Source organism: Streptomyces sp. NRRL B-24484 (assembly GCF_000717715.1).
Classification (GTDB): Bacteria; Actinomycetota; Actinomycetes; order Streptomycetales; family Streptomycetaceae; genus Kitasatospora.
In genome coordinates this window covers 55610-112086 of the sequence record NZ_JOAI01000014.1, presented here as the reverse complement: position 1 = coordinate 112086, position 56477 = coordinate 55610, and the positions used below count along the sequence as shown (strand labels likewise).

Sequence of the window (56477 nt, the reverse complement as noted above, 5' to 3'; positions counted from 1 at the left end):
GCACCCGGTTGCCCTGGATCGCGACGTCGGGATCCTCCAGCAGGTGCTGCGCGTGGACCGACCCGAAGCAGCGCTCGCCCGAACCGAACACGACGGGTACGACGTCCATGCGCACCTCGTCGATCAGGCCCGCGGCAAGCACTCGGCCACCGACGTCGCCGGCGGCGACCTCGACCGTGCGGTCACCCGCAAGCTCCTGTGCCTTGGCCGCCGCCGCCTCGACGCCGTCGACGAAGTGGAACGGCGCCTCGGGGTCCCGGCCTTCAGGCTCCGGGCGGTGCGTCACGACGACCACGTGGTCGATCCCGCCCGGCGGCTTCCCGTCCCGGCCGTCCGTCAGGTCGAAGACGTGGCGGCCGACGATCGTGACTCCGGTCCGGTCCCGGTACGGCCGGGTGTAGTCGTAGGACGTCTGCGACACCTTCGGCACGCCGCTCTCGTCCAACGGGATGTCACCTCCGGACAACCAGTCGAACAGCGGTCCGGGCTGGTCGTCCTCGTCCGCGATGAAGCCGTCCACGGATGCCGATCTGTACATGACCACTGTGCCCACGGGGCTCTCCTCCGCCTTGGGGTGCCCCGAATCGGCGCGTCGTGAGCTGTTGCCCTTCCCACTGCCCTTGCGTGTCCCCTTGGCCCCCGGTGAGCCACCGTCCCGGGACCTGACCTGCGGCGGTCCGGCTTCGCTGCCACGAACGACTCCCGGTCCGACTTCGGCGGCAGTCGGTCCGGGTCGCCTGCCGCAGGACATCGGGCGAGTATCGGAAACCGTTGACGGGCGACAGTCACCGATATATCGTCGAGTTATCGAGATGCTTCGGGGGAGGCATCACGGACGAAGGGTGGTGTGCATCATGCGTGAAGGAAGGCGAAACCGAGGGGAACGCCGCCGCGGGCCGGTGCCCGGCGAGGGAATGCCGGGCGAGGGCTTCGAGAGGCGGTTCGCGTTCGGGCCGTTCGGCCCGCCCGGGGTGCCGCCGGGCGGCCCCGGGATGCCGGGGGCCGGTCCCTTCGGGCACGGCTTCGGCGGGCCGGGGCACTTCCCCGGTCACGGCGGGCACGGCCACGGCGGCCGGGGCCCGCGGGGCGGCGGCTGGGGCCGCGGTCCGGGCCGCCGGGGCGGCCGGGCGCGCCGTGGCGACGTCCGTGCCTCACTGCTCGCGCTGCTCAAGGAGCGGCCGATGCACGGGTACGAGATGATCACCGAGATCGGCGAGCGCACCGGCGGTGCGTGGCGGCCCAGCCCCGGATCGGTGTACCCGACCCTCCAGTTGCTGGAGGAGGAGGGGCTGATCGTCGCTCAGGAGTCCTCGGGCAAGAAGCTGTTCGAGCTCACCGAGGCAGGCCGGGCGGAGGCCGAAGCGGGGGCGGATTCCCCGTGGGAGGAGGCCGGCCGGGGCGTCGACTGGGAGGCGATCCAGGAGGTCGGTGCGGCGATGGGCGCCGTCGACCACGCGATCCGCCAGGTCATGCTGACCGGTACGGAGGAGCAGCGGGCCAAGGGCCTCGCCGTTCTCAACGAGGCCAAGCGCAAGCTGTACCTCATCCTCGCCGACGAGCAGGTCTGACCGGCCCGCCGTCGACCGCACCGCCCCGTCGCGGCACCCGCCGCGGCGGGGCGGTGGCGCGTCCGGGGGCGTGTTCCGGGTCCGGGGGCGCGCCCGGGGGGACTCAGGCCTCGGCGTCGTACTCGTAGCGCCAGCGCCAGCCCTTCGGGCCGGCCACCTTCGACCGCCGGTAGACCAACGTCACTGCGGGCAGGCCCGCCTGGGCGGGGACGGGCACGCGGTAGACCTTCGGGATCGTCCAGAACGAGCCCAGCATGATCGGCAGCACCCTGCCGTCCAGGGGCCCGCCGACGAATTCGGTCTCCGCGCTCTTCATGCGTTCCAGGGTACGCGCGATGCTCCCGGCGCTCGCGTGCGCAGGTCGGCGGCCCCGGCGTGCAGGTTGGGCAGAGGCGGTGTGGAGCCGGTGTGACCGGCGCAGCACCGCCCCCGGTCATTCGGGGGCCGTCCGCACCCTTATCCTGCTCTGTACGCCTCCGGGTTCGGCCCGGGTCCGCGGGCCCGCACGGGCCGGGCGAGGCGCGTGTCGTCGCGCCCGTCCGCCGAGTCGTACCTTCTCGAACTCCGTATCGTGCCCCGGGCGTTGGCCGCCCCGGCGATCCCGGCCGCGGCCGCGGCGGATGCGACCGACGGGCGCCCCGGGAAGCAGTGGGCACCTGCCGTTGTTGCGTCGGACGGTGCGTCGTTCGCCGTGCCGCACCAGGCACGGCAGGTCACGGCAGAGCGGAAGGAGCCCGATGGAAGCCAGCAGCAGGTGGACGACCTGGTGGCGGCGTGAGCGGCGGCAGGACCGTCCGGTCACGGGCGGGGAGGCGGCCGCGAGGCTGGATCTGCTGCTGGGCGCGGTGCGCGCGGGCTTCCCGCTGGCACCCGCGGCCCACCCGGCGGGACACCGGTGCTCCTGCGACCGGGTCGGCTGTCCGGCGCCGGCGCAGCACCCCGTGTCCTTCGCCTGGCAGACCCAGGCGACCACCGACGCCGAGCAGCTGGCACGCTGGCTCGCCCGCGACCCGCAGGCCAACTTCGTCACCGCCACCGGCCGCGCCCACGACGTGCTCGACGTCCCCGCCGAGGCGGGCAGACTCGCGCTGGAGCGGCTGGAGGAGCGCGGCGTCCGCGGCCCCGTCGCAGCGGTCGGCGACGACCGGTACCTGTTCTTCACCGCCACCCGCGGCACCCCCGCCGACGAGGACGAGTGGTGGACGAGCGCCCTCGACTCCACCCCGGACACCATGTCCGAACACCCCGGCCTGCGTTGGCACTGCCGCGGCTCCTACACGCTGCTGCCGCCCGCCGCCCTGCCGGACGGCTCCGAGGTGCGCTGGCTGTGCGGCCCGGACCAGCCGCTGCCGGACCCGCTGCGGGTGCTGGACGTGCTGACCGACGCCTGCACCGAGGTCGGCGCCGTCGCCGAGGAGCAGTGGCTGATCGGCTAGCGGGCCGATCACACCGCACGGGCCGACCTCCCGGACGGGTCGACCCTCCCGGCAGGCCGCGCGGTGCGGTGCGCCTACGGCTCGGGCGGGCCGCCCAGGCCCGCCGCCTCCTCGGCCTCCAACCGGGCCTCCAGCGCGCGCAGCGCCGCGTACTCGGCCTCGTCGACCGCCTCCAGGGCGAAGTCGACGGCCTCCAGTGCGTAGCGCTCGGCGTAGTCGGCCTCCCGCCGGGCCACTCCGACGTCGTGCCGGGCCTCGCGCTCCGACGCCCGCTCCCGTGCCGAGCCGACGTGCCGGTGCCAGCTCTCGCGGAGGTGGTGCCAGGTCGGGCCCGCGTGCTCCTCGGCGTCGGCCGCGGGCTCCCGCGGCGACCCGCCGCGCCGGCCGGCCTCCTCCCTCGCCCCCGCCAGGGTCTGCCGCAGCTCCTCACCGGACTGCTGCCGCACCGCCTCCACGTGCTGGGCCGCCTGAGCGGCCCGCTCGGAGACCCGTTCGAGTCCCTGCGCCTCGTCCATCGACCACACCTCGCCGTCGGCCCGTGTTCCACCTCCAGCCTGCGGCTGCCCCGGCGGGTCCGCCTGCGGGTGGTGCCGACGGGGGCGGGGCGGTGGCGACCGCGGGTCGGGTGACCGGGCGGCCGGGCGTGGGGTGGGTCACGGCTCGTCGAGGGTGACGGTCACGGTGACCACCGGGGTGGGCGTGGGGACCGGGGGCGGGGTGGTCCGACTGGGTGAGGGTGAAGGTGTGGGTGTCGGCATGGGCGCGGGGCTGGTCGGCGGCGGTGCGACCGGGCGGACGGTGGTGGGTGCGGGAGACGGCGGTGCGGACGCGGACGGGGAGGGCGGCGTCGGCGCCGGTTCGCCGGTGGTCGACACGGGGACGGCGGCGGCCGGTGCCGGCGGGTGACCCGGCCGGGCGGCCACCGCGGCGGCCAGGGCCAGGAAAATGATCAGTGCGACGGCTCCGGCGGCCACGGTGCGCCGAGGGGCCGGCCCCGTCGGTGCTGCGGCGCTCGGCGGCGGGACCGGCCCGGGGGGCAGGGAGACCGGCGCTCCGCCCGTCCACAGCAGCAGGGCGGGGAGCAGGACGGGCCGGTGCCAGTCCCGTACGGCGCCGAGTTCGGTGCGGGCCGTGCGGCACTGCCCGCACCGGTCGAGGTGGTCCGCGAGTCCGTCCTCCGTCGCCGTGCCGCGGCGGACGGTGTCGCCGAGCCGGGCGACCAGCTGGCGGCAGGCCCGGGCCGGGACGCCGGCCGCGTACACCTGGAGGTAGGTGTCGAACAGCGCGGCCCGGACGGGTGGTGCCGGCGGGTGCAGGTCCCCGTCCGGGCCGAGGCCCTGCCACAGCTCCTCCTGCCGGTGCCCGGGCAGTCGGCGGAAGGCCTGCAGCAGTGCGGCGTCCTGCTCGGCCGCGGCCAGCGCGTGGGCGAGGCCCGGCCCGGGGTGGCGGGCGGCGACGGCGTGCAGCCAGGCGCGGAATCCGTCCGCGAGGTCGGCCGACCGTCCGGTGTCGGCCCACCGTGCGGCGGTGTGCCGGACGGCGGCCACCAGGGGCGGCCGTGCGGTGCCGGTCGGTGGAAGGCCGCGGGCGGCCTCGTCGACCAGCCGCCGGGCGGTGGCCTCGTCCGGGCAGCACAGGCGCGCGTAGCCGAGGACCGAGGCCCGGACGTGGTCGGTGGGCCGGTGGGAACTGCGGGCGGGCACGCCGTCCGCGGGCGGCCGGTGGGCGTGCTGCATCGGTCTGTCCATGGGTGCGTTCGTCCGAGTACTGGGTCGTTCGGGCCGGCGGCCGTACCGGAAGGGGCCGGTACGGCCGCCGGGAGGGGAGGGGAGTGGTCAGTCGCCCGGCGTGGCCGGGCCGGCGGCGGCGAACCGCACCGAGCCGCCGCCGACGGTCAGTTCGACCGGGTGGGCGTCCACCGGGAACAGGCAGCCCTTGGTCTCGCTGCAGGCGGCGTACCCGACCAGCACGGTGGCCGGGCCCTCCTGGGTGCGGTGCACGGGCAGCGTCACGGTGACCGGGCCGTCCGGGTAGACCGGCACCGGCGGCAGCCCGCCGGGCAGTCGGAGGTCGTGCACGGCGGCACCGGTGGTGGGCCGCGCGGTCTGTTCCAGGCCGCCGCGCAGCCGCAGCGAGATCGGCCGGCCGATGCCGTCGACGCCGCCCGGCGGCAGGTCGAGGCTGTAGAGGTGGTAGCCCGCCGCGGTGGGGGTGAACACGGCGGTCAGGGTGCCGGCCGAACCGTCCCACCGGTCGACGGAGAGGTCGACCGTGACGCCGTTCTCGGTGAAGCGCGCCGAGGACGGGGCCTGCGCCGGACGTGCCGTGGAGGCGCAGCCGGCGATCGCGCCGAGGGCCAGCCCGGCCGCGAGCACCGCCGCCCGCACCCGGCCCGCCGGCCGGGGCGCCGTCACTTCGCCCACTGGCGGAGGAAGCCGTCGAGGCCGGTCTCGGTGAGCTTCGGCAGGCCCGTCCGGTTGGTGTTGGTGACGACCGTGTTCCTGGCGTCGACGACGATGATCACGGGGGTGCTGAAGCCGTGCGAACTGTCGTACCGGCCGAGGATCGCCATGTTCGTCCGGTTGTTCTCCAGGTCGATCTTCACCACGTGGTAGGAGGCGTCCAGGGTGCTGCGGATCCGGGACTTGGCGAAGAGTCCGTCGACGGCCCGGCAGACGCCGCACTCGTTGGTGCCGAAGTCGAGCAGCACCCGCCTGCCGTCGGACTTCGCCTGGGCGAGGGCCCCGTCGATCTCCTTCTGCGCGTTCGCGGACGGGTTGTAGCCGGCCAGCGAGACGCGCCTGGTCGCGGCGGCGGAGGGGGACGCGGTGGCCGAACGGGCGGGGGCCGGGCTCGCGGAGGGGCTCGCGGTGGCCGGTGCGGCCGGGGTCGGGCTCGGCGGCGGCGAAGGCAGGTCCAGGGCGGCCGCGGGGGCGCTCGCGGGGGCGGCGGCGGCCGCCGTGCCGCCGGAGGAGTCGGCCGGTCCGCAGGCGGCCAGCGAGGCGGCGGCGGTCAGCGCGGCGAGGACGGCTCCGAGGGATCTGCGGTCGAGGGTCATGGACGGTGCTCCCGGGGGCAGTGCCGCCCGGAGGCCCGGGGGAGGGCCGGGCGGGCGGCGCGAGGGTGGGTGGTGCTCTGTGCCCTGGGAGACCGCACCGGGGGCCGCGGATAACGGAAATCCGCGGCCCCGTCCGTCCCGGTGCCCGCTACGGCAGCGTGAGGATCTCCGCGCCGTCGGCGGTGACCACCAGGGTGTGCTCGAACTGGGCGGTCCGCTTGCGGTCCTTGGTGACGACCGTCCAGCCGTCCTCCCAGATGTCGTAGTCGTACGAGCCCAGGGTGAGCATCGGCTCGATGGTGAAGGTCATGCCGGGCTTGATCACCTCGGTGGCCCGCTCGCTGTCGTAGTGCGGGACGATCAGGCCGGAGTGGAACGAGGTGTTGATGCCGTGTCCGGTGAAGTCCCGGACGACGCCGTAGCCGAAGCGCTTCGCGTAGGACTCGATGACCCGGCCGATGACGTTGATCTGGCGGCCCGGCCTGACCGCCTTGATCGCCCGGGCGAGCGCCTCCCGGGTCCGCTCGACGAGCAGCTTGGACTCCTCGTCGACGTTGCCGCACAGGTAGGTCGCGTTCAGGTCGCCGTGCACGCCGTGGATGTAGGCGGTGGCGTCGATGTTGACGATGTCGCCGTCCTGAAGGACCGTCGAGTCCGGGATGCCGTGGCAGATCACCTCGTTGATCGAGGTGCAGATCGACTTCGGGAAGCCGCGGTAGCCGAGGTCGGACGGGTAGGCGCCGTGGTCGCACATGTAGGCGTGCGCGACCGCGTCCAGCTCGTCGGTGGTGACGCCCGGGGCGATGAGCTTGGCCGCCTCCTCCATCGCCCGGGCGGCGATCCCGCCGGCGATCCGCATCTTCTCGACCGTCTCGTCGCTCTGCACCTCCGGGCCGGTGTACGGCGCGGGCGCGGGCCTGCCCACGTACTCCGGGCGCGCGATGTGCGCGGGAACCTTGCGGGTGGGGGACACGGTGCCGGGTACGAGAGCCATGCCGCGAGTCTATCCGTCGGGCCCCTTCCGACCCGGCCGTGCGGGCGGCTGCCGGGCGGGTGGGGCACCGTGTGTACGGTCGCCGCGCCGGGAAAGGATCACCCCGGGACGACGAAGCGAACAGGAGCAGTTCTCATGCCCATGGGATTCGGCCGCAAGGCCACCGGGAAGCCCGGCGAGTGGTTCTACTGCATCAAGCACGGCAAGGTCGAGGAGGGCCCGGAGTGCCCGGCCAAGGACCGGCTGGGCCCGTACGCCACCCCCGGTGAGGCCGCCGCGGCGCTGGAGACCGCGGCGGAGCGCAACCGGGAGTGGCAGAACGACCCGCGCTGGCACGACGGCCCGCCGAAGGACGCCGACGAGGACTGAGCGGGCGGGCCCGCCGCGGCCGATCCGCCGTCAGGCCGCGGGCACCGGCTCCCGCCCGCCGGCGTCGCGGTTCTCGGCCGCGGCCCGCACGGCCGCCGCGTTGGGGTCCGTCCGCTCGTCGTAGGCGAGCAGGCTCGGCAGCGCCACGGCCAGCAGGGCGACGCCGAGCACGCAGATCGCGCCGCCGCTCCAGATCGCGCCGCGCACGCCGACCAGCCCGGCCGCGCCGCCCGCCCGGACCTGGCCGAGCTGCGGGCCGACGGAGTAGCTGAGCAGCTCCACCCCGGCGAGCCGGCCGCGCAGTTCGTCCGGGATCGACTGGTTCCACATGGTGGAGCGGGCGATGCCGCTGATCTGGTCGGCGCCGCCGGCCGCGGCCAGGCAGAGCAGCACCAGCCAGATGTGGCCGCTCAGGCCGGCGAGCGTCATCGCGGCGCCCCAGCCGAGTGCGGCGAGGACGAGCATCCGCCCGTGCCGGTGGATCCGGGAGGTCCAGCCGCTGGTCGCCGAGACGGCCAGCGCACCGGCCGCCGAGGCGCCGTACAGCAGGCCGAGGGCCCAGCCGGCGTCCAACTCGGCGGCCAGGAACGGGAAGATCGCCACCGGGAAGGCGAACAGCATCGCGCAGACGTCGATCGCGTAGGTGCCGAGCAGGTCCTTGCGGCTCCACGCGTACCGGACACCGGTCGCGACCGCCCGCAGCGAGGGGCGGTCGGCGCCGGACGGCGGCGGCACCGCCCGGATCCGGGCGAGCAGCAGCAGCGAGACGGCGAAGCTGGCGACGTCCAGCGCGAACGCGGTCTGCACTCCGGCGACCGCCACGATCACCCCCGCGAGCGCCGGCCCGGCCACCGAACCGACGTTCCGGTAGAGCGAGTTGAGGGCGAACGCGGCCGTCAGCTGATCGTGCGGCACGATCCGCGGGGTGAGCGAGTCCAGCGCCGGACGCTGCAGCCCGTCCACCGCCGCGACCAGCGCGGCCACCAGGTAGATCGGCCAGAGCAGCGGCTGCGGCAGCAGGGCGTTGAGCAGCAGCAGCGCGCTCAGCAGGCCGAGCCCGGCCTCGGCGAGCAGCACCAGCCGGCGGCGGTCCATGGCGTCGGCGAGCGCGCCGCCCCACAGGCCGAACACCACCAGCGGCACCAGCTCGACCGCGCCGACCAGACCCACCTGGAAGGAGGAGCCGGTGAGGTCCTTGATCTGCAGCGGCACCGCGACGTAGGTGAGGAAGCTGCCCAGGCTGCTCACGCAGCCCGAGCTCCAGAGCAGCCGGAAGTCCCGGGAGCTGCGCCAGGGCGTGGTGTCGGGGAGCAGCCCGCGCAGGGCGGTGCGCAGCCGTTTCGCCGGCTGCGCAGGTGGTTCGGAAGTCACGGTCGGCCATCCTCGGTCGGCCCGGCGCGCCCGGCAACCGAATTTTCCGGCGTACACCGATGATCTCCGGCCGCACCGGCCCTCACGCCGAGGACCGGCGCGGCGGGATCACCAGCGCAGCACCGGCGGGGCGACCAGGCGTTCGGCGAGCCCGGCCAGCCGGCTGCGCAGCCCGAGGGCGGGCCGCGCCGAGGCGGCCGCGCCGACCAGGTGCTGCACCAGGTCGAACGGGCCCTCGCCGGCCACCGGCACCGCCAGCCGCTCGTGCGCGAGCGCGCCCAGCTCGGCGTCGCCGGCGTCCAGGGCGAGCACGGTCGCGCCGCCGCGGCGGGCGTCCTCGACCCGCTCCAGCAGCCCCTCGCCCGGCTCGTGCGGCGCCACCACCAGCACCGTGCTGCCGCGCGGCGCCTCGCCGAGCCGCCGCAGCCCGTGCGCCAGGTGCGCCGGGGCCGCCGCCGGGACCTCGTGCCGCACCAGCACCGGGGCCAGCCCGGCCACGCCGGAGCAGGCCGCCTCCTCGTCCAGGTGCGCGGCCAGGTGCCACGGCTCGTAGCGCTCGGTGCCGACCAGCAGCAGGCCCGCCGCGGTGCGCCGGGTGACCGATCGGTGCAGGGCCCCGCCGAAGGCCCGGGTGACGTCCAGCAGGCCGGTGCCGGCCAAGGTCGCGCTCAGTGCGGAAAGTCTCACCGCGTCCATGCGGCACAGCATGGAGGAGCGGCCGGTGCTTTGGCAGGATCTTGTCCATGACGCAACCCGAATCGGTGAATCCCGCCGCCGCGGCGGCCCCCGCTCCGCTCGACGTGTCCGCGCTCGTCGTGGGTGTCCTCGGCGGCACCGGCGACCAGGGCCGCGGCCTGGCCTACCGGCTGGCCAAGGCCGGCCAGCAGGTCATCATCGGCTCCCGGACGGCCGAACGGGCCGAGGCCGCCGCCGAGGAGATCGGCCTCGGCGTCCGCGGCGCGGACAACACGGCCTGCGCCCGGGAGAGCGACGTCGTGATCGTCGCCGTGCCGTGGGACGGCCACGCCGCCACCCTCGCGGCCCTGCGCGAGGAACTCGCCGGCAAGATCGTGGTGGACTGCGTCAACCCGCTCGGCTTCGACAAGCAGGGCGCCTACGCGCTCAAGCCGGAGGAGGGCAGCGCCGCCCAGCAGGCCGCCGCCCTGCTGCCGGACTCCCGGGTGACCGCGGCCTTCCACCACCTGTCGGCGGTGCTGCTGCAGGACGCCTCGATCGAGGAGATCGACACCGACGTGATGGTGCTCGGCGAGGACCGCGCCGCCACCGACACCGTGCAGGCGCTGGCCGAGCGGATCCCCGGCATGCGCGGCGTCTTCGCCGGACGGCTGCGCAACGCCCACCAGGTGGAGTCGCTGGTCGCCAACCTGATCTCGGTGAACCGCCGCTACAAGGCGCACGCCGGGCTGCGGATCACCGACGTCTGAGCCGCCCGCCGCACCGCCCGCCGCGCCGTCCGCGGGAGGGGACCCACGGCCGCCACAGGTCCCCTCCCGCAGGGCCGAACGACCCGCAGGAGGGGGCCTCGGCCCCGGCGCGGCGCCCGGTCGGTGAGAATGGGGTGTCCGCTGCCGCCGGCCCAGGCCGGTGGTGCCCCCACCCAGGAGAGTCCCGCCATGCCCCGCAACGCCCTGCTCGCCTCGATCGTCCTCGTGCTCGCGGTGACGGCCGCCGTCGTCTCCTTCGTCGAGGGCAACTGGTTCGGCGTGATCTGGGTGCTGATGGCCGGCGTCGCCTCGAACATGGCCTGGTACTACATCCGCAAGGACCGCCAGGAGCGCGCCGCGGCCGCCCGGGCCGAGCAGCAGCTCTGAGCCCGCGGGATCACTCCCAGAAGCGGAACAGGAACTGCCCGACCACCGGGTAGGCCTTGGAGACGCCGAACAGGTCGGTGATCGCGAAGACCAGCTCGGAGAACCAGCGGCTGGCCGCGGTCTGCCAGAAGATCACGAACACCGCGAGCATGCCGTACGGCGCGAAGGGCTCGATCGCGCGGCGGGTCTTCAGCGACAGCCAGGGCTCGACGATGCCGTAGCCGTCCAGCCCCGGCACCGGCAGCAGGTTCAGCAGTGCCGCGCTGACCTGCAGGAACGCCAGGAACCCGAGGGCGGCGGGGAAGGCCGAGACGATCAGCTCCTGGCCGTCCAGCACCGCCGGGTGGGCCGGGTCGTCGAACACCCCGGAGCTGACCAGGACGAGCAGGCCGATGCCGAACAGCACGTTCACCAGCGGGCCGGCCGCGGAGATCAGGCTGTGCTTGAGCCGGCCGTTGATCCGGTGCCGCTCGATGTACACCGCACCGCCGGGCAGGCCGATGCCGCCCATGATCACGAAGATCACCGGCAGCACGAAGCTCAGCAGCGCGTGCGCGTACTTGAACGGGTTGAGCGTCAGGTAGCCCTTGGCGCCGATGGTGATGTCGCCGCTGTGCAGGGCGGTGCGGGCGTGCGCGTACTCGTGCAGGCAGAGCGAGACCATCCAGCCCGCCACCACGAACAGGAACACCCCGAAGCGGGGATTGCCGAAACCGCTCACCACCGCCCACGCGGAGGTGACCAGGGTCGCGAGCAGCACCCAGAAGACCGGGCTGATCCGGCTCTCCTCGCTGCGGCGCTGCGTGGTGGCGAAGGTCATGGTGCGAATGCTCCGTGGATGGCCGGGGGCGGGCAGGGGACGATCATGCCGCGCGGCTCGCGACCGCGACAAGCCGTCACGGAAGAACGCACCGCACCGGCCCACGGTTCCACCGGTGCGAATATCCGTGCGCCCGCCACGCTGCCCGTCGACCAGAATGGGCCCGTGCACTACGGCATCCTCGGCACCACCACCGCCCACCACGACGACGGCACCCCGGTACCGCTCGGCGGCGCCCGGTTGCGCGCCCTGCTGGCCGCGCTCGCCCTGCGCCAGGGCCGGCCCGTCCCGGCCGACCTGCTGGTGGACGAGGTGTGGGGCGACGATCCGCCGCAGGACTCCTCCGCCGCCCTGCAGACCCTGGTCGGCCGGCTGCGCCGCACCATCGGCCGGGAGGAGATCGGCTCCGGGCCGGCCGGCTACTGGCTGACCGGCCGCACCGACGCCGACGACTTCCTGCGGCTCGCCGCCGACGGCCGCCGGGCGCTCGTCGCCGGCGACCACCAGGAGGCCGCCGACCGGCTGCACCGCGCCCTCGCCCTGTGGCGCGGCCCGGCCCTCGCCGACCTGCCCGACCGGGCCGGGCCCGCCGTCCGGCTGGAGGCCCGGCGCGAGGAGGCCCGCCGGCACCGGATCACCGCCGACCTCGCCCTCGGCAACACCGCCGACCTCACCGCCGAACTCGCCGAACTCTGCGAACTGCACCCGCTCGACGAGCAGCTGCACGCGCTGGCGATCCGCGCGCTGCGGGCCGAGGGCCGCACCGCCGAGGCCCTGCAGCGCTACGAGGACACCCGCCGCGTCCTGGCCGACCGGCTCGGCACCGACCCCGGCCCCGAGCTGCGCGCCCTGCACGCCGACCTGCTGGCACCCCCACCCGCCGCCGCACCGGCCCCGCCGGCACCCGCCGCCGTACCGGCCCAGCCCGCACCCGCCGCCGTACCGGCGGTCCGGACCGCCCCGGGCGGCAACCTCCGCCCCCGGCTCACCAGCTTCGTCGGCCGCGACGGCGACCTCACCGCCCTCGGCCGGGCCCTGACTGTGGGCCGGCTCACCACGCTCACCGGCCCCGGCGGCTCCGGCAAGACCCGGCTCTCGGTGGAGGCCGGCCGCGCCGCCCAGCACGGCGACTCCTGGCCGGACGGCGTCTGGATGGTCGAGCTCGCCCCGCTGGAGGACCCGCTGGCCGTCCCCGGCGCCGTCGCCGCCGCGCTCGGCCTGCGCGAGACGGTGCTGCACACCGGCGGCGCCGTCGCCGAGGTGATGGACGCCCGCCGCAGCGACCCCGTCCGGCGGCTCGTCGAGCACTGCAGCCCGCGCCGGATGCTGCTCGTCCTCGACAACTGCGAGCACCTGGTGCAGGCTGCCGCCGACCTCGCCGACCGGCTGCTCGCCGAATGCCCCGAGCTCACCGTCCTCGCCACCAGCCGGGAGCCGCTCGGCGTCCCCGGCGAGGCGGTGCTGCCGGTCGAACCGCTGCCCGACCCGGCCGCGCTGCGGCTGCTCGCCGAACGCGGCGCCGCCGCCCGGCCAGGCTTCGACCCCGCCGAGGACCCGGAGGCCTGCGCGGAGATCTGCCGCCGGCTGGACGGCCTGCCGCTCGCCATCGAGCTCGCCGCCGCCCGGCTGCGCGGCCTGACCCCGCGCCAGCTCGCCGACCGCCTCGACGGCCGGTTCGCCCTGCTCACCGCCGGCTCCCGCACCCTGCTGCCCCGTCAGCAGACCCTGCGCGCCGTCGTCGACTGGAGCTGGGACCTGCTCGGCGAACGCGAACGCGCGGTGCTCCGCCGGCTCTCCGTCTTCGCCGGCGGCTGCACTCTGGAGGACGCCGAACAGGTCGTCGCCGACGGCAGCCAGGTGCGCGGCGAGGACGTCGCCGACCTGCTGCTCTCCCTGGTGGACAAGTCCCTGGTCGTCGCCGACCTGGAGAACGGCCCGCGCTACGGGATGCTGGAGACCATCCACGAGTACGCCGCCGAGAAGCTCGCCGCGTCCGGCGGCGACGGCGCCGCGCTGCGCCACGTCCGCCACTACCGCGAACTCGTCCGGATCGCCGACTTCCACATGCACGGCCACGAGCAGGTCGAGCGCCTCGCCCAGCTCGACGGCGAGCAGGAGAACATCCGGGCCGCGCTGCGCACCGCCGTCGAGCTCCGGGACGAGCAGGAGTCGCTCGTCCTGGTGCTCGGCATGAGCTGGTTCTGGTCGCTGCGCGACAACCGGCGGGAGGCCCGCGAGTGGTACGACGCGGTCTGCGCCTTCGCCCCCGACGCGTTCGCCGAGGACGCGCCGCCGCCGGTGCCGCTGGAGACCGGCCCGCTGGACGCGCCGCCGCCGCTGCCGCAGGAGATGCTGGACGAGGCCCGCCGGCAGGTCCAACTGCACCGCCTGATCGACCAGTTCACCGGCAACATGGCGGCGATCGGCGATCCGGCCGCGATCGAGCTGGCCACCCGGGTGCTGGCCACCTACACCCCGGACCTGCCGCAGTCCTACCGGTTCCCGGCGCTGCTGCGGGTGTTCGCGGTCTTCCTCTCCGGCGAGCTGGACCGGATGCGCGAGACGATGGACACCGCCGTCGAGGGCTGCCGCCGGTACGGCCGCCCGCTGGACCTCGCCTTCGCCCTGCAGCTGCGCGCCCGGCTGCTCAACGACTGGGTGGGCGGCCTCGGCCAGGCCGTCGCCGACAGCGCCGAGGCGCTGGAGATCTTCACCCGGCTCGGCAACCGCTGGGGCATGTCGGAGGCGCTCTCCGCCCAGGCCGAGAACGCCGCCAAGCAGGGCGACGGCCGGCGGGCGGCGGAGGCCTACCGGCAGTCCATCGAGATCGCCACCGAACTCGGGGCCTGGCAGGAGGTGCCGCTGCTGGAGGTCCGGCTCGGCGAGGCGCTCATCGAGTTCGACGCCGCCGAGGGCGAGCGGCGGATCCGCGAGGCGCTGGAGTCCGTCCGGGCCGCCAACCACGCGGCCGACGGCACGATGCTCTACGGACGGCTGGTGCTCTGCAACATCCACACCCAGCGCGGGGAGTACGCCCCGGCGCTGGCCGAGCTCGACCGGCTGGTGATGAACAACCAGGCGTTCGGGCCGATCGTGCCCGGCGTGTTCGACGGCATCGTCGGCTGCATCCGCGGCTGGGTCACCGCGCGGGCCGGCGACCCGGTGCGCGGCCTGGAACTGCTCGCCGGGGGCCGCCGGGAGATGAAGCGCGTGCCCGGCGGGGCGACCGCCTTCGCCGAGCACATGGCCGTGATGCTGATGCTGCCGGCCACCGGCATCGTGCTGGCCCTCGCCGAGCAGCAGGAGGACCCGCGGCCGGCGGCCCGCCGGGCGGCCGTGCTGCTCGGCGCCCACGACGCCCTGCACGGCAGCCGCGGCTCGTACATGGAGCGCCGGGAGCGCGACCGGATGGCGCAGGTGCTGACCGGCCTGCTCGGCGAGGACTCGTACGCGGCCGGGCACGCCGAGGGCGGCCGCCTCACCCTCTCGGAGGCGGCCGCCCTGATGGACGACCCCGGCGCCCTCTGACGCCGCGTCGGGATCCGTGCCGTCAGGTCCGCTTGCGGAAGCGGGCCACGGCCATCGGCGCGGTGACGGCGGTGATCGCCACCGACCAGACGACCACGATCGTCACCGAGTGGGTGAGCGGGCCGCCGTTGATCAGGTTGCGGCAGGCGTCGGCCAGTGCGGACAGCGGGTTGTACTCGGTGAAGGCCTGCAGCCAGCCCGGCATGGTGCTGGTCGGCGCGAAGATCGAGCTGCCGAACTGCAGCGGCATCATGACCAGCATGCTGACGCCCTGCACGGCCTGGGCGCTGCGCAGCGACATGCCGAGCAGCATCGAGATCCAGATGATCGACATGCCGAACAGCAGGGACAGGCCGACCGCGGCGAGCAGCTGCAGGAAGCCGGTCTTGATCTCCAGTCCGAGGATCATCGAGAAGGCGATGAGGATGGTGAAGGAGACCAGGCCGCGGCAGGTCTCCGCGACGATCTTGGAGAGCAGCACCGAGGCCCGGCCGATCGGCAGGGTCCGGAAGCGGTCCATCACGCCGGTCTGGAAGTCGCTGTTGAGGCCTGTGCCGACGGCCATCGCCAGGTTGAGGCCGGTGGTGCCGAGCAGGCCCGGGATCATGTACTGGATGTAGTCGTGCTGGCTGCCGGAGACCGCGCCGCCGAAGACGTAGACGAACAGCACGGTGAAGATGATCGGGATCAGCAGCGCGTCGAGCATCGACTCCGGGTCGGCCTTGATCCGCATCAGGTTGCGGCGGGTCAGCGCGCCGACGTGGCGCAGGTGTCCGGCGAGGCCGATCCGCGGGTCGTCCGCGTGGGCGGTGGCGGGGGCGAGGGTGGCGGCGGTCATGCCACGGGCTCCTTGTCGAGGATCGGGGCGGCGGAGGCGGACGGCTTGCCGGTGATGGCGAGGAAGACCTCGTCGAGGCTGGGGAGCTTGGTGTCGATGCCCGCGATGCCGAAGCCGCGGGTGCCGAGGACGCCGACGACGGCGGTGAGCTGGTCCTCGCCGGTGAGCTGCACGGAGAGCAGCCCGGTGTCGGCGGAGAAGGTGGCGGCGACGCCGGCCTCGTGCAGGCAGCGGGCCATCTCGGGCAGCTCGGCCGGGTGCAGCGGGCGGACCTGCAGGGTCTGGCCGCCGACCTGGGTCTTGAGCTCCTCGATGCCGCCGGCGGCGATCACCCGGCCGCGGTCGATCACGGTGAGCTCGTGGGCGAGCTGCTCGGCCTCCTCCATGTACTGGGTGGTCAGCAGCACGGTGGAGCCCTCGGCGACCATCCGCTGGACCTCGTCCCAGACCTCGTTGCGGGTGCGCGGGTCGAGGCCGGTGGTGGGCTCGTCCAGGTAGAGCACCTTCGGCCGGCCGATCATCGAGGCGGCGAGGTCGAGGCGGCGGCGCATGCCGCCGGAGTAGGTCTTGGCGGGCCGCTTGGCCGCCTCGGTGAGCGAGAAGCGCTCCAGCAGCTCGGCGGCGCGGGTCTTGGACTCCTTGGCCGAGAGGTCGAGCAGCCGGCCGATCAGGTAGAGGTTCTCGTAGCCGGAGAGCAGCTCGTCCACCGAGGCGTACTGGCCGGTGAGGCCGATGGTGCGGCGCAGCTGCTTCGGCTGGCGCAGCACGTCGTAGCCGCCGACGAAGGCGGTGCCGGCGTCGGGCTTGACCAGGGTGGAGAGGATCCGCACCAGGGTGGTCTTGCCGGCGCCGTTCGGGCCGAGCAGGCCGAGCACGGTGCCCTCGCGGACGGTCAGGTCGACGCCGTCGAGCGCGCGGGTGGCGCCGAAGGTCTTGACGATGCCGCGGACCTCCACGGCGTGGTTGCGGGGCCCCCGGTCGTTCGGGGCGGTGGCGATCGGTGTCATGTCCCACAGGCTGCCCGGGCCTGCTGTCGCCGCTCTGTCGTCCGGCTGTCAGCGCCGGGCGGCCGGGCGCCGGCCGCTGTCACGCCGCCTGCACGCCGCCGCCGGCGCCCGGAACGCCGACGGCGCACCCGCCGCGGGGGCGGGTGCGCCGTGCTGCCGGGCCGGCCGGTGGCCGTCCGGGGTCAGCTGAAGCTGTGCTCGGGCGCCGGGAAGGTGCCCGCGCCGACCTCGGCCGCGAACTCCCGGGCGGCGTCGCCGAGGACGGCCCGCAGGTTCGCGTACTGCTTGACGAACTTCGGCACCCGGCCGGCCGTCATGCCGGCCATGTCCGTCCAGACCAGCACCTGGGCGTCGGTACCCACACCGGCGCCGATGCCGACGGTCGGGATCGCCAGCTGCTCGGTGACCTGGGCGGCGAGCTCGGCGGGCACCGCCTCCAGCACCACGGAGAAGGCGCCGGCCTGCTGCACGGCCTTGGCGTCGCGCAGCAGCCGGTGGGCCGCCTCGTCGCCGCGGCCCTGGACGGGGTAGCCGCCGAAGGCGTGCACGGACTGCGGGGTGAGGCCGATGTGCGCCATCACCGGGATGCCGGCCTCGACCAGCAGCTCGATCGAACGGGCGCTGCGCTCGCCGCCCTCCAGCTTCACCGCGCCGACGCCGGCCTCCTTCATCAGGCGGGCGGCGTTGTGCATCGCCTGGGCCGGCGACTCCTGGTACGAACCGAAGGGCATGTCACCGACGACGAGGGCCCGCTTGGTGCCGCGGACGACGGCCGCGGAGAGCATCACCATCTGGTCCATGGTCACCGGGACGGTGTTCTCGTAGCCGAGGTGGCAGTTGCCGGCCGAGTCGCCGACGAGCAGCACCGGGATGCCCGCCTCGTCGAAGACACCGGCGGTCAGCGCGTCGTAGGCGGTCAGCATCGCCCAGCGCTCGCCGTGCTGCTTGGCCCTGGCGAGGTCGCGCACGGTCACGCGCCGGTTGGTGATGCCGCCGTAGAGCACGGTGCCTTCCTGCGACGGGGCAGGCTGAAGCGGAGAAGCGTTCATCGAACAGGCTCCTGAAGGGTTGTCGTCTCGTGGCGCCGTACGGCGTCCCCGGATCTGCTCCCATGCTTGCACGCCGCCCGCCCGCCGCAAAGACCCGGGGCACGGGCCGTCCGTCACCCTCCGTCCGCCGCCCGGCCCGGAACCCTTTACCCAGACTTTGCGATACGGGTCCGTCTCGTATCGAAAAACGGGCTAGGCTTGAGCCGAACGGGTTACGAGACGCCATCGACTCGTAAGTCCGCACAGGTCTTTTTCGTACGGACGGGGAATCCACACCATGACCATCGCTGCGCCACCGCACACGTCCGAAGCCGTCCACCGTCGACGCTGGGCCATCCTGGGCACGCTGATCCTTGCCCTGCTCGTCGTCGTCCTCGACAACTCGATCCTCAACGTGGCGATGAAGACGATCGCCCAGCCCGCCCCCACCGGCCTCGGCGCCAGCCAGAGCGACCTCGAGTGGGCGATCAACTCCTACACCCTGGTCTTCGCCGGCCTGCTCTTCACCGCGGGCCTGCTCGGTGACCGGCTCGGCCGCAAGTGGTCCCTGCTCGCCGGCATGGCCGTCTTCGGCCTCGGCTCGCTGCTCTCCGCGATCGCCGACAGCCCCGGCCAGCTCATCGCCTTCCGCGCGGTCATGGGCCTCGGCGGCGCCTTCGTGATGCCCGCCACCCTCGCGATCATCATGAACGTCTTCGACCGCAAGGAGCAGCCGAAGGCGATCGGCATCTGGGCCGGCGCGGTCGGCCTCGCCATCGCCATCGGCCCGATCACCGGCGGCCTGCTGATCGAGCACTTCTGGTGGGGCTCGGTCTTCCTGGTCAACGTCCCGATCGTGGTCCTCGCCCTGGTCGCCATGTCCGTCCTGGTGCCGAACTCGAAGGACCCCAGGCCCGGCAAGCTCGACCCGATCGGCGTGGTGCTCTCCGTCATCGGCCTGGTCGCGCTGATCTACGGCATCATCAAGGGCGGCGAGCTCGCCGACTTCACCGCCCCCGGCGCCTGGGTGCCGATCCTCGTCGGCGTGGTCGCGCTCGCCGCCTTCGTCCTCTTCGAGCGGCGCACCGCGCACCCCGCACTCGACGTCACCTGGTTCCGCAACCGGGTGTTCTCCGCCTCGGTCGTCGTCATCGGCGTGGTCTTCTTCGCGCTGATGGGCGTCTCCTTCTTCGGCGTCTTCTACACCCAGAGCGTCCGCGGCTACAGCGCCCTGCAGTCCGGCATGCTGATGCTCCCGCTGGCCGCCGCCCAGATGGCATTCGCCCCGCGCGCCCGCCTCGTCGTCGACCGCTTCGGCGTCCGCGCCACCTGCGCCGGCGGCATGGCCCTGATCGTGGTCGGCTTCCTCGGCTACCTGCTGCTCGGCACCACGACGCCGATCTGGGTCCTGATCGTCATCGGCTTCGTGATGGGCGCCGGCATGGCCCACGTCATGCCCCCGGTCACCGTCGCCATCATGGGCTCGCTGCCCCGCGAGAAGGCCGGCGCCGGCTCCGCCATCAACAACACCTTCCGCCAGGTCGGCGGCTCGCTCGGCGTCGCCGTGCTCGGCGCGGTGCTGTCCACCGTGTACCGCGACGGCATGAGCGAGCACCTCGACAAGCTGCCCGCCGGCATCCGCGACAAGGCCGGCGAGTCCCTGGAGGCCACCCTCGCGGTCGCCGACCGCGCCCGGATGCCCGGCCTGGTCGCCCCCGCCGAGGACGCCTTCGTGCACGCCATGCACGTGGTCGCAGGCCTCTCCGCCGCCATCACCGCCCTCGGCGTGGTGCTCGCCCTGGTGCTGCTGCCCGGCAAGGCCCCCGCCGCGCCGGCCGCCGGCCCCGCCGCGGACGGCTCCCCGGCCGACACCGAGCCGCGCCCGACCAGGGTCTGAGCACGTCAGGAGAGAATGGCGCCATGCACACCGAACCGACCGTCTCGGCATGCGGCGCCGACGAGGACGGCCCCGCCGCGGAGCTCTGCGCCCCGCGCCGGGGCCGCCCGCGCAGCGAGGCCGCGGAGCAGGCGATCTTCGCCGCCGTCGAGGACCTGATGGAGTCCGGCAAGAGCCTCTCCGAGCTGTCCGTCGAACGGATCGCGGCCGCGGCGGGCGTCGGCAAGGCCACCATCTACCGGCGCTGGCCCAACAAGGAGGCCCTGCTGGTCGAGGTCGTCGCCCGGCTGGAGTCCCCGCTGCCCGAGCCCAGCGGCGGCACCGTCCGCGAGGAACTCGTGCGCATGGTCGACTACATGCGCAAGCGCGGCCTCGCCAAGCGCTCCCGCTGGATGCTCAAGTCGGCCCTCAGCCAGATGAACGCCTGGCCGGAGCTGCGCGAGGCCTACCAGGAACAGGTGGTCAAGCCCCGCCGCGAGCTGGCCCGCGCCATCGTCCGCCGCGGCGTCGACGAGGGCGTGCTCCGTTCGGACATCGACGTCGAGCTGGTCTGCGAGATCATCATCGGCCCGATCCTGCTGCGCTCGGTGCTCTGGGACGAGGCTCCGCTGGACGACCCGGACCTCGCCGAGCAGATGGTCGACGCCGTCCTCAACGGGGTCGGCGCGCAGCCGTCCGGAGGGCGTTCCCGCTGATCCGGGGCGTGCCGCAACCTTCCGGTGGCACTCGCGCGTCCATGCCGTCATAGGCTGAGCCGAGAATACGACCGGGCGTGTGCCGGGGGTCCCACCGACCCTCCGCGCACTCCGGCCCGGCACGGCCGGAACGGGTACGGACCATCCCGGCGGACGAGCGGCCGGATGCGGAGGAGCGGGGCGCATGGTGCAGGCGGACGAGGCAGTGGCAGCAGCCGACGGCGCACCGGCCCCACCGGCCGGCGGCCGCCGCTGGCTGGACCCGCGCCGCGGGTGGGTCACCGCCGTCCTCGCCGTCCTCACCGCGCTGCTGCTGGCCTTCCACGCGGCCCTCCCCAACCGCTGGGGCAACCTGGGCAGCCTGCTGGAGACCTTCCTGCCCTGGCTGGGCCTGGCCGTTCCGGTGCTGCTCGCGGTCGGCCTGTGGCGCCGCTCGGCGACCGCGCTGACCGCGGTGCTGCTGCCGGCGATCGTCTGGCTGAACCTGTTCGGCGGACTGCTGACCGACAAGGGCGGCGGCCGCGGCGACTTCACCGTGCTCACCCACAACGTGGCCGCGGCCAACAGCGACACCGCCGGCACCCTGAAGCTGCTGAACGGCTCCGGCGCCGAGATCGTCGCCCTGGAGGAGATCGCGCCGAGCGCGGCCGCGGTCTACACCGAGGGGCTGGCCGCCCGGTACCCGCACCACGTCGTGCGGGGCACCGTCGGCCTCTGGTCGACCTACCCGATCGACGACGTCCGCGAGGTCGACATCAAGATCGGCTGGACCCGCGCCTTCCGGGCCGAGGTCACCACGCCGCAGGGCCCGCTCGCCGTGTACGTCGCCCACCTGCCCTCGGTGCGGGTCAAGTCGGAGAGCGGCTTCACGGCCGGCCGGCGCGACCACAGCGCGCAGGCGCTGGGCGACGCCATCGAGGCCGAGCAGCTGAAGAAGGTCATCCTCCTCGGCGACCTCAACGGCACCATGAACGACCGCAGCCTGGCGCCGATCACCTCGCAGATGCGCTCCGCGCAGGGCGCCGCCGGCGACGGCTTCGGCTTCTCCTGGCCGTCCGCCTTCCCGATGGCCCGGATCGACCAGATCCTCAGCAAGGGCAAGCTGACCCCGACCGACTCGCGGGTGCTGCCCTCCGACGGCAGCGACCACCGCGCCGTCACCGCCACCTACCGGTACTGACCCGTCCGTCGCCGTCGCCGTCGCCGCCGTCGCCGCCGTCGCCGCCGTCGCCGCCGTCGCCGCCCTGGCCGTCGTCGGGGGCGGCGTTCGGGGGCGGCGTCCGGCCGTGCCGTGCGACGATGGCTGGCATGAACGGACGCGACGTGCACCGCGCCCTCACCGCGGCGCTGGACGTGCTCGTCCTCCACGAGGATGACGACTGGTCGGTCCAGGCCGGTCCGCTGACCTGGACGTGCCGCGAGACCGCCGTGCACGTCGCGCACGACCTGCTGGCCTACGCCGGCCAGTTGGCCGCCCGCCCGCGCGAGAGCTACCTGCCCTTCGACCTGGTCGTCCGCCGGGAGGCCCCGGTGGACGAGGTGCTGCAGGTCGTCCGGGCCGCCGGCGGGCTGCTGGTCGGCGCACTGGCCGTCAGCGGGCCCGAGGCCAGGGCCTGGCACTGGGGCCCGTGCGACCCGTCCGGCTTCGCGGCCATGGGCGTCGCCGAGACCCTGCTGCACACCTGGGACATCACCCGGGGCCTGCGGGCCGAGTGGCACCCGCCGGCCTCGCTCTGCGCCGCGGTCCTGGCCCGGCTCTTCCCGGACGCGCCGGGCGGCGAGCCGGCCGCCGTGCTGCTCTGGTGCACCGGGCGGGCCGCGCTGGGCGGCCGGCCGCGGCGCACCTCCTGGACCTGGCAGGCCTCGCTCGGCTGAGCGGGGCGCCGCACGGTCCGCTCCGGGTCAGCCCCGGCGCCACCGGTTGGTGATCGGCAGGCGGCGGTCCCGGCCGAAGCCCTTGGCCGAGATCTTCGGGCCCGGCGGGTACTGCCGGCGCTTGTACTCGGCGGTGTCGACCAGCCGGACCACCCGGTCCACCACCTCGGGCGGGAAGCCCCTGGCGACGATCGCGTCCCGGCCGAGGTCGCCCTCGACGTACAGGTCGAGCACGGTGTCCAGCAGGTCGTAGTCGGGCAGCGAGTCGGTGTCGACCTGGTCCGGCCGCAGCTCCGCGGACGGCGGCTTGGTGATGGTGTTCTCCGGGATCGGCGGCTCCTCGCCGCGGGCCTCGGCGGCCTCGTTGCGCCACTTCGCCAGCCGGAAGATCAGCGACTTGTAGACGTCCTTGATGGGGCCGTAGGCGCCCACCGAGTCGCCGTACAGCGTCGAGTAGCCGACCGCCAGCTCGCTCTTGTTGCCCGGCGCGAGGACGATGTGGCCCTCCTGGTTGGAGACCGCCATCAGCAGGGTGCCGCGCAGCCGGGACTGCAGGTTCTCCTCGGCCAGGCCGGTCAGCCCCAGCGAGCCCATGTAGGCGTCGAACATCGGGGCGATGGACACGGTACGGAAGTTGAGGCCGGTGCGGCGGGCCAGGTCGGCCGCGTCGTCCTTGGAGTGCTCCGAGGAGTACCGGCTCGGCATCGAGATGCAGTGCACGTTCTCCGCGCCGACCGCGTCCACCGCGATCGCCGCGACCAGCGCCGAGTCGATGCCGCCGGACAGGCCGATCAGCACCGACTTGAAGCCGTTCTTGCGGACGTACGCCCGGGTGCCCTCGACCAGGGCGGCGTAGATCTCCGCCTCGTCGTCCAGCCGCGGCGCGATCTCCGCGGCGACCGGCTCGGCCGGGGCGGGCAGCGCCTCGCCGCCGAGGTCCACCCGCACCAGGTGCAGCCCGTCGGTGAGGATCAGGCCGTCGGTGTGCTCGGCGGGGGCGGCCGGCAGCTCCAGGTCGGTGAGCAGCAGCCGCTCCTCGAACTGCGGGGCCCGGGCCAGCACCTCGCCGTCCTTCGAGACCACGACCGAGTCGCCGTCGAAGACCAGCTCGTCCTGGCCGCCGACCATGTTCAGGTAGGCGAGGGTGCAGCCCGCCTCCGCGGCCCGGCGCTGCACCAGCTCCAGCCGGACGTCGTCCTTGTTCCGCTCGTACGGGGAGCCGTTGACCACCAGCAGCAGGCCGGCGTCGACCTCGCCCGCGGCGGTGGCCCGGCCGCCGTCCTGCCAGATGTCCTCGCAGATCGCCAGCGCGACGTCCACGCCGTGCAGGGTCAGCACCACCAGCTGGTCGCCGGGGACGAAGTAGCGGTACTCGTCGAAGACGCCGTAGTTGGGCAGGTAGTGCTTGGCGAAGCGGGTGACCACCTCGCCGCGGTGCAGCACCGCGGCGCAGTTCTGCGGGGAGCCGGCCGGGCGGTGCAGGCGCGGCGAGTCGTGGTCGGAGCGGCCCAGGTAGCCGACGACCACCGGCACCTCGCCCAGGCCCTCGTCCCGCAGCCGGGCGGCGAGCTCCACCAGGGCGGTGCGCGAGGCCTCCACGAAGGAGCCGCGCAGGGCGAGGTCCTCGACCGGGTACCCGGTCAGGGCCATCTCGGGGAAGGCGACCAGCTGGGCGCCCGCGTCGGCGGCCTGCCGGGTCCAGCGCACCACCTCGTCGCTGTTGCGGGTGATGTCGCCGACCCAGGGGTCGTTCTGGCACAGGGCGAGACGCAGATTCGGCATGGCCACGAGTGTAATCGTCTAACTGACGTTATGTCGCGGGGGGTGCCCCCGGGGGCCGCCGTCCACCCTTCGGCCGACGGCTACCCAGGGGTGGACGGCGGGCGGTGATCCGCCATGATGGGATCGGTCGCGGGACCACGAGCCGCTCCGGCCACCGCCCGCCGCCGCCGGGCGTAACACGGACGTAAAGAGCAGAGGTGAGACTGTCCCCATGGGCAAGCAGCAGGAGTTCGTGCTTCGCACGCTCGAAGAGCGTGACATCCGTTTTGTCCGGCTGTGGTTCACCGACGTCCTCGGGTTCCTGAAGTCGGTCGCAGTCGCGCCCGCCGAGCTGGAGCAGGCCTTCGAGGAGGGCATCGGCTTCGACGGCTCGGCGATCGAGGGCTTCGCCCGGGTCTACGAGTCCGACATGATCGCCAAGCCGGACCCGACCACCTTCCAGATACTGCCGTGGCGCTCCGAGACCCCGGGCACCGCGCGCATGTTCTGCGACATCCTCATGCCGGACGGCTCGCCGTCGTTCGCCGATCCGCGGTACGTGCTCAAGCGCACCCTGGAGAAGGCGTCCGCACAGGGCTTCACCTTCTACACCCACCCCGAGATCGAGTTCTTCCTCCTGAAGAACCTCCCCGGCGACGGCACCGCGCCGATCCCGGCCGACCAGTCCGGTTACTTCGACCACACCCCGCGCGGCGTCGGCCACGACTTCCGCCGACAGGCCATCACCATGCTGGAGTCGATGGGCATCTCGGTGGAGTTCTCCCACCACGAGGGTGCCCCGGGCCAGCAGGAGATCGACCTCCGGTACGCGGACGCGCTCTCCACCGCCGACAACATCATGACCTTCCGCCTGGTCATGAAGGAGGTCGCGCTGGAGCAGGGCGTGCACGCCAGCTTCATGCCCAAGCCGTTCTCCAACCACCCCGGTTCGGGCATGCACACCCACGTCTCGCTCTTCGAGGGCGACCGCAACGCCTTCCACGAGTCGGGGGCCGAGTACCAGCTCTCCAAGGTGGGCCGCTCGTTCATCGCCGGCCTGCTCAAGCACGCCGCCGAGATCGCCGCCGTCACCAACCAGTGGGTCAACTCCTACAAGCGCATCTGGGGCGGTTCGCAGCGGACCGCCGGCGCCGGCGGCGAGGCCCCCTCGTACATCTGCTGGGGCCACAACAACCGCTCCGCGCTGATCCGGGTCCCGATGTACAAGCCCGGCAAGCAGGGCTCCACCCGCATCGAGGTCCGCTCCCTCGACACCGGCTGCAACCCCTACCTCGCCTACGCCGTCACCCTCGCCGCCGGCCTCAAGGGCATCGAGGAGGGCTACGAACTCCCGCCCGGCGCCGACGACGACGTGTGGGCCCTCTCCGACGCCGAGCGCCGTGCGCTGGGGATCCAGCCCATGCCGCAGAACCTCGGCGAGGCCATCGACCTGATGCAGCGCAGCGAACTCGTCGCCGAGACCCTGGGCGAGCACGTCTTCGACTTCTTCCTGCGCAACAAGCGCCAGGAGTGGGAGGAGTACCGCTCCGAGGTGACGCCGTTCGAGCTGCGGAAGAACCTGCAGGTGCTGTAACCGCAGGTCAGAGTAGGTACGAAACGCAAGAAGCCCCTCGGGCCGGTGGATGCGATCCGCCGGCCCGAGGGCGTTCTGTCGGGCGGTCGGTGAACCTTCCGGGCCTGCCGGGCGTCCTTCTTCTCGACCGCTACGTGTCGGGGAGAACAGGCATGGCAGGCAAGGACGTTGAGCAGGACGACGAGCAGGGTTCCGGCTCGGGGCCCTGGTGGGCGGGGCTCGGGACGCGGGGGGCCGTCGGGCTGATCGTGCTCGGTGGAGTGGCGGCGGTCTGGGTCACCTTCGAGCTGCCCGGCGCCCCGGAGAACTGGGCGTCCGGCTACCACCGGGCGGCCAGGCTCGTTGCCGTCGGTCTGGTGGTCCTGGGCTGCACTGTGCTGAGCCGCCGCCGCGCCGGCGCCGCGGCCGTGGAAGAGGCGGGCGGGCAGCGGCGCGACTGACGCCGCGGGCCCCGGAGCCCCTCCCGGAGTGGGGTGTTCGCACGGGGTGCCGGTGCCGCCGCCGCGACCTACCGTCGACGTAGTTCGAGGTCACACCGTCCCATCGCACAGACAGGAGTCAGGCATGGCCGACTACGAGGTGCACGCCCAGGCCGCGATCGACATCCTCGCGCGGACCAAGATCACTGGCCTCAACTCCACCAGCGAGATTCGCATTCAGGCGGCCCAGGTGGAGGCTCTGTTGGCGCTCGCCGCGGCCGTCGCCGGCCGTCATGCGGGAGCCGCGCCGCAGCCGCCGCAGTACCCGCCCCACGTCGGCGGGTAGCCCCGCACCGGGGCCGTCGGCTCGCTCGGTGCGGTCCCGGTGCGGTGTCTGCGGTGCGGTCAGGAGACGGGTGTGACCGCCAGCCAGTTGCTGGACGGGCCGCCCTGGGCCAGGCCGGTGAAGTTGCCGTTGGATTCGAGCCGGCCGGTGGCGATGTGGCCGTTGTCGGGGCGGTAGAAGAGCAGTTCGCTTGACATGGGATTCCTCGGTTGCCGTCGGGCAGCCGGCGCGCAGGGGTGTCCCCCGGCTGGGGTGGGTTCCTCGGCAGGGGCGTCCGTCTGTGGGTATTCGCGGGGCCGCCACCGGCCACGTTACTCCGGACGGCTGACGCAGGCATGTCGAATATTCACGGAGAGTAGTGGCCCCGCGGGGTTCGTTCGAGGGACTGACGGGGTGTCGCCTCCGACGTTCCCGCCGTGCGCCCCGTGCGCCCCGTGCGCCCCGGGCGGCTACGGGTGGCTGCGGGCGGCCGGTGGCAGGCGGCGGGGGCAGTGGCGTCGATATGATCATCGCTGGTTCGAACGGGCTCGGGGGCGGGGAATGCGCGTGCGGGGACTGGCGTGGGCGGCCGTGGCTGCTGCCGGGCTGGTGGCGGTGACGGGGTGTCGGGCGGACGGGGAGGCCACGGCGGACGCCGGGCGGCCGGCCCTCGTCCCGGTGCGGCCCTCGTGCGCGCCGAAGGTCTCGTCGGGTGCTTCGGAGGAGCCGGCCGCCGAGACGGAGGCCGGTGCGGTGCAGGAGGACGTCCCGGAGGAGGTCCGCTGCCTGCCGGGCGTGGCCCACGGGGCGGTGCTGGTGCAGCCCTCGCCGTCCGGGCTGCCGCGGCGCTCGCTGATGGTGAGCGCGGTGGCGGGCGCCGACCAGACGCAGGCCTCGGAACTCTGCCGCAGGCTCACCGAGTTGGGCTACGGTCCGGGCGGCCGGCACGGGATGGAGCTGCTGAGCGTGGCCGGGGGCGGATCCGCCGGGACGTACCTGTCGAGCGCCGGCACGTCGGGGCGCGCCTGCCTGCAGGTGGCGTAGGCGCCGCGGCCGGTCAGGGTGCGTCGGGCAGGGTGACCGGCGCCGGCCGCTGGATCATCACCAGGTCGGACTCCAGGGTGGCCGGGGTGCTGCCCGGCGGGCGGGAGTGGAAGGCGCCGTCGCTGACCGAGAGGTTGAGGATCGGATAGGCGGCGAAGTCGGGGCCGACGCCGGTGTGGTCGGCGAAGGCGGCGGTGAGCCGGTTGCGGTCGGTGCCGATGTACCAGGTGGTGTTGTCGGCGCCGAATCGGGCGCCGATGTAGATCCACTTCCCGGCGCCGACGTACGGCGCGGTGAAGACGGTGTCGCCGCTGCGGACGTGGTTGACGAACTCGATGTTCTCCGGCCGGTCGGCGTGCCACTCGAAGACGTCGACCTCGTTGTGGCCGTCGCGCCAGGTCCACAGTCCGGGCCAGGTGCCGGTGTCGGCCTGCGGCAGGCGTATGTGGGCGAGCAGGAAGTCCCCGGTGCGGACCTGCACGCCGTTGCCGCCGGAGCTGCAGGAGTCGCCGGTGGTGAGCAGCCCGGTGTTCCAGGCGCCGTCCGGCCGCGGGGTGGCGGTCATGACGAGGTGGCCGGAGGCGGCGGAGAGCGCGGCGGTGGTGAGCCGGTCGAGCTTCCAGGCGTTCGGGTTGTCGCTGCTGTCGGTGCACCGGGAGTAGGCGGCGGTCTGCCAGCCCCAGGTGCGGCCCGGACCGACGTCCAGGGTGGCGAAGGTGTCTATGAACACGGTGCGGCTCGGCGCGGGGGCGGCGCGGTGGGCGCCGCCGCCCGGGGCTGCGGCGAGCGCGGCCGCCAGCAGCAGATTGAGCGGGTGCATGTCCCTCCTCGACCGGCGGCCGTCCGGATGACGGCGGGACTCCGGTGGTTTCACGATGCGCGGTCGGCCCGGCGAATGCCCGCATCCAGAGCTGACCGGATGAATTGACGGAGAGTCGCGGCGGCTGCGCTGTGTGATGAGCTGACAGTCCGCGGCCGCGTGATACATCTGGTGCATTCACCGGACCGCACCATCTCCCAGGTCGGCCGGCTCCGTCGGACGAGATCCGCCGACGGGCGGAAGGAAAAAGGAGGCAGAGGGAATGTACGGACTCGCTCATACCGGTGTCGCCTCGCTCGCCATGCTGGCCATCGGGGGTGCGACCACCGCGGTCGGCGCGGCAGTGAAGTGGTTCGCACGCCGGTGACGCATTCGGTCACCGTGCTGATTCCGGCACACGACGAGGCGGATTTCATCGCGACCGCGGTGGAATCCGCCTTTTCTCAGAGCGTGCCGCCGCAGAAAGTTCTCGTCATTGCGGATTCGTGTACGGACGGCACGGCGCGGATCGCCGCGGAATGCGGCGCCGAGGTGATCGAGGTCGGCTTCGCGAGCAAGCCCCGCTCGCTGAACCACGCCCTGGAGCAGGTCACCACCAGCCACGTCGCGCTGCTCGACGCCGACGGTTACTTCGCCTCCCCGCAGGTCTTCGAGACCTGCCTGCGGGTGATGGACGAGCACGCCTACGGCGGCGTCTGCCTGTCCGTCACCCCGCACAGCAGCACCGGGCTCTTCCAGCGCTCCCGGGCCGTCGAGTGGGCCTCGGCGCACCGGATCTCCCGGATCGTCGAGACCTGGCACGGCTGGGTCGCGGTGCTCTCCGGCTCGGCCGGCCTGTACCGGGTCGACGACCTGCGCGCGGTCGGCGGCTGGTCCACCGACAGCCTCTGCGAGGACGTCGAACTCGCCCTCAAGATGAACCGCCACGGACGCCCGGCCGGCTTCGTGCGCGGCGAGTTCGTCGCCGTCCGCGACCCGCGCGGCTGGCGCGAGTACTGGGCCCAGACCCACCGCTGGGCCTCCGGCTGGGCCCAGGCCATCGACAAGCACAAGGGCCTGTTCTTCCGCAGCTGGGGCTTCACCAAGGTCTTCGGCGCCATGATGGTCGACAGCGCCCTGCTCGCCGCGGGCTACGTCTCGCTGCTGTACCACCTCGTCACCGGCTTCACCGAGTTCGACGCGGTGCGCTGGTTCGGCTCGTGGTTCCTGGTCATGGCGGCGGTCACCCTCACCACCGCGAGCCTCCAGCTCGGCGTGCGGCGGGCGCTCGCCTGCTACCCCGCCTACCTGCTGGTCGGCACCCTCGGCACCGGTTTCGCGCTCTGGGTGATGTTCCGCGAATGGGTCCTGGGCCGGCACCTGGTCTCCTGGACGGGCCGCCAGCGCCGCCGCACCGTCGTCACCCCGATCACCGACCGTCGCCGCCGCGCCCTCGGCCTGCTCGGCTCCGGCGCCGGCTGGGCCACCGCCCTGCTTGGGGCCGTCCGCGGTGACACCGCCCTCGCCGCCGCCGGGATCGCCCTGGCCGTCGCGGTGCCGCTCGCCGCCCTCCCCTGGCGCCGGATCCGGCGGACCCTGCTGCTCGCCTAGCGGTTGTCCTCGCGCGGGTGGTCGATTCGGGGGCGCGTGGGAGGTGCCCCCGCGCACTCCCGTGCGGCGTCCGTCGTGAGGACAACTGCCGTGGGCCGGACGGGCCGCGGCCCACCGCGGCCCGTAGGCTCGTAGACGCGCACCCGTCGGACGGGCCGCGAACACCGGGAGGGGCGATGTCGGTGGAGGAACGGACCGGCGGCCGGACCAGCCGCCTGGAGGTACGCCTGGTCAGGCGCGGCTTCGAGGACCCGGACGCGGCCGTGGCGCGCCTCGCCGAACCGGCGCTCACCGGCCTCGCCGGCGACTCCCTGCTGCTGGACTCGCTCGGCTCCACCGCCGACCCCGACCTCGCCCTGCTCGGCCTCGCCCGTCTGCTGGAGGCCCTCGACGAGCCCGAGCGGCACACCCTGCGCGACACCCTCACCACCGCCAAGCCGCTGCGTGACCGCCTGCTCGCCGTCCTCGGCGCCTCCGCCTCCCTCGGCGACCACCTGGCCCGCCACCCGGAGGACTGGCACGCGCTGGTCAGCTTCGAGCAGCACGACATCCACCCCGGCGCCGCCGAGTTCCGCCGCGCCCTCGCCGAGCGCGTCTGGGCCGCCGACCCGCAGCGCCGCCCCGACGTCCTGCGCACCGCCTACCGGCGCTGCCTGCTCGCCATCGCCGCCCGCGACCTCACCGGCACCACCGACCTGTCGCAGGCCTCCGCCGAACTCGCCGACCTCGCCGGCGCCACCCTGCAGACCGCCCTGGACATCGCCGGCGACGAGGACCCGGACGCCGCGGCCGCCTGCCGGCTCGCCGTGATCGGCATGGGCAAGTGCGGCGGCGGCGAACTCAACTACGTCTCCGACGTGGACGTGATCTTCGTCGCCGAGCCGCGCGAGGAGGTCGAGGAGCACCGGGCGATGCAGGCCGCCACCCGCCTCGCCGCCCGGCTGATGCGGATCTGCTCCGACACCACCGGCGAGGGCGTGATCTGGCCGGTCGACGCCAACCTCCGCCCCGAGGGCCGCAACGGCCCGCTGGTGCGCACCCTCGCCAGCCACCTCGCCTACTACCAGCGCTGGGCCAAGACCTGGGAGTTCCAGGCCCTGCTCAAGGCCCGCCCGGTGGCCGGCGACACCGAGCTCGGCGCCGCCTACACCGAGGCCATCGCCCCGCTGGTCTGGCAGGCCGCCGCGCGCGAGAACTTCGTCGCCGACGTCCAGCAGATGCGCCGCCGAGTGGTCGACGCGATCCCCGCCACCGAGCTCGACCGGCAGCTCAAGCTCGGCCCCGGCGGCCTGCGCGACGTCGAGTTCGCCGTCCAGCTGCTCCAGCTGGTGCACGGCCGCACCGACCCCTCGCTGCGCAGCGGCAACACCCTGCAGGCGCTGCAGGCGCTCAGCGCGGGCGGGTACGTCGGCCGCGCCGACGCGGCCTCCCTCGACACCGCGTACCGCTTCCTGCGCGCCATGGAGCACCGCATCCAGCTGTACCGGCTGCGCCGCACCCACCTGATGCCGACCGGCGAGGCCGACCAGCGCCGGCTGGCCCGCTCGCTCTCCGCCCTGATCAACGACGACACCCGGGCCGACCCGGTCGCCGCCCTGCACCGCGAATGGCGGCGGCACGCCGTCGAGGTCCGCCGCCTGCACGAGCGGCTGTTCTACCGGCCGCTGCTGGACGCCGTCGCGGAGCTGCCCGTCGGCGCGGCGGGCCTGCGCGCCGACGCCGCCAAGGCCCGGCTGGAGGCGCTCGGCTACGCCGACCCCGCGGCCGCGCTGCGCCACCTGTCCGCCCTCGCCTCGGGCGTCAGCCGCAAGGCGGCCATCCAGCGCACCCTGCTGCCCGTCCTGCTCGGCTGGTTCGCCGACTCCGCCGACCCGGACGCCGGACTGCTCAACTTCCGGCAGGTCTCCGACGCGCTCGGCCGCACCCCCTGGTACCTGCGGCTGCTGCGCGACGAGGGCGCGGCCGCCGAGCAGCTCGCCCGGGTGCTGTCGGCCGGGCGGCTCGCCCCGGACCTGCTGCTGCGCGCCCCCGAGGCGGTCGCCATGCTCGGCGACCCGCAGGGCCTGGTGCCGCGCGGCCGGGCCGCCCTGGAGCAGGAGATCCTCGCCGCGGTCGGCCGGGCCGACGGCGCCGCCGCGGGTGTCGCCGCGGCCCGGGCGGTCCGTCGCCGCGAACTGTTCCGGACCTCCGCCGCCGACGTGCTCGGCCGCCTCGGCGACGACCCGGCCGAGGCCCTCGACACCGCGGCCGAGGCGCTCACCGCCCTCAACGCCGCCACCCTGCAGGGCGCCCTGCGCGCCTGCATCGCCGGCTGGGAGGCCCGCAACGGCGAGCTGCCGACCAGGATCGCCGTCATCGCGATGGGCCGGTTCGGCGGTCACGAGCTCGGCTACGGCTCCGACGCGGACGTCCTGCTCGTCCACGAGCCGGTGCTGGAGGCCCTCGACGAGGACGCCGCCAGGGCCGCCCACGCCGTCTGCCACGAACTGCGCACCCTGCTCGCCGCCCCCTCCACCGAGCCGCCGCTGCTGGTCGACGCCGACCTGCGTCCGGAGGGCCGCAACGGCCCGCTGGTGCGCACCCTCGCCTCGTACGCCGCCTACTACCGGCGGTGGTCGCACGCATGGGAGAGCCAGGCGCTGCTGCGGGCCGAGCCGGTCGCCGGCGACGCCGAGCTGGGGGAGCGCTTCCGGGCGCTGATCGACCCGATGCGCTACCCGGGCGGCGGCGTGCCGGAGCGGGACCTGACGGAGATCCGGCGGATCAAGGCCCGGATCGAGTCCGAGCGGCTGCCGCGGGGAGCCGACCCCACCACCCACACCAAGATCGGCCGGGGCGGGCTCGCCGACGTCGAGTGGGTGGTGCAGCTCCTCCAGCTCCAGCACGGCCACGAACTGCCGGGGCTGCGCACCACCCGGACGCGGGCGGCGCTCGCGGAGGCCGCCCGGGCCGGGCTGGTCTCGCACGACGACGCGATGGTGCTGGACGCCGCCTGGGTGCTCGCCTCCCGGGTGCGCAGCGCGGTGATGCTGGTGCGCGGCCGGCCGGGGGACAGCTTCCCCGGGGACGCCAGGGAGCTGTCCGGCGTCGCCCGCTACCTGGACTACGGGGCCGGCCACTCCGGGGAGCTGGTGGACGACTACCGGCGCACCACCCGGCGGGCCCGTGCGGTGGTGGAGCGGCTGTTCTACGGTCCGTGACGGCCGCCCTCCGGGGCGCGCCGCCGGGTGCCGGCCGGGCTCAGTGGCGCCCGGCGCCGACCGGGGTCGTCCAGTGCACCGGGACGGTGACCGGCTGCGGGCGGGGCCCGCCCGGCACCCTGGGCAGCTGGTACGACCAGACGTGGTAGAGCAGCCGGGCGGCCAGGAAGCCGACCGCGAGGCAGAGGACGCCGCCGACGGCGTCCATCCAGAAGTGGTTGGCGGTCGAGATGATCACGACCAGGGTGGCGGCCGGGTAGAGCAGGCCGAGCACCCGCACCCAGGTGCGGCGGGCCAGGAAGAAGATCGTCAGACCGCACCAGAGCGACCAGCCGATGTGCATCGAGGGCATCGCCGCGTACTGGTTGGAGACGTGCGCCGCCGGGCCGGAGGCCATCGATCCCCAGGTGTGGTGGGCGGCGACGGTGTCGATGAAGTTGCCGCCGGTCATCAGGCGGGGCGGTGCCAGGGGGAAGCAGTAGAAGCCGACCAGGGCGATGCCGGTGGTCACGAACAGGACGGTGCGGGTGGCCGCGTAGCGGCCGGGATGCCTGCGGTACAGCCAGACCAGCACCCCGATCGTGACGATGAAGTGCAGGGTCGCGTAGTAGTAGTTCATACCGACGATCAACCACTCGGCCCGGTCGACGGTGTGGTTGACCGCCCGCTCTATGCCGACGCCGAGGGTGCGTTCGAAGCGCCACACCCAGTCGGCGTGCTTCTGGGCGATCGCGGCCTGCTCGGGGACGGCGTTGCGCACCAGTGAGTACAGCCAGTAGCTGATGCCGATCAGCGCCAGCTCGAACCAGAGCCGGGGCCGGGCGGGGGAGCGGCGCTGGGTGCGGACCCGCGCGCGGAGCGCGGCGGAGCGCGTACGGGCGGCGCTGGTGGCTCCGTCCGGCAGCGAGGTCCCGTGGTGCCCGTCCTCGCCCGGGACGGAACCGCCGGTGGACGCCGTACCGGCGCGGTCGGCGTCGGCTGCGTGGATCTCGGTCGGTTCCCCCATGGACGAGAAGTCTGCCAGACGTCCCGTGGCCGTCCGCTCATCCTCTGGTCGGGGATTCTTCACCGGCTGTCCCCCTGTGGACGGAGGGGGAGTGGGCCTGGGGGGACGCATGCAATCCATTGTTGCGTGTGCGCAGCACAGGGGTCGAACCGGGGAGGCCCCGGCGCCCGGGCGCGGTGCGGCCCACGGGGGAGCCCGTCGGGTGCTGTCAGGCACCGGACCGGGTCGTCCGGACCCGACGGGCGGCCCCGTGGAACGCGCCCGGCATCCGGCGGTACAACCCGGGCGTACGTACGACTGTGCGGCCTTCGCAACGGTTCGGTCAAGAGGTTGGTTGCAACATTTTCTGCATCTTGCTGAAACATCTTGCAGCGCGCTAGCGTCCACGCCACCTCAACTCAATGACGAACGAGCCGCCCCAAGGGAGCCCGCTGTGGCCGATGCTCAGCCCCGCCGTTCTCGGAGCACCACCCCGTACCGCAGACCCCGCCGAGCAGCCGTCCTGCTGGCCGCGTCCCTGATCTCCGCCACCCTCGGTTCGGCTCCGCTGGCCGCCGCCGCGGCCCCGCCCGCCCCGCCCTCCGACGCCGCGCTCGCCGCCACCGCGGCCCGGCACGACCTCACGCGGGAGCAGTTCTACTTCGTCCTTCCCGACCGCTTCGCCGACGGAAACACCGCGAACGACACCGGGGGCATCACCGGCGGCCGCCTCGACAACGGCTTCGACCCCGCCGACAAGGGCTTCTACCACGGCGGCGACCTGCAGGGCCTGATCGACAAGCTGGACTACATCGAGGACCTCGGCACCACCGCCATCTGGATGGCGCCGATCTTCAAGAACAAGCCCGTGCAGGGCACCGGGGCCGACGCCTCGGCCGGCTACCACGGCTACTGGATCACCGACTTCACCCAGGTCGACCCGCACTTCGGCACCAACGACCAGCTCAAGGAGCTGATCCGCAAGGCGCACGACAAGGGCATCAAGGTCTTCTTCGACGTCATCACCAACCACACCGCCGACGTCGTCGACTTCGCCGAGCACAGCTACGACTACCGCTCCGCCGGCGCCTACCCGACCCTGGACGCGGACGGCAACCCGGTCGACGAGACCGCCGTCGCCGACGCCGGCGCCGCCTGGCCGAAGATCACCAAGGACTCGTTCCCCTACAGCCCGGTGCTGCGCACCCCGGCCGACGCGAACGCCAAGGTGCCGTCCTGGCTGAACGACCCCTCGCTCTACCACAACCGCGGCAACTCGACCTTCGTCGGCGAGTCCGCCACCGAGGGCGACTTCTCCGGCCTGGACGACCTGGACACTCAGAACCCCAAGGTCGTCGAGGGTTTCAAGAAGATCTACCAGACCTGGGTCTCCGAGGCCGGCGTGGACGGCTTCCGGATCGACACCGTCAAGCACGTCAACATGGCGTTCTGGCAGAACTGGGCGCCCGCGCTCAAGCAGTTCGCCGCCCAGCGCGGCAACAAGGACTTCTTCATGTTCGGCGAGGTCTACTCCGCCGACCCGTCCGTCACCGCGCCGTACGTCACCAAGGGCAAGCTGCAGGCCACCCTGGACTTCGCCTTCCAGGACGCGGCCCGCCGGTTCGTCTCGCAGAACGGCTCCGCCAAGTCCCTCGCCGAGCTGTACGCGCAGGACTACCGCTACACCACCGGCGCCACCGACGCCTACGAGCTGCCGACCTTCCTCGGCAACCACGACATGGGCCGCTTCGGCAGCTTCCTGCAGAGCGACAACCCGGGCGCGGGCCAGGACCTGCTGCTGAAGAAGGACCTGCTCGCCAACGAGCTGCAGTTCCTCACCCGCGGCCAGCCGGTCGTCTACTACGGCGACGAGCAGGGCTTCACCGGCGCGGGCGGCGACAAGGACGCCCGGCAGGACATGTTCGCGTCCAAGACCCCCTCGTACAACGCCGACAACGTGATCGGCGGCAGCAAGGGCTCCGCCGACCGGTACGGCAAGCACGGCGCGCTCTACGAGGGCATCTCCGACCTCGCCTCGCTGCGCGAGGCCCACCCGGCGCTCGCCGACGGCGCCCAGATCGAGCGGTACGCCGCCGACGGCCCGGGCGTGTACGCCTTCTCCCGGATCGACGCCAAGCAGCAGGTCGAGTACCTCGTCGCGGTGAACAATGCGGCCGAGCCGAAGACCGTCGCCCTGGACACCTACTCCGTCGGCATGGACTTCCGTCCGGTCTACCCGGCCGCCGGCGCCAAGAGCACCACCGGCGCCGACCGCAAGCTCACCGTCACCGTGCCGCCGATGTCCTCGGTGGTCTACAGGGCGGCCGGCAAGCTCGCCAAGCCCGCCGCCGGCCCGCAGATCACCCTGCAGGCGCCCAGCGACGGCTCCACCGGCACCGTCACCGTCGGCGCCCGGGTGCCCGGCACCGGCTTCAACCGGGTCACCTTCGCCGCGCAGGTCGGCACCGGCCCGTGGCAGGTCCTCGGCACCGCCGACAACGGCGCCTTCAAGGTCACCCAGGACGTTTCGGCCGCCGCTCCCGGCACCGTCGTCCGCTACAAGGCCGTCGTCCAGGACTCGGCCGGCCGGCTCGCCTCCACCACCAGCTCCTTCACCACCGGCGCCCCGGTGCCGCAGCAGGCCCCGAGCTCCACCTCCCGCCCGTACGCGGTCGTGCACTACCAGCGCAAGAACAACGACTACGACGGCTGGAACCTCTACGCCTGGGGCGACCTCGCCGACGGCGAGTCCACCACCTGGCCCGACGGGCACGGCTTCGTCGGCCGCGACGCCTACGGCGCCTTCGCCTACGTCAAGCTGAAGTCCGGTGCCTCCGACGTCGGCTTCGTCGTGGAGAACAACGGCACCAAGGACGTCGACTCCGACCGCCACATCGACCTCGGCACCACCGGCGAGGTGTGGATCAAGGAGGGCGACCCGACCGTCCGCACCGCCGACCCGGACCCGGCCGTGCCGGTGAAGGAGAACACCGCGGTCATCCACTACCACCGCGCGGACGGCAACTACGACGGCTGGGGCCTGCACGACTGGACGGGCGCCGCCAACCCCACCGACTGGGGCAGCCCGCTGATGCCGGCCCGCAAGGACGCGTACGGCGCGGTCTTCGAGGTGCCGCTCGCCGCGGGCGCGACCAGCCTCAGCTACATCCTCCACAACGGCAACGACAAGGACCTCCCGCAGGACCAGTCGCTGAACTTCGCCACCAGCGGCCGCGAGATCTGGATCGTCGGCGGCCAGGAGGGCTACCTGCTGCCGCAGGCCGCCGGCACCTCCTCGCAGCTCGACCTCACCTCCTCGCGCGCCCAGTGGATCGACGCGAAGACCGTCGTGGTGCCCGCCAACTACGGCGCCGGCGACGCCGCGCTCAAGGGCGGCACCAGCGCCCAGCTGATCTTCGACCCGGCCGGCGGCATCACCGTCGACAAGGGCGTGCTCAGCAAGCCCGGCCGCTGGATCCGGCTCAACCCCGGCACCCTCACCGACGCCCAGAAGGCCGCCTTCCCGCACCTCGCCGGCTACCGCGCCTTCACCGTCGACGGCCGCGACACCGGCCGGATCACCGACGCCCTGCGCAGCCAGCTGGTTTTCACCGAGCACCTGCCGAACGGTGCCGCGCTGGCCGCCACCGGCGTGCAGATCCCCGGCGCCCTCGACGACCTGTACGGCGCCAAGGCCGCCAAGGCCCAGCTCGGCCCGGTCTACAGCGGCCGCAAGGAGGGCGGCTGGTTCGGCGACGACACCCGCAGGGTCACCCTCTCGCTCTGGGCGCCGACCGCCACCGAGGTCTCCGTCGACCTGTACGACAAGGCCACCGGCGGCACCCCGAAGAAGGTGCCGCTCAAGCGGGACGACGCCACCGGCGTCTGGTCGCTCACCCGCGACCGGGACGACCTGGACGGCAAGTACTACACGTACGAGGTCAAGGTCTGGGCGCCCAGCGTCCAGCAGGTGGTGACCAACACCGTCACCGACCCGTACGCCGTCGCGCTCTCCACCGACTCGACCCGCAGCCTGGTCGCCGACCTCTCCGCGCCGGGCACCAAGCCCAAGGGCTGGGACGCGCACCGCAGCCCGGCCGCGATCCCCGCCACCAAGCAGCAGATCCAGGAGCTGCACGTCCGCGACTTCTCCAGCGCCGACACCACCGTGCCGGCCGACGAGCGCGGCACCTACCTGGCGTTCACCCGGTCCGCCTCGGCCGGCATGCAGCACCTGCGCGACCTCGCCAAGGCCGGCGTCACCACGATCCACCTGCTGCCGACCTTCGACATCGCCACCATCCGCGAGAACCGCGTCGACCAGAAGCTGCCCGCCTGCGACCTCGCCTCGCTCGCCGCCGACAGCGACAAGCAGCAGGAGTGCGTCGCCGCCGTCCAGGCCGACGACGCCTACAACTGGGGCTACGACCCGCTGCACTACACGGTGCCCGAGGGCTCGTACGCCACCGACCCCAACGGCACCGCCCGCACCGTGCAGTTCCGGCAGATGGTGCAGGCCATGCACGACGCCGGCCTGCGGGTCGTCCTCGACGTGGTCTACAACCACACCGCCGCCGCGGGACAGGCCGAGCACTCCGTGCTCGACAAGATCGTCCCCGGCTACTACCAGCGGCTCAGCGACACCGGCAAGGTCACCACGGACAGCTGCTGCGCCGACACCGCGCCCGAGCACGCCATGATGAACAAGCTGGTCGTCGACTCGGTCGTCACCTGGGCCCGGCAGTACCGCGTCGACGGCTTCCGCTTCGACCTGATGGGCATCGACCCGAAGTCGACCATGCTGGACGTGCAGTCCGCGCTGCGCGCGCTGACCCCGCAGAAGGACGGCGTCGACGGATCGAGCGTCTTTCTGTACGGCGAGGGCTGGAACTTCGGCGTCGTCGCCAACGACGCCCGCTTCGTCCAGGCCACCCAGACCAACATGGCCGGAACCGGCATCGCGACCTTCAACGACCGGATCCGCGACGCCGCCCGCGGCGGCAACTTCATGCTCTCCTCGGCGCCCCAGCAGGGCTTCGCCTCCGGCCTGTTCACCGACCCCAACGGCTCGGCGGACAACGGCACCCCGGCCGAGCAGAAGGCCCGCCTGCTGCACCAGATGGACCAGGTCAAGGTCGGTCTCACCGGCAACCTGGCCGGCTACTCCTTCACCGACACCAACGGGAAGACCGTCACCGGCAAGGCCGTCGACTACAACGGCGCCCCCACCGGCTACGCCGCCCAGCCCGGCGAGGCCGTCGAGTACCTCGACGCCCACGACAACGCCGACCTGTTCGACGCCCTCGCCTACAAGCTGCCGACCGGCACCTCGCCGGCCGACCGCGCCCGGATGCAGGCGCTCGGCCTGTCGCTGACCGCGCTGGGCCAGGGCCCCGGCTTCGCCCAGGCCGGCAGCGACCTGCTGCGCTCCAAGTCGCTGGACGCCAACGCCTTCGACTCCGGCGACTGGTTCAACGCCATCCACTGGGACTGCACCCAGGGCAACGGCTGGGGCCGCGGCCTGCCGATGGCCGCCGACAACAAGTCGATGTGGCCGACCGCCAAGTCGCTGCTCGCCGACCCGAAGCTGGCCGTCGGCTGCAACGAGACCAAGGCCTCGACCTCGATGTACCAGCAGTTCCTGCGGATCCGGCAGTCCTCGCCGCTGTTCTCGCTGAGCACCGCCGCGGAGGTGCAGAAGCGGCTGTCCTTCCCGCTCTCCGGCACCGCCGGGGAGGCTCCCGGTGTGATCACCATGCACCTGGACGGCACCGGCCTGCCCGGTGCGGAGAAGGGCATCACCGTGGTCTTCAACGCCACGCCCACCGCCCGGCAGCAGACCCTGGCCGCCCTCAAGGGCACCGGCCAGGCGCTGCACGCGGCGCAGGCCGACGGTGCGGACGCGGTGGTGAAGCAGTCCGCCTTCGACCCGGCCACCGGCACCTTCACGGTGCCGGGCCGCACGGTGGCGGTGTTCGTCCAGCACTGACGGAACGTCCGTAGGACGAAGGGGCTCCGCAGCCATGCGGAGCCCCTTCGTTTTGGCCGAAAACCGATCCCCGGCGGCGCGATGGTGCGTCATGTCAGGTGCGCGGCAACAGGTTCGCGCACCCACCGGCCCCACCGCCGGGCCGGTAGGGGCCGATCCGGCCGCCGGCGGCCCAAGCGGCGCCGCGGCGGAGGTCCGCCGCGCCCCCCGAGGCGACTTCCCGTCAGGCGTTAACGCCCGTTGGCGTTTCTTGGCCAATCTGGTGGCATGCATCTGTCATTCATCGGCCGTTTGCTGCCACGATTCCTCCGGCCGCAGACGGGCTGGTCCCCCACCCCCGGTGCGGCCGTACCAACGACAGGTCCAGCGCCGCCGCTCCACCTGCACCGCCTCTGCTTGCACCGCACCCGAGCCGCGCACCCACCGGCCCGGGCCCCCGCTGCGCCGCAACCCCGCGGCCCAGGTTCTCTCCACCGCTCGTGACCCCGCGACCGGTCGGAAAAGGAGTCCGCATGTCCCGCTACACCCCTGCCCGGGTGAGTATGGCCGCGCTGGCGGCCACCACTGCCCTGCTGGTGACCGGCATCCCGGTCGTGGCCAACGCCGCACCCACCACGCCCTCCGCCGTGGCCCCGCAGGCGGCCGCGAACCGCGCCCAGCTGCTGTCCGACGCCGGCCAGCGCAGCGCCGCCGTCGCCCAGACGCTCGGCCTCGGCGCGCAGGAGAAGCTCGTCGTCAAGGACGCGATCGTGGACGCGGACGGCACCCGCCACCTGCGGTACGAGCGCACCTACGCCGGACTCCCCGTGCTCGGCGGCGACCTGGTCGTGCACCAGACCGCGGCCGGTGCGACCAAGAGCGTGGACAAGGCCAGCCAGGCCGTTCTGACCGGCGTGAACACCACGCCCAAGCTGGCCGCGCCGAAGGCCCAGGCCACCGCGCTGGCGGCCGAGTCGGGCTCCGCCCTGGACACCGCCCCGCGGCTGGTCGTCTGGGCCGCCGACGGCGCCCCGCGCCTCGCCTGGGAGACGGTCGTCTCCGGCACCGAGTCGGACGGCACCCCGAGCAAGCTGCACGTGATCACCGACGCCACCACCGGCAACGTGATCCAGAAGGCCGAGGGCATCAAGACCGGCACCGGCACCGGCGTCTTCGTCGGCAACGTCACCATCGGCACCACGCTGTCGGGCTCGACGTACCAGATGAAGGACGGCGGCCGCGGCAACGGCTACACCACCAACCTGAACCACGGCACCTCCGGCGCCGGCACCCTGTACACCAAGTCCACCGACACCTGGGGCAACGGCTCGGCCTCCAACTCGGAGTCCGCCGCGGTCGACGCCCACTTCGGCGTCGCGGCCACCTGGGACTACTTCAAGAACGTCCACGGCCGCAGCGGCATCAAGGGCGACGGCGTCGGTGCCTACAGCCGCGTGCACTACGGCAACAACTACGTGAACGCGTTCTGGGACGACGGCTGCTTCTGCATGACCTACGGCGACGGCTCGGGCAACAACGCCCCGCTGACCGAACTCGACGTCGCCGGCCACGAGATGAGCCACGGCGTCACCTCGAACACCGCCAACCTGAACTACTCGGGCGAGTCGGGCGGCCTCAACGAGGCCACCTCCGACATCTTCGGCAGCATGGTCGAGTTCAACGCCAACATCCCGTCGGACAACCCCGACTACCTCATCGGCGAGCTCATCAACATCAACGGCGACGGCACGCCGCTGCGGTACATGGACAAGCCCTCCAAGGACGGCAGCTCCGCCGACTCCTGGTACTCGGGCGTCGGCAACCTGGACGTGCACTACTCGTCCGGCGTCGCCAACCACTTCTTCTACCTGCTGGCCGAGGGCAGCGGTGCCAAGGTCATCAACGGCGTCAGCTACAACTCGCCGACGGTCAACAACATCGCCGTCACCGGCATCAACCGGGACAAGGCCGCGAAGATCTGGTACCGCGCGCTGAGCGTCTACATGACCTCGACCACCAACTACGCGGCCGCCCGCACCGCGACCCTGAACGCCGCCACCGACCTGTACGGCAACGGCAGCGCCGAGTACAACGCGGTCGCCACCGCCTGGGCCGCGGTCAACGTCGGCTCGCTGCCGAGCGGCACCGTCACCGTCACCAACCCGGGCAACCAGACCACCGCCCTCAACGGCACCGCCAACCTGCAGATCCAGGCCAGTGGCGGCACCGCCCCGCTGACCTTCAGCGCCACCGGCCTGCCGACCGGCCTGTCGATCAGCTCCGGCGGCCTGATCACCGGCACCGCCACCACCGCGGGCACCTACAACGTGACCGTGACCGCCAAGGACGCCGCGAACAAGACCGGCACCACCAGCTTCACCTGGACGGTCAACTCCGGCGGCGGCGGCAGCTGCACCCCGGCGCAGCTGCTCGGCAACGCCGGCTTCGAGTCCGGCAGCACCACCTGGACCTCCACCAGCGGCGTCATCGACAGCTCCACCTCCCAGGCCTCGCACAGCGGCACCTGGAAGGCCTGGCTGGACGGCTACGGCTCCAGCCACACGGACAGCATCTCGCAGACGGTGAGCATCCCGGCCGGCTGCAAGGCCACCCTGAGCTACTGGCTGCACATCGACACGGCGGAGACCACCACCTCCACCGCGTACGACAAGCTGACCGTCACGGTCAACGGCACCACCGTCGCCTCGTACTCGAACCTCAACAAGGCGACCGGCTACAGCCAGAAGACGATCGACCTGTCGGCCTACGCGGGCCAGTCGGTCACCCTGAAGTTCAACGGCGTGGAGGACTCCTCGCTGCAGACCAGCTTCGTGATCGACGACACCTCGATCCAGACGAGCTGAGCCTGATCCGGCAGTGAGCGAGGGCCCGGCGGCCACGGCCGCCGGGCCCTCGCGCATCCCCGCCGCCGTCTCGCGGTGTGAGACTCCGGAAACCCCCGCGCAACACGAAACACCGCGGAAACACGGGTGTCCGCAGCGGGAAATACGGCCCGGACAGACTCTCCCGACCGGCGCGCCCCCACCACCCGCAGGCGCGCCGCACGGGAAGGTTCCGCATGCTGCTCGCTGACTCCACGGCCGGCCTCGACACCGGCGACACCGCCTGGCTGCTGGCCAGCACCGCCCTCGTCCTGCTGATGACGCCCGGGCTCGCGCTGTTCTACGGCGGTATGGTCCGCACCAAGAGTGTGCTCAACATGATCATGATGAGCTTCGTGTCGATCGCGGTCGTCACCGTGGTCTGGCTGGTGGCCGGCTACTCGCTCGCCTTCGGCCCGGACGCCGGCGGCTGGGGCGTCATCGGCACCCTCGACCACCTCGGCATGGCCGGCATCACCCCGGCGAGCCTGACCGGCCACGTGCCGACCCTGCTCTTCGCGACCTTCCAGCTCACCTTCGCGATCGTCACCGCCGCGCTGATCAGCGGTGCGATCGCCGACCGCGCCCGGTTCGGCTCCTGGGTGGCCTTCACCGCCGCCTGGACGCTGCTGGTCTACGTGCCGGTCGCGCACTGGGTGTTCTCGCCCGACGGCTGGGTGCTGTCGAAGCTCGGCGCCCTGGACTACGCGGGCGGCACGGTGGTCGAGGTCAACTCCGGCGCCAGCGGCCTCGCCCTGGCCCTGCTGCTCGGCCCGCGCCTCGGCTTCCGCAAGGAGGCCATGCGGCCGCACAACCTGCCGATGGTGGTGCTCGGCGCCGGCCTGCTCTGGTTCGGCTGGTTCGGCTTCAACGCGGGCTCCGCGCTCGGCGCCAACGGCACCGCCGCGGCCGTCCTGCTCAACACCCAGGCGGCCGGCTGCACCGGTCTGCTGGGCTGGCTGCTGGTGGAGAAGCGCCGCGACGGCCACGCCACCACGCTCGGCGCGGCCTCCGGTGCGGTGGCCGGCCTGGTCGCGATCACCCCCTCCTGCGGCAGCGTCGACCTGCTCGGCGCGCTGGCGGTCGGCCTCGCCGCCGGCGTGGTCTGCTCCTACGCGGTCAGCTGGAAGTTCCGCTTCGGCTACGACGACTCGCTGGACGTGGTGGGCGTGCACCTGGTCGCCGGCGTGATCGGCACCGTGCTGATCGGCGTCTTCGCCTCCGCCGTGATGACCGGCGGCCCGGTCGGCCTGCTGCACGGCGGCTTCACCCTGATCGGCAAGCAGCTGCTGGCGGTGGCGGTGGTCGGGGGGTACGCCTTCGGCGCCACCTACGGCATCGGCAGGGTGATCGACCGGCTGATGGGATTCCGGGCCCCGGCCGAGCACGAACTGACCGGCCTGGACCTCGCCGTGCACGCCGAGAGCGCGTACGATCACGGCGTCCTGGGCCACGGCACGACGGCCCACGCCACCGTGCTGGCACAGCACCCGTCCGACAAGGCCGCCACCGCATGAAGCTGATCACCGCCGTCGTCAAGCCCTTCAAGCTGGACGAGGTCAAGACCGCGCTGCAGGAGCGCGGGGTGCACGGGCTCACGGTCACCGAGGCGAGCGGCTACGGGCGCCAGCACGGCCACACCGAGGTGTACCGCGGCGCCGAGTACCGGATCGACCTGGTGCCCAAGGTCCGGATCGAGGTCGTCGTCGAGGACGAGGACGCCGAGGACGTGATGGACACCATCGTCGCCGCCGCCCGCACCGGGAAGATCGGCGACGGCAAGGTCTGGTGTGTGCCGGTGGACGGGATCGTCCGGGTCCGCACCGGCGAGCGCGGGCCGGACGCGGTCTGACCCCGCCCGGCCGCGCCTCACTGCTGGGCGGCGAAGGCCCGGGTGGCACCGTCCTTGGCGGTGTCGACCGGGACCCGCAGGCTCCACAGCGGGGACTTGGCGACGTCGACCCAGAACGTCGACGTCTGCGGCGGCTCCTGCCGGGTGCGGTTGAGGGTGAGGGGATTCTCGCGGGTGCCGATGTCGAGCTGCCCGCTGTAGACGTGCAGCTCGACCGCCGAGCCGTCCTTCCGCCTGACATGGATCCGGTAGCTCCGGGAGGGCGTGTCGCCGGGGACGGAGTCCTGGTACAGGTGCTCCCCGACGGGCAGGTCGATGCAGGCGTGGGCCTGCGGGCTGTCGCCCTGGGGGCAGACGTCCTTCACCCAGTCCTTCCTGAGTTCCACGGTGACGGTGCTGGGCAGGTGGTCGCCGAAGTCCACGTCGACCCGCAGCATGGCGGAATCGTCCGGGTGGCCGTTGCCGGAGTACGAGGTGAACCGGGTCGAGCCGGGCAGCAGTTCGGCGAGGATGCCGAGCAGCCCGGCCCCGCTGGTGGCGACCTTGCCGTTCACCGGGGGATCGGTCGGGCCGAGGACGGACACGGCCGAGGCGCTGGGCGCTTCGGTCGCGGGTGCCTGGCTGCGGCCGGATCCGTCGGGGCCGAACGCGGCCACCCCGCCGGTGAGCAGGGCCACGGCGGCGGCCGCTCCGACCGCCCGGGTGATCCGCCGCCGGCGGCGCAGTCGGCGGCCGCGGCTCGTCGCCTCGGCGACGATGCTCTGAACGGGAACGTGGATCTGGTCGGCGCCCGCGCCGAGCAGCCTGCTGAGGTCGTCTTCGATGTCCATGGTGCGCACTCCGGGAGCTGTGAAGGGGCGGGGAGGGATCTGAGCCTGAATCAGAGCCGGAAGAGGAGTTCGCGGTCCTCGCCGAGGATCTCCCGCAGCCGGGCCAGGGAACGGGTGTTGAGGCTCTTCACCGCGCCGGCGGAGATGCCCATCATGTCGGCGACCGCCTCGATGCTGTGGTCCTCCAGGTACCGCAGAACAACCACCGCCCGGTTGCGGGGCGGGAGTTGGCCGAGTGCGGCGGCGAGGGTCAGTTTCAGGTCACTGCCGTGGGCGGCGGCCTGCGGACTGTCCGGCATCTCGGCGAGCACGACCTCGGTGGAGCGCTTGAGGCGGCGCTGCGAGAGGTAGGTGCGCAGCAGGACGGTCCGGGCGTAGGCGTCGAGGCCCGGTTCGTCCTCCCGTCGGCGCAGTCGCGGCCAGACGGCGAACATCTTGGCCAGCGCCGTCTGCACGAGGTCCTGGGCCTGGTGCCAGTCCCCGCACATGAGGTACGCGACCTGGAAGAGCCTGCGCGTGCGGGAGCTCGCGAACTCCTCGAATTCGAGTGCTCTCTCCATGCCGTCGTCCCCCGGTGCGTCCGATGTCGGTGTGTTGGCGTCCCCCTCTTAGACGCGGTGTGCCGCGGGCGAGGTATCACGGGGGTTCGCGGATGTTACCGGTGAGTCCGATTCGTTGCCGTCGACTCCCTTGACGCTCCGTTCACGGCGGCCGTAGGTTCAGCGCGTTGCAAGTTTCCTGCAAGTTTCAATGGTCTTGCAGAAACCCGCACGGTCGGTTCCGCGCAGACGGCGTATCGCGGTCGCGCCCCCCACCCTCCGCAGCACTCCTGCACCACCGCCCGCCACCCCCCTGCGTCGCGGGCGGCCAGGCTCACCCCCACCCAGCCCCAGGAGACACCGTGGTCACCACCGTCAGCGCGGGCCGCAGAGGCCGCGCGATCGGCGCACTCACCGCGTCCGCCGCCCTGGCCCTCTCGATCGGTGCCGGTCTTTCGATCGCCCCCACCGCCGAGGCCACCCCGCCCAGCACCAAGGACGTCACCGCCACCCTCTTCGAGTGGAAGTTCGACTCCGTCGCCAAGGCCTGCACCGACACGCTCGGCCCCAAGGGCTACGGCTTCGTCGAGGTCTCGCCGCCCCAGGAGCACATCCAGGGCGCCCAGTGGTGGACGTCCTACCAGCCGGTCAGTTACAAGATCGCCGGACGGCTCGGCGACCGCGCCGCCTTCCAGTCCATGGTGACCACCTGTCACGCGGCGGGCGTCAAGGTGATCGCCGACTCGGTGGTCAACCACATGTCGGCCGGCTCCGGGACGGGCACCGGCGGCACCGTCTACACCAAGTACAACTACCCGGGCTACTACCAGGACCAGGACTTCCACTCCTGCCGCCAGGCGATCAGCAACTACGGCGACCGCTCCAACGTGCAGAACTGCGAACTGGTCAACCTCTCCGACCTGGACACCGGCTCCGGTTACGTCCAGCAGACCATCGCCAACTACCTGAGCGACCTGCTCACCCTCGGCGTGGACGGCTTCCGGATCGACGCCGCCAAGCACATCGCCGCCTCCGACCTGTCCGCCATCAAGGCGAAGATGAGCAACCCGAACGCCTACTGGGTGACCGAGGTCATCTACGGCGCCGGCGAGCCGATCCAGCCCTCCGAGTACACCGGACTCGGCGACGTCGACGAGTTCCGTTCCGGCACCTGGCTGAAGAGCGCCTTCAACGGCGGGAGGATCTCCGACCTCTCCACCTGGGGCAACGGCCTGCTCGCGAGCGGCCAGGCCCGCACCTTCGTCGACAACTGGGACACCGAGCGCAACGGCTCGACCCTCAACTACAAGTACGGCTCCGCCTACACGCTGGCCAACGTCTTCATGCTGGCCCACCCGTACGGCTCGCCGAACGTCTACTCCGGCTACGCCTTCACCGGCAACGACGACGGCCCGCCGAACGGCGGCACCGTCAACGCCTGCTACAGCGACGGCTGGAACTGCACCCACGCCTGGCGCCAGGTCGCCAACATGGTCGGCTTCCGCAACGCCGTCTCCGGCACCGCGATGACCAACTGGTGGTCCAACGGAAACAACGCGATCGCCTTCGGCCGCGGCAGCAAGGGCTTCGTCGCGATCAACCGCGAGTCCGGCTCGATCACCCAGACCTTCCAGACCTCGCTGCCCGCCGGCACCTACTGCGACGTCCAGCACGGCGACCCGGTCTCCGGCGGTTGCACCGGCACCACCTACACCGTCGGCTCCGACGGCAAGTTCACCGCCACCGTCGCCGCCGGTGACGCCGTCGCCCTCTACGTCGGCGCGGGCGGCCAGCCCACCTCCACCCCGACCCCGACCGCCACGCCCACCGGCAGCAGCAGCGCGACCGTCTTCTACTCCACGAACAAGAACTGGTCGGCCTACTACCTGCACTACGCGCCCACCGGCGGCACCTGGACGACCTCCCCCGGCGTCGCGATGACCGCGGCCTGCACCGGCTGGGTCAAGTACACCGCCGACCTCGGCACCGCCGCCGGCCTCGCCGCCACCTTCAACAACGGCTCCGGCACCTGGGACAACAACAACAGCGCCAACTACGCGCTCGGCACCGGCAACGTGACCGTCAAGGACGGCGCGGTCGGCAGCGGCGACCCGTGCGCCACCAGCACCCCGACGGCGACCCCGACCAGCACCCCGACCTCCTCCACCACCGGGGCCTCGTTCGCGGTCAACGCCACCACCGTGACCGGCCAGAACATCTACGTGGTCGGCAACAACGCCGCCCTCGGCAACTGGAACACCGGCTCCGCCCTGCTGCTCTCCTCGGCGAGCTACCCGGTCTGGAAGCTGGACGTGGCGATGGCCGCCGGCACCGCCTTCGAGTACAAGTACATCCGCAAGGACGCGAGCGGAAACGTCACCTGGGAGAGCGGCGCGAACCGGACGGCCACCGTCCCGGCGAGCGGCCCGGTCGCCCTGAGCGACACCTTCCGCAGCTGACCCCTCCCGATCCGACGGCCCCGACCGGACGGCCGCCGCACCCCCGTGGTGCGGCGGCCGTCACGGTTGCCGCGGCGAAACCCCCCGAAGGAGTGGAGTACGGGCCGTCCCGGCGCTCTGCCCCGGCCCCGGCTGCCAGCATCGCCGGTGTGACCACAACCCCCACCACCTTCGCGATCCTGGACCTCGAACTGTGCGGCGGCCGCTGGGACGGCCATCCGATGCGCGTCCACGCCTCCGCGCCCCCGCCCTCGCTACGCATGGTCCTGCGCGCCGACCTGCCCGCCGCCGAGGCGGGCGAGTACTGGCCCACCACCAGCGTCTACCGCTTCGACCCCGACGGCCCGGTGCCGTGCTACCGGCACTCGCACGACGAGTGACCAGGGCCCCGGCCCCATGACCGCGAACGCCCCGGCCGCCGGTCCGGTGTTCCGTGGAACGGCGCCGGTCCCCGCTGCGGGGCGGGGACCGGCGGGCCGGGGCGCGGCCGTGGGCCGGGGGTCAGTGCCCGAAGTCGAACCAGTTGACGTTGACGAAGTCGGCCGGCTGGCCGCTGGTGAACGTGAGGTAGACGTCGTGGGTGCCGGTCACCGCGGAGATGTTGGCGGGGACGGTGCGCCAGGTCTGCCAGCCGCCGGTGCCGCCGATCGCGAAGGAGCCGATCGGTGCGTTGCCGCGGCTGTCGAGTCGGACCTCCACCAGGCCGCTGACCCCGCCGCCGGCACCGGAGGCGACCCGGGCGAGGAACTGGCGGGCCGGGGTGGAGCCGAAGTTGACGCCCTTGTACTGCGCCCAGTCGCCGTTGGCGAGCCATCCGATGTCCTGGCCGCCCTCGCTGCAGGTCTCGGTGGCGGTGCCGGACTGGGCGTCGAAGGACTCGGCCTGGATCGGGTTGTAGGCGTCCCGGTTGCCGGGCGGCGCGGTGGGCGTGGGTGTCGGGGTCGGGGTGGGCGTGCTGCCGCCGCCGGACTGCGAGACGCTCACGTAGTCGACCACCATCGGCACGCCGGAGACGGTGCCGCCGTCCGGCCCGCCGCCGAAGGCGCCGGGGAAGCCGCCGCCCATGGCCACGTTGAGGATCACGAAGAAGCCGTGGTCGGTGGCGTTGTTCCAGGTCGTCGCGTCCACCTGGTCGGAGTTGACGGTGTGGAACTGCACGCCGTCCAGGTACCAGCGCAGCTGCTGCGGGCTGGTGGAGCGGTCCCACTCGACGGCGTAGGTGTGGAAGCCGTTCTGGCAGGCGGGCGTGCAGGCGCGCTGGCCGCCGATACCGGTGGTCTCGTTGCACGGGCCGCCGGGGCTGGTGCCGCAGTGCAGGGTGGCCCACACGTTGTTGAGGCCCTGGACGTTCTCCATGATGTCGATCTCGCCGATGCCCGGCCAGTTCCACCAGTTGCCGCGGAACGGCTCGCCGAGCGCCCAGAAGGCCGGCCAGTAGCCCTTGGCGGCGGCGCCGGTGACGTTCGGCATCTGCAGCCGGGACTCGATCCTCAGCTTGCCGCCGGCCGGCGGCCGGAAGTCGGACCGGTTGGTCTCGATCCGGCCGGAGGTCCAGTTGCCGGCGGCGTCCCGGACCGGGGTGATCTTCAGGTTGCCGTTGCCGTCGAGGGCGACGTTGGCGGTGCTGGAGGTCATCGTCTCGATCTCGCCGGTGCCGAAGCCGGCCGGTCCGCCGGGGTACGAGGTGCCGGTGGTGTAGCGCCAATCGGTCGTGTTGACGCCGGAGCCCGCCGGCCCGTTGAAGTCGTCGGCGAACACCTGGGTCCAGCCGGAGGGGGCCGGGGGCACGCTCGCCTCGGCGTTCATCGTGCCCGCGAGGCCGGTGGCCAGCAGGCCGAGGAGGCCGGCCGCGGTGAACAGGTGCCGGACGCGTGGTCTGAGCCGCATGGGGGTGCCTCTCGTGGGGTGGGGACGGAGGGGACCGTGCGATGCCGTGCGGTGACTGCGTGAGAGCGCTCTCGAAAGTGGTACCGGCGGCCCCGGACCGGTGTCAATGACTGAAGGCGTATCAGCCGGTGAGTCGCATTTCCCGTTCGCGGATCGACCTGACGGGTTGACAGGAGCCCCTGTCCGACACCACTCTCTGTTCGAGAGCGCTCTCAAGTCATGTCAGTGCCGCTTTTGGCCGTTCGCACCCACGACCGGGCCGGTGCGGGCCTAACCGCGTCCGATGTACGGCATCGCGGTGGCCATCACGGTGGCGAACTGCACGTTCGCCTCCAGCGGCAGCTCGGCCATGTGCCGCACGGTGCGGGCCACGTCGGCGGCGTCCATGACCGGCTCGGGCACGATCCGTCCGTCGGCCTGCCGCACCCCGGCGGCCATCGCGGTGGTCATGTCGGTGGCGGCGTTGCCGATGTCGATCTGGCCGCAGGCGATCCGGTACGGGCGGCCGTCGAGCGAGAGCGACCTGGTCAGGCCGGTGACGGCGTGCTTGGTCGCCGTGTACGCGATCGAGTGCGGCCGCGGCACGTGGGCGGAGATCGAACCGTTGTTGATGATCCGGCCGCCCTGCGGGCGCTGCGCCTTCATCTGCCGGAAGGCGGCCTGCGCGCAGAGGAAGGCGCCGGTCAGGTTGAGGTCGACCACGGCCCGCCAGTCCTCCACCGCGAGGTCCTCGACGGGGGTGGGGGCGCCGAAGGTGCCGGCGTTGTTGAAGAGCAGGTCGATCCGGCCGAAGCGCCCGGCGGCCCCGGCGAACAGTGCGTCCACCGCGGCCGGGTCGGTGACGTCGGCCGGGACGGCCACCGCGCCGCCGCCCGCCAGGGCCGCGGTCTCGTGCAGCGGCTCGGCGCGGCGCCCGGCGAGCACCGTCAGCCAGCCGGCGGCGGCCAGGTCGAGGGCCACCGCCCGGCCGATCCCGCTGCCCGCCCCGGTCACGACGGCGATCTGCTGCGGCACGGCGGGGGCTCCCTCGGTTCGGCGGGCCGGGGACGTCCTGCGGACCGGGCCGCGCGACACTCCCCGACGGTCCGTCGATGATCGCGCCGCGGACCGCCCGGTGTCACTCGTCGAAGCCGCCAACACGCCGGCCGTCCGAGCGGCAACCGGCTGGCGCAACCTCCCGTACCCCGCCGTCCGGCGGGGGTCCGCCCCCGCCGGACGGCCGGTTGCCCGCCCTGTCGCAACCGGGTCCGCGCAGGCCGGCGTCATAGGATCACGAACGGCACGGACGTTCGCCCTTCGGGCAGCCGTGCCGTTCCGGGGTGTCCGGGGCCGTCGCGCCGCGCCCCGGTCAGGCCCCGCCCGGGGCAGCGGCCGTCCGGCCGCCCCGGGGTGTCCCACCGTCGGAGAGATCGAACGTGCAGCCGCAGCCCTCCCGCGCCCGCCGCCGGGCCGTCCGTACCCGTACCCTTCTCGCGGGCACCGCCGCGGCCGCACTGGCCGTCGCGCTGACCGGCTGCGGGAGCTCCGGCGGGCCGTCGAACTCGCAGGACGGGGCGAAGTCGGTCGCGTCCGGTGCGCCCGCGAGCCCGACGCCGCCGCCGAAGCCCAAGAAGGTGCTGATGCCGACCGGCCCGGCCGCCGACCTGAAGAAGGTCCGCGACACCGAGGCCGGGCCGATCATGATGACCACGCTGAACGGCCCGAAGTCCGGCGTCAGCGGCAAGGTCTGGGTCTGGCTGCCGCCGCAGTACAACGACCCCGCGTACGCCAGCCACGGGTTCCCCGTGCTCACCCTCTACGCGGGCGGGCAGAGCGCCGGCTACAACACCTGGACGGACAACCAGCTGCCGATCCAGAAGATCGACGCCGAGCTGTCCAAGGCGGGCAAGGCCCACCCGTTCATCCTGATCATGCCGGTGCAGAACCTGAACTCCAGCGAGTCCAAGGCGCTGGAGTGCTCCGACATCCCGGGCCAGCCGAAGATCGGCACCTGGATGGCGGAGGACATCCCGGACTTCGTCCGCGCCAACTTCCGCACCGTCAAGGGGCGCGACGGCTGGGGCCTGATGGGCGCCTCCACCGGCGCGTTCTGCAGCGCCAAGCTCGCCCTGCAGCACCCCGGGACGTTCAAGGCCGCGGTGCCGATCGACGGCTACTTCAACCCCGACTCGCCGCTCTGGCAGGGCCACGAGCAGGAGCGCCTGGCCAACAGCCCGGGCCAGCTGGTCGCCCGGGGCACCGCGGACGTGCGGATGCTCGCCACCGCCGGCGGCTCCAACGCGTACGAGACCGGGCTGGTCAAGGCCTGGGTCAAGAAGGCGGTGCCGCCGCTGACCGTCGAGTACTACGAGCAGCCCGGCGGCAAGCACCTCACCTCCGACTTCAAGAAGATGATCCCGGAGACCCTGGAGTGGCTCAGCAAGAACCTGGCCGGACCGGAGGCCGACTGACGCGCCGCCGGGCCCGGGGGAGCGGACGCCGCGTGCACGAATTCGGCGGGTCCGCCCCCGTGGGTCTCCGCGGAGCGGGATACTCCATTCCGGCGGCGGGTGCAGCCCGCCGGCCCGCGCCGTTCCAGCCGCAGTGCGCCCGCCCGGGCGCCGGGGCACCCGGGGCCGGGCCCGCGGCGATCGACCGGATCGTTCGAACGTCCCGATCACCCCGCTGACCTGCGCGTCAATCGGTCATTGATTCGACTCTGATGGGCTTTCCGCACGCTGGAGCCCCGGGCCGAGCACCACTCGCGGTGCCGGAGCCGTTCCAGCCCCAGTCAGCCGCGAAGAGAGCGCCATGTCCTGTCACCTGCTCCCCGTCGACTCGCCACAGGTCCCCGCCCAGCCGCACGCGGAGCGTCGGATGCCGGACGTCGAGCCCATCCCGTTCGCCGGCCTGCACCTGGTGCACGCGGCCCTGCGCCGCGACCTCGCCCGGCTGCCCAACGCACTGCGCCTGCTGCAGCCCGGCGACGAGGCCGCCGCCCAGGCCCTGCAGCGGCACTGGGACTTCATGACCGCCATGCTCACCTGCCACCACGAGCAGCAGGACACCCGGCTCTGGCCGCTGCTGCGCCGCTTCGCCCCGGAGCTGCGGCTGCTGCTCAACTGGCTGGAGGCCGACCACCACAACCTCGACCACTCCTTCACCCGGGTCACCACCCTCGTCCGGATCGCCACCCGGGACCCGGCCAGCGCCTGGCCGGTCGCCTACGCGGTCGAGGAGCTCGCCGCCCGGCTGGAGACCCACCTGCGGATCGAGGAGCGCCAGCTGCTGCCGCGGATGGCCGGGATCTTCCCCGCCGGTTCGCGGATCGGCACCCTGCCCGAACTCCTCGACCTGCTGCGCGCCGCGGACGGCCCGGCCTCCTCGGACGCCCTGGTCTGGCTGCTCGACGGTGTCGACGAGGCCCAGATCGACCGGCTGATCGCCGACTGCGACGACGCCACCGCCCGGCACTGGCCGCACTGGCGGGCCACCTACGCCCGCTGCTCCGAGCAGCTCTGGGGCCGGGGCTGCTGACCCCGGGTCAGGCGGCGCCCCACGCCGCCAGGTACGGGCCCAGGTCGGCCGCGTCCGCGGTCGCCAGCCCGATGTGGCCGTCCGGCCGGACCAGCAGGTAGCCCTCGCCCCACCCCTCGGCGACCCGCGCCGTGCGGACGTCCGCGGGCAGCCCGCCGGGGACGGGCAGCGCCGTACCCGCGACCACCAGCGTCGCGTGCGGGCCGCGCAGCACGTCGAACAGCCGCTGCCGGGTGCCGTCGGCGGCGGTGCACGCCGCGTCCGGGGCCCGGTCGCCGGCCTGCAGGTCGTCCTCGCCGAGGCCGCTGCGCAGCTCACGGCTCAACGGGCCGCCGCGGTAGCCGACGCCGAGCTGCCCGGTCTGCAGGCCGCGCCTCGCGGCGGGGCCGACCGCACCGGCCCGGTGCAGCGAGGTGCTCATCTCCAGCACGTCCGCGGCCACCGGCAGCCGCTCCGCCTCGTAGCTGTCCAGCAGCTCCGCGGGGGCGCCGTCGCGCAGCACCCGGCCGAGCTTCCAGCCCAGGTTGTAGGCGTCCTGCACGCTGGTGTTCAGCCCCTGCCCGCCGGCCGGGGAGTGCACGTGCGCCGCGTCCCCGGCCAGGAACACCCGGCCGCTGCGGAAGCGGTCGGCGAGCGCCGCGCGCGGCCGGAAACCTGAGGCCCAGCGCACCTCGGTGACGGCCGAGGCCGGCAACGGGGTGCGCTCGGCGACCACCCGCCGCACGCCCTCGGCCGAGGTGTCCGGCTCGCCCTCCTCGAACTGTGCGAACAGCTGGAAGTCCAGGGCGGTGCCGCCCGGCATCGGGCAGAGCAGTGCCGCTCCGCCGGGGGCGTCCCGCCAGACGTGCCAGTGGTCGCGGGGGAGTCCGTCGATCCGGACGTCGGCGACCAGGGCCGCCTCGGGGGCGACCGTCTCGCCGGCCATCGGGATGCCGACCGCGCGGCGCACCGTGCTGCGGCCGCCGTCCGCCGCCACCAGGTAGTCGGCGGTGGCGGTGCCGGCCGTGGTGTCGACCGCGACGCCGTCCGCGTCCTGCCGGACGGCGAGCACGCCGGTGCCGAACTCGACGGAGCCGCCGAGCTCCAGCAGCCGGGCGTGGAGGATCTCCTGGGTGCGCCACTGGGGCAGCATCCACGCGTCGGGGTAGGGCACGCCGTCCTCCGCGGGTCGGCGCTCCATCAGGTCCCATGCGGGGCCGGGCTCGGCGCCCCGCCAGGACCGCATCGGCGGGTAGGGCGAGCCCGCGGCGCGGACGGCGCCGATCACCCCGAGGTCGTCGAGGACCTCCTGGGTGCGGGGCTGCAGGCCCTTCCCGCGCGAGCCGGGGAAGAGGCCCGGTGCCTGCTCCAGCAGCCGGAACCGGACGCCCCGGCGGGCGAGGTCGCAGGCGAGGACGAGGCCGGTCGGGCCGGCGCCGACGATCAGGACGTCGGTGTGCATGCCGATCTCCTTAACGCTGTTAAGTGGCGATGTCCCGAGGATCCACTTAACGCTGTTAAATTGTCAAGGGGGAGCGGATGCGGCACAGTGCCGCCCGGACGGACCGGCGGAGGTGGAGGACGTGGCGGCCAAACTGGAACGCGCACGCGTGGTCGACACCGCGCTGCGCCTGCTCGACGAGACCGGCCTGGAGGGCCTCACCCTGCGCCGGATCGCCACCGAACTCGACGTCAAGGCGCCGGCCCTGTACTGGCACTTCGCCAACAAGCAGGCCCTGCTCGACGAGATGGCCACCGAGATGCTGCGCCGGATGACCGCCGCCGCCGAACCCCCCGGCCCCGACGCCGACTGGCGCGCCTGGCTGCTGCTCACCTGCCGCACCCTGCGCCGCACCCTGCTCGGCCACCGCGACGGCGCCAAGGTCTTCAGCGGCACCCGCCTCACCGACACCGGCCACGCCGCCCGCCTGGAGGAGCAGCTGACCGCCTTCGTCCGCGGCGGCTTCACGGTCGACGACGCCGTGGCGGCCCACTTCACCGCCTACGCCTTCACCATCGGCTTCGTCATCGAGGAGCAGGCCGTCCACCCGGCGCCCGGCGAGCGCGCCCCCGGCTACGACCCCGAGGAGCGGGCCCGCGCCATGGGCGCCGACCACCCGCTCGCCGCCGCCTCCGGCGCCGGCCTCTTCGACGACTTCGAGCGGCGCTTCGAACGCGGGCTCGCCGTGGTCGTCGCCGGCGTCGAGACGGTGCTGCTGCCCTGACGCCGGTCCGGACGCGGACGGGCCCCGCGCCCGAACCGGGTGCGGGGCCCGCGCGGCGGGACCGGCGGATCAGCCGGCCAGTGCGGTCCGCGCCGCCGAAAGGTCCGCCGGCCGCGGCCGGTTGTGCGGCAGCTTCGACAGCACCGCGGCCATCGCGCAGGTGTCGGTCACCGCGGAGAACGTCAGCCCGCCGGCGACCGCCGCCGCCACCCAGCGGGCCTTCGGCGCGGCCAGCCCGGCCGCCAGGCCCGCCAGCACCAGCGAACCGGCCGCCATCCGGACCTGC

General features: G+C 73.3%; 48 protein-coding genes and 1 pseudogene (2 of these 49 running past the window's edge). 25 read left to right on the top strand and 24 right to left on the bottom strand.

The annotated features are described in order from the left end of the window. Positions 1-553: pseudogene (locus IE98_RS0115395) on the bottom strand (dihydrofolate reductase family protein) (its annotated part extends 26 nt beyond the left edge of the window); the annotation flags it as partial. Positions 554-854: 301 nt separating this feature from the next. On the opposite strand from IE98_RS0115395, the gene IE98_RS0115390 reads away from it, so the two are divergent. After that, on the top strand, positions 855-1568 hold the full coding sequence (locus IE98_RS0115390; protein ID WP_052390553.1) for a PadR family transcriptional regulator: 714 nt from the start codon (positions 855-857) through the stop codon (positions 1566-1568). 103 nt (positions 1569-1671) lie between these two features. Here the strand turns inward: IE98_RS0115390 and IE98_RS0115385 are convergent, their stop codons facing one another. Beyond that, positions 1672-1884: a hypothetical protein gene (locus tag IE98_RS0115385; RefSeq protein WP_052390545.1), complete on the bottom strand. Its 213-nt coding sequence runs from the start codon at positions 1882-1884 to the stop codon at positions 1672-1674. 421 nt (positions 1885-2305) lie between these two features. Here IE98_RS0115385 and IE98_RS0115375 point away from each other — a divergent pair, with 421 nt between their 5' ends. Beyond that, positions 2306-3004, top strand: coding sequence for a bifunctional DNA primase/polymerase (locus IE98_RS0115375; protein WP_030269202.1), 699 nt, complete (start codon positions 2306-2308; stop codon positions 3002-3004). A gap of 74 nt (positions 3005-3078) precedes the next feature. Here IE98_RS0115375 and IE98_RS44615 read toward each other — a convergent pair whose 3' ends face one another. The 5 genes from IE98_RS44615 to map all read right to left on the bottom strand — a co-directional run bounded on the left by IE98_RS44615 (position 3079) and on the right by map (position 7056). Then, positions 3079-3519, bottom strand: a complete 441-nt coding sequence (locus tag IE98_RS44615; RefSeq protein WP_052390544.1) for a hypothetical protein — start codon at positions 3517-3519, stop codon at positions 3079-3081. Between the two features lie 138 nt (positions 3520-3657). After that, on the bottom strand, positions 3658-4752 hold the full coding sequence (locus IE98_RS0115365; RefSeq protein WP_159400921.1) for a hypothetical protein: 1095 nt from the start codon (positions 4750-4752) through the stop codon (positions 3658-3660). An 87-nt stretch (positions 4753-4839) separates the two neighbouring features. Further along, a complete protein-coding gene (locus tag IE98_RS0115360) occupies positions 4840-5427 on the bottom strand; it encodes a hypothetical protein (protein ID WP_030269197.1) in 588 nt (195 codons plus the stop codon). Beyond that, positions 5415-6062: a thioredoxin family protein gene (locus tag IE98_RS44610; RefSeq protein WP_052390543.1), complete on the bottom strand. Its 648-nt coding sequence runs from the start codon at positions 6060-6062 to the stop codon at positions 5415-5417. Before IE98_RS44610 ends, IE98_RS0115360 begins: the two co-directional genes overlap by 13 nt. Before the next feature lie 148 nt (positions 6063-6210). Further along, entirely contained in the window at positions 6211-7056 is an 846-nt protein-coding gene (gene map, locus IE98_RS0115350) for a type I methionyl aminopeptidase (RefSeq protein ID WP_030269193.1), read from the bottom strand. Between the two features lie 135 nt (positions 7057-7191). Here map and IE98_RS0115345 point away from each other — a divergent pair, with 135 nt between their 5' ends. Next, positions 7192-7425, top strand: coding sequence for a hypothetical protein (locus tag IE98_RS0115345; protein ID WP_030269191.1), 234 nt, complete (start codon positions 7192-7194; stop codon positions 7423-7425). A 30-nt stretch (positions 7426-7455) separates the two neighbouring features. On the opposite strand, the gene IE98_RS0115340 is transcribed toward IE98_RS0115345, so the two are convergent. Both IE98_RS0115340 and IE98_RS0115335 read right to left on the bottom strand, forming a co-directional pair. Then, complete coding sequence (locus IE98_RS0115340; RefSeq protein ID WP_052390542.1) at positions 7456-8796, bottom strand: MFS transporter; 1341 nt, start codon at positions 8794-8796, stop codon at positions 7456-7458. 108 nt (positions 8797-8904) lie between these two features. Beyond that, positions 8905-9492, bottom strand: coding sequence for a hypothetical protein (locus IE98_RS0115335; RefSeq protein ID WP_030269188.1), 588 nt, complete (start codon positions 9490-9492; stop codon positions 8905-8907). Positions 9493-9539: 47 nt separating this feature from the next. Here IE98_RS0115335 and npdG point away from each other — a divergent pair, with 47 nt between their 5' ends. Continuing rightward, entirely contained in the window at positions 9540-10241 is a 702-nt protein-coding gene (gene npdG, locus IE98_RS0115330) for an NADPH-dependent F420 reductase (protein WP_030269186.1), read from the top strand. Positions 10242-10430: 189 nt separating this feature from the next. Continuing rightward, a complete protein-coding gene (locus IE98_RS0115325; RefSeq protein WP_030269184.1) occupies positions 10431-10628 on the top strand; it encodes a hypothetical protein in 198 nt (65 codons plus the stop codon). 10 nt (positions 10629-10638) lie between these two features. Here the strand turns inward: IE98_RS0115325 and IE98_RS0115320 are convergent, their stop codons facing one another. Continuing rightward, a complete protein-coding gene (locus tag IE98_RS0115320) occupies positions 10639-11448 on the bottom strand; it encodes a site-2 protease family protein (RefSeq protein ID WP_030269181.1) in 810 nt (269 codons plus the stop codon). A 165-nt stretch (positions 11449-11613) separates the two neighbouring features. Here IE98_RS0115320 and IE98_RS0115315 point away from each other — a divergent pair, with 165 nt between their 5' ends. Next, positions 11614-14976 carry an AfsR/SARP family transcriptional regulator gene (locus IE98_RS0115315; protein ID WP_030269179.1) on the top strand — a complete coding sequence of 1121 codons (3363 nt, stop codon included), beginning with the start codon at positions 11614-11616 and terminating at the stop codon, positions 14974-14976. A gap of 22 nt (positions 14977-14998) precedes the next feature. Here IE98_RS0115315 and IE98_RS0115310 read toward each other — a convergent pair whose 3' ends face one another. From IE98_RS0115310 to panB, 3 genes are all read right to left on the bottom strand, one after another. Then, positions 14999-15814, bottom strand: a complete 816-nt coding sequence (locus IE98_RS0115310) for an ABC transporter permease (RefSeq protein ID WP_030269178.1) — start codon at positions 15812-15814, stop codon at positions 14999-15001. Further along, positions 15811-16821 carry an ATP-binding cassette domain-containing protein gene (locus tag IE98_RS0115305; protein WP_052390541.1) on the bottom strand — a complete coding sequence of 337 codons (1011 nt, stop codon included), beginning with the start codon at positions 16819-16821 and terminating at the stop codon, positions 15811-15813. The genes IE98_RS0115310 and IE98_RS0115305 overlap by 4 nt, the downstream gene beginning before the upstream one ends. Before the next feature lie 182 nt (positions 16822-17003). Beyond that, on the bottom strand, positions 17004-17870 hold the full coding sequence (gene panB, locus IE98_RS0115300) for a 3-methyl-2-oxobutanoate hydroxymethyltransferase (protein WP_030269175.1): 867 nt from the start codon (positions 17868-17870) through the stop codon (positions 17004-17006). Positions 17871-18147: 277 nt separating this feature from the next. Between panB and IE98_RS0115295 the strand changes: the two genes are divergently transcribed. The 3 genes from IE98_RS0115295 (at position 18148) to IE98_RS0115285 (ending at position 21621) form a co-directional block, all read left to right on the top strand. After that, a complete protein-coding gene (locus IE98_RS0115295; RefSeq protein WP_030269174.1) occupies positions 18148-19746 on the top strand; it encodes an MFS transporter in 1599 nt (532 codons plus the stop codon). A gap of 23 nt (positions 19747-19769) precedes the next feature. Beyond that, positions 19770-20441, top strand: coding sequence for a TetR/AcrR family transcriptional regulator (locus IE98_RS0115290; protein ID WP_043174233.1), 672 nt, complete (start codon positions 19770-19772; stop codon positions 20439-20441). 184 nt (positions 20442-20625) lie between these two features. After that, positions 20626-21621, top strand: coding sequence for an endonuclease/exonuclease/phosphatase family protein (locus IE98_RS0115285; protein ID WP_030269171.1), 996 nt, complete (start codon positions 20626-20628; stop codon positions 21619-21621). Here the strand turns inward: IE98_RS0115285 and IE98_RS49075 are convergent. After that, positions 21599-21751, bottom strand: coding sequence for a hypothetical protein (locus IE98_RS49075; protein ID WP_159400920.1), 153 nt, complete (start codon positions 21749-21751; stop codon positions 21599-21601). The genes IE98_RS0115285 and IE98_RS49075 overlap by 23 nt on opposite strands. Between IE98_RS49075 and IE98_RS0115275 the strand changes: the two genes are divergently transcribed. After that, entirely contained in the window at positions 21750-22316 is a 567-nt protein-coding gene (locus tag IE98_RS0115275) for a maleylpyruvate isomerase N-terminal domain-containing protein (RefSeq protein WP_030269170.1), read from the top strand. The genes IE98_RS49075 and IE98_RS0115275 overlap by 2 nt on opposite strands. Positions 22317-22343: 27 nt before the next feature. Here IE98_RS0115275 and IE98_RS0115270 read toward each other — a convergent pair whose 3' ends face one another. Then, the gene (locus tag IE98_RS0115270; protein ID WP_030269169.1) at positions 22344-24098 is read right to left on the bottom strand and encodes an NAD+ synthase; all 1755 of its coding nucleotides are present in this window, start codon (positions 24096-24098) and stop codon (positions 22344-22346) included. Positions 24099-24309: 211 nt separating this feature from the next. On the opposite strand from IE98_RS0115270, the gene glnA reads away from it, so the two are divergent. The 3 genes from glnA (at position 24310) to IE98_RS0115255 (ending at position 26436) form a co-directional block, all read left to right on the top strand. Beyond that, positions 24310-25671: a type I glutamate--ammonia ligase gene (gene glnA, locus IE98_RS0115265; RefSeq protein WP_030269168.1), complete on the top strand. Its 1362-nt coding sequence runs from the start codon at positions 24310-24312 to the stop codon at positions 25669-25671. Positions 25672-25823: 152 nt separating this feature from the next. Further along, the gene (locus tag IE98_RS0115260) at positions 25824-26111 is read left to right on the top strand and encodes a hypothetical protein (protein ID WP_030269167.1); all 288 of its coding nucleotides are present in this window, start codon (positions 25824-25826) and stop codon (positions 26109-26111) included. Between the two features lie 124 nt (positions 26112-26235). Then, complete coding sequence (locus IE98_RS0115255) at positions 26236-26436, top strand: hypothetical protein (protein WP_030269166.1); 201 nt, start codon at positions 26236-26238, stop codon at positions 26434-26436. 59 nt (positions 26437-26495) lie between these two features. Here IE98_RS0115255 and IE98_RS49070 read toward each other — a convergent pair whose 3' ends face one another. Beyond that, complete coding sequence (locus tag IE98_RS49070; RefSeq protein ID WP_159400919.1) at positions 26496-26633, bottom strand: hypothetical protein; 138 nt, start codon at positions 26631-26633, stop codon at positions 26496-26498. A 349-nt stretch (positions 26634-26982) separates the two neighbouring features. Here IE98_RS49070 and IE98_RS0115245 point away from each other — a divergent pair, with 349 nt between their 5' ends. After that, entirely contained in the window at positions 26983-27459 is a 477-nt protein-coding gene (locus tag IE98_RS0115245) for a hypothetical protein (RefSeq protein ID WP_030269165.1), read from the top strand. A gap of 13 nt (positions 27460-27472) precedes the next feature. Here IE98_RS0115245 and IE98_RS47915 read toward each other — a convergent pair whose 3' ends face one another. Continuing rightward, complete coding sequence (locus IE98_RS47915; protein WP_052390540.1) at positions 27473-28279, bottom strand: hypothetical protein; 807 nt, start codon at positions 28277-28279, stop codon at positions 27473-27475. A gap of 381 nt (positions 28280-28660) precedes the next feature. Between IE98_RS47915 and IE98_RS0115230 the strand changes: the two genes are divergently transcribed. Together IE98_RS0115230 and IE98_RS0115225 are read left to right on the top strand one after the other, a co-directional pair. Further along, complete coding sequence (locus IE98_RS0115230) at positions 28661-29869, top strand: glycosyltransferase (protein ID WP_159400918.1); 1209 nt, start codon at positions 28661-28663, stop codon at positions 29867-29869. 176 nt (positions 29870-30045) lie between these two features. Next, complete coding sequence (locus IE98_RS0115225; RefSeq protein ID WP_030269162.1) at positions 30046-33069, top strand: bifunctional [glutamine synthetase] adenylyltransferase/[glutamine synthetase]-adenylyl-L-tyrosine phosphorylase; 3024 nt, start codon at positions 30046-30048, stop codon at positions 33067-33069. A gap of 40 nt (positions 33070-33109) precedes the next feature. On the opposite strand, the gene IE98_RS0115220 is transcribed toward IE98_RS0115225, so the two are convergent. Next, the gene (locus IE98_RS0115220; protein ID WP_030269161.1) at positions 33110-34075 is read right to left on the bottom strand and encodes a phosphatase PAP2 family protein; all 966 of its coding nucleotides are present in this window, start codon (positions 34073-34075) and stop codon (positions 33110-33112) included. Between the two features lie 433 nt (positions 34076-34508). Between IE98_RS0115220 and pulA the strand changes: the two genes are divergently transcribed. The 4 genes from pulA (at position 34509) to IE98_RS0115200 (ending at position 44756) form a co-directional block, all read left to right on the top strand. Continuing rightward, complete coding sequence (gene pulA, locus IE98_RS0115215; protein ID WP_030269160.1) at positions 34509-40043, top strand: pullulanase-type alpha-1,6-glucosidase; 5535 nt, start codon at positions 34509-34511, stop codon at positions 40041-40043. A 512-nt stretch (positions 40044-40555) separates the two neighbouring features. Further along, positions 40556-42886, top strand: a complete 2331-nt coding sequence (locus tag IE98_RS0115210) for a M4 family metallopeptidase (protein ID WP_030269159.1) — start codon at positions 40556-40558, stop codon at positions 42884-42886. A 215-nt stretch (positions 42887-43101) separates the two neighbouring features. Then, on the top strand, positions 43102-44421 hold the full coding sequence (locus tag IE98_RS0115205) for an ammonium transporter (protein WP_030269158.1): 1320 nt from the start codon (positions 43102-43104) through the stop codon (positions 44419-44421). After that, a complete protein-coding gene (locus tag IE98_RS0115200; RefSeq protein ID WP_030269157.1) occupies positions 44418-44756 on the top strand; it encodes a P-II family nitrogen regulator in 339 nt (112 codons plus the stop codon). Before IE98_RS0115205 ends, IE98_RS0115200 begins: the two co-directional genes overlap by 4 nt. 17 nt (positions 44757-44773) lie before the next feature. Here the strand turns inward: IE98_RS0115200 and IE98_RS0115195 are convergent, their stop codons facing one another. After that, complete coding sequence (locus IE98_RS0115195) at positions 44774-45586, bottom strand: hypothetical protein (protein ID WP_030269156.1); 813 nt, start codon at positions 45584-45586, stop codon at positions 44774-44776. 50 nt (positions 45587-45636) lie between these two features. Continuing rightward, on the bottom strand, positions 45637-46146 hold the full coding sequence (locus tag IE98_RS0115190; protein WP_030269155.1) for a SigE family RNA polymerase sigma factor: 510 nt from the start codon (positions 46144-46146) through the stop codon (positions 45637-45639). 380 nt (positions 46147-46526) lie between these two features. Between IE98_RS0115190 and IE98_RS42475 the strand changes: the two genes are divergently transcribed. Together IE98_RS42475 and IE98_RS0115180 are read left to right on the top strand one after the other, a co-directional pair. Then, positions 46527-48584: a carbohydrate-binding module family 20 domain-containing protein gene (locus IE98_RS42475; protein WP_063748929.1), complete on the top strand. Its 2058-nt coding sequence runs from the start codon at positions 46527-46529 to the stop codon at positions 48582-48584. A 149-nt stretch (positions 48585-48733) separates the two neighbouring features. Next, positions 48734-48964, top strand: coding sequence for a hypothetical protein (locus IE98_RS0115180; RefSeq protein WP_159400917.1), 231 nt, complete (start codon positions 48734-48736; stop codon positions 48962-48964). Between the two features lie 121 nt (positions 48965-49085). On the opposite strand, the gene IE98_RS0115175 is transcribed toward IE98_RS0115180, so the two are convergent. Together IE98_RS0115175 and IE98_RS0115170 are read right to left on the bottom strand one after the other, a co-directional pair. Then, positions 49086-50471 (bottom strand): glycoside hydrolase family 16 protein, encoded by a 1386-nt coding sequence (locus IE98_RS0115175; protein WP_030269150.1) that lies wholly within the window; start codon positions 50469-50471, stop codon positions 49086-49088. Positions 50472-50741: 270 nt separating this feature from the next. After that, positions 50742-51485, bottom strand: a complete 744-nt coding sequence (locus IE98_RS0115170) for an SDR family oxidoreductase (RefSeq protein ID WP_030269148.1) — start codon at positions 51483-51485, stop codon at positions 50742-50744. A gap of 401 nt (positions 51486-51886) precedes the next feature. On the opposite strand from IE98_RS0115170, the gene IE98_RS0115165 reads away from it, so the two are divergent. Beyond that, positions 51887-52921, top strand: a complete 1035-nt coding sequence (locus tag IE98_RS0115165; protein WP_078661034.1) for an alpha/beta hydrolase — start codon at positions 51887-51889, stop codon at positions 52919-52921. Positions 52922-53261: 340 nt separating this feature from the next. Beyond that, entirely contained in the window at positions 53262-53987 is a 726-nt protein-coding gene (locus IE98_RS0115160) for a hemerythrin domain-containing protein (protein WP_078661033.1), read from the top strand. 7 nt (positions 53988-53994) lie between these two features. Here IE98_RS0115160 and IE98_RS0115155 read toward each other — a convergent pair whose 3' ends face one another. After that, positions 53995-55428 (bottom strand): FAD-dependent monooxygenase, encoded by a 1434-nt coding sequence (locus tag IE98_RS0115155; RefSeq protein WP_030269143.1) that lies wholly within the window; start codon positions 55426-55428, stop codon positions 53995-53997. 121 nt (positions 55429-55549) lie between these two features. Here IE98_RS0115155 and IE98_RS0115150 point away from each other — a divergent pair, with 121 nt between their 5' ends. After that, on the top strand, positions 55550-56191 hold the full coding sequence (locus IE98_RS0115150) for a TetR/AcrR family transcriptional regulator C-terminal domain-containing protein (RefSeq protein WP_030269141.1): 642 nt from the start codon (positions 55550-55552) through the stop codon (positions 56189-56191). A 69-nt stretch (positions 56192-56260) separates the two neighbouring features. On the opposite strand, the gene IE98_RS0115145 is transcribed toward IE98_RS0115150, so the two are convergent. Beyond that, positions 56261-56477, bottom strand: the 3' portion of a protein-coding gene (locus tag IE98_RS0115145; RefSeq protein ID WP_030269140.1) for a rhodanese-like domain-containing protein. The gene runs 350 nt beyond the window's last position; 217 of the gene's 567 nt are visible here — the last part of the coding sequence; its start codon lies off the right edge, out of view; the stop codon is at positions 56261-56263.

Excerpts from the sequence above, each read along its gene's own strand:
- IE98_RS0115390 (WP_052390553.1), top strand. The coding sequence starts at position 855 with ATGCGTGAAGGAAGGCGAAACCGAGGGGAACGCCGCCGCGGGCCGGTG.
- IE98_RS0115385 (WP_052390545.1), bottom strand. The coding sequence starts at position 1,884 with ATGAAGAGCGCGGAGACCGAATTCGTCGGCGGGCCCCTGGACGGCAGG.
- IE98_RS0115375 (WP_030269202.1), top strand. The coding sequence starts at position 2,306 with ATGGAAGCCAGCAGCAGGTGGACGACCTGGTGGCGGCGTGAGCGGCGG.
- IE98_RS44615 (WP_052390544.1), bottom strand. The coding sequence starts at position 3,519 with ATGGACGAGGCGCAGGGACTCGAACGGGTCTCCGAGCGGGCCGCTCAG.
- IE98_RS0115365 (WP_159400921.1), bottom strand. The coding sequence starts at position 4,752 with ATGGACAGACCGATGCAGCACGCCCACCGGCCGCCCGCGGACGGCGTG.
- IE98_RS44610 (WP_052390543.1), bottom strand. The coding sequence starts at position 6,062 with ATGACCCTCGACCGCAGATCCCTCGGAGCCGTCCTCGCCGCGCTGACC.
- map (WP_030269193.1), bottom strand. The coding sequence starts at position 7,056 with ATGGCTCTCGTACCCGGCACCGTGTCCCCCACCCGCAAGGTTCCCGCG.
- IE98_RS0115345 (WP_030269191.1), top strand. The coding sequence starts at position 7,192 with ATGCCCATGGGATTCGGCCGCAAGGCCACCGGGAAGCCCGGCGAGTGG.
- IE98_RS0115335 (WP_030269188.1), bottom strand. The coding sequence starts at position 9,492 with ATGGACGCGGTGAGACTTTCCGCACTGAGCGCGACCTTGGCCGGCACC.
- npdG (WP_030269186.1), top strand. The coding sequence starts at position 9,540 with ATGACGCAACCCGAATCGGTGAATCCCGCCGCCGCGGCGGCCCCCGCT.
- IE98_RS0115325 (WP_030269184.1), top strand. The coding sequence starts at position 10,431 with ATGCCCCGCAACGCCCTGCTCGCCTCGATCGTCCTCGTGCTCGCGGTG.
- IE98_RS0115320 (WP_030269181.1), bottom strand. The coding sequence starts at position 11,448 with ATGACCTTCGCCACCACGCAGCGCCGCAGCGAGGAGAGCCGGATCAGC.
- IE98_RS0115310 (WP_030269178.1), bottom strand. The coding sequence starts at position 15,814 with ATGACCGCCGCCACCCTCGCCCCCGCCACCGCCCACGCGGACGACCCG.
- IE98_RS0115305 (WP_052390541.1), bottom strand. The coding sequence starts at position 16,821 with ATGACACCGATCGCCACCGCCCCGAACGACCGGGGGCCCCGCAACCAC.
- panB (WP_030269175.1), bottom strand. The coding sequence starts at position 17,870 with ATGAACGCTTCTCCGCTTCAGCCTGCCCCGTCGCAGGAAGGCACCGTG.
- IE98_RS0115295 (WP_030269174.1), top strand. The coding sequence starts at position 18,148 with ATGACCATCGCTGCGCCACCGCACACGTCCGAAGCCGTCCACCGTCGA.
- IE98_RS0115290 (WP_043174233.1), top strand. The coding sequence starts at position 19,770 with ATGCACACCGAACCGACCGTCTCGGCATGCGGCGCCGACGAGGACGGC.
- IE98_RS0115285 (WP_030269171.1), top strand. The coding sequence starts at position 20,626 with ATGGTGCAGGCGGACGAGGCAGTGGCAGCAGCCGACGGCGCACCGGCC.
- IE98_RS0115275 (WP_030269170.1), top strand. The coding sequence starts at position 21,750 with ATGAACGGACGCGACGTGCACCGCGCCCTCACCGCGGCGCTGGACGTG.
- IE98_RS49075 (WP_159400920.1), bottom strand. The coding sequence starts at position 21,751 with ATGCCAGCCATCGTCGCACGGCACGGCCGGACGCCGCCCCCGAACGCC.
- IE98_RS0115270 (WP_030269169.1), bottom strand. The coding sequence starts at position 24,098 with ATGCCGAATCTGCGTCTCGCCCTGTGCCAGAACGACCCCTGGGTCGGC.
- glnA (WP_030269168.1), top strand. The coding sequence starts at position 24,310 with ATGGGCAAGCAGCAGGAGTTCGTGCTTCGCACGCTCGAAGAGCGTGAC.
- IE98_RS0115260 (WP_030269167.1), top strand. The coding sequence starts at position 25,824 with ATGGCAGGCAAGGACGTTGAGCAGGACGACGAGCAGGGTTCCGGCTCG.
- IE98_RS0115255 (WP_030269166.1), top strand. The coding sequence starts at position 26,236 with ATGGCCGACTACGAGGTGCACGCCCAGGCCGCGATCGACATCCTCGCG.
- IE98_RS49070 (WP_159400919.1), bottom strand. The coding sequence starts at position 26,633 with ATGTCAAGCGAACTGCTCTTCTACCGCCCCGACAACGGCCACATCGCC.
- IE98_RS47915 (WP_052390540.1), bottom strand. The coding sequence starts at position 28,279 with ATGCACCCGCTCAATCTGCTGCTGGCGGCCGCGCTCGCCGCAGCCCCG.
- IE98_RS0115225 (WP_030269162.1), top strand. The coding sequence starts at position 30,046 with ATGTCGGTGGAGGAACGGACCGGCGGCCGGACCAGCCGCCTGGAGGTA.
- IE98_RS0115220 (WP_030269161.1), bottom strand. The coding sequence starts at position 34,075 with ATGGGGGAACCGACCGAGATCCACGCAGCCGACGCCGACCGCGCCGGT.
- IE98_RS0115210 (WP_030269159.1), top strand. The coding sequence starts at position 40,556 with ATGTCCCGCTACACCCCTGCCCGGGTGAGTATGGCCGCGCTGGCGGCC.
- IE98_RS0115205 (WP_030269158.1), top strand. The coding sequence starts at position 43,102 with ATGCTGCTCGCTGACTCCACGGCCGGCCTCGACACCGGCGACACCGCC.
- IE98_RS0115200 (WP_030269157.1), top strand. The coding sequence starts at position 44,418 with ATGAAGCTGATCACCGCCGTCGTCAAGCCCTTCAAGCTGGACGAGGTC.
- IE98_RS0115195 (WP_030269156.1), bottom strand. The coding sequence starts at position 45,586 with ATGGACATCGAAGACGACCTCAGCAGGCTGCTCGGCGCGGGCGCCGAC.
- IE98_RS0115190 (WP_030269155.1), bottom strand. The coding sequence starts at position 46,146 with ATGGAGAGAGCACTCGAATTCGAGGAGTTCGCGAGCTCCCGCACGCGC.
- IE98_RS0115175 (WP_030269150.1), bottom strand. The coding sequence starts at position 50,471 with ATGCGGCTCAGACCACGCGTCCGGCACCTGTTCACCGCGGCCGGCCTC.
- IE98_RS0115160 (WP_078661033.1), top strand. The coding sequence starts at position 53,262 with ATGTCCTGTCACCTGCTCCCCGTCGACTCGCCACAGGTCCCCGCCCAG.
- IE98_RS0115155 (WP_030269143.1), bottom strand. The coding sequence starts at position 55,428 with ATGCACACCGACGTCCTGATCGTCGGCGCCGGCCCGACCGGCCTCGTC.